Genomic DNA, 57420 nt, shown 5'->3' with positions numbered 1-57420 from the left:
GAGTAGAAAATAAACCGTTTGTTTCAACACGTTTACCAATTAGGGGGAAATTGCTTGAAAGTATTAAAGATGGGAAGCGCTTTTATAGGAATTATCGTCGGAGCAGGTTTTGCTTCGGGAAAAGAGATCGTTCAATATTTTACAAGTTTCGGATTGCTTGGAATCATAGGAGCAATCGTTTCGACTGTCCTGTTTGCGTATTTCGGGATGGTCCTGACGAGAATCGGAAGTCGGATGCAAACTACTTCCCATAAAGAGGCCGTCTATACAATCAGCGGGAAATACCTTGGAGTGATCGTCGATGCGGTTATTGTCATCACGTTATTTTCTGTCGGGGTCGTCATGATTGCAGGGGCAGGTTCCAACTTGAATCAGCAATTTGGATTACCTCCTTTCATAGGAAGCCTGCTCATGGTCGTTCTGGTATTCTTAACGATATTATTAAAAGTCGATCGGGTCGTGGCCGTTATCGGGAGTGTGACACCCTTCCTCATACTGGCGATCATCATCGTTTCGGTCTATTGCTTGACGAACATGACAGATTCCTTCTCTAATCTGAACAGTGTAGCAACATCAGTTCCAACACCTTTGCCGAATTGGTGGATTTCCGCGATTAACTACGTATCATTCAATATGGCGGTAGGTGCTTCCATGGCACTCGTAATGGGTGGAGCTGAAAAAGATGAAAAAGCAGCGGCGCTCGGTGGACTAGTCGGAGGGCTAGGGCTAGGTATCATGATTTTACTCAGTCACTTAGCCATATTCTCGAAAATCGATGTAGTAAAGGATTCAGATTTGCCCATGCTTGCAATCATCAATGACATTTCACCGATTCTGGGCATTCTGATGGCGGTTGTCTTATATGGGATGATTTTCAATACGGCAGTCAGTATGTTTTATTCTTTTGGTGCAAGATTTGTACGCCGAGGGACTCCGCGTTTCCGTATGTTCGTACTCATCACACTTGTGATTGGGTTTGGTCTTAGTTTCTTCGGGTTCTCAGTATTGCTAGACAAATTATATCCATTCATAGGATATATCGGATTATTCCTCATGTTGACACTGTTGATCGCCTCATTCAGATTGCCTGAAAAAGCGTTAAGAAGTTCCAAATAGAAACGAAAACAAAGCCGTCATCGTGTAACCGATGACGGCTTTGTTTTTATTTGTTAAGCATATGCTAGTTCAAGTTGTACCGCAGGACCGAAAAATTCAAAGTGTACTTTTTCTTTGTCAATGCCCATTGCATACAATTCACTAATCACTGCTTGCATGAATGGAGTTGGACCACAAACGTAAACGTCGCTGCCGGACAGAACGTTCTTCTCAAGGAATTCACGGTTGATGAACCCGTCACCTTCTTCAGAGTAAAGCGCTGCATAGCTGGAAGTGGTAAGAGATTCGTCCATCTCGCGGACGACTTTGTCGAATGCCTGGTGGCTGCGAGTCCTAGCGGAGTGCAGGAATGCTACAGGACGTTCAGGTGTTGTAGTTGCAATTGTTTCGTACATCGCCATCATCGGCGTCACACCAACCCCGCCACTGATTAATGTGACAGGTGTAGCGTTCTCCATTTCCAGGTAGAAGTCACCTGCTGGTGCGCTAAGTTCCACGATATCTCCAACGTTCAGGTGATCATGAAGGAAGACGGATGCTTTTCCGTTCGGGTTGTTTTCACCTTCGCGTTTAACAGAAATGCGGAATGACTCACCGTTCGGTGCTTGGGAAAGGCTATATTGACGGATCAATGTATTTCTCTCGCCCGGAATTTCAAGTTTAATGCTGATGTATTGACCTGGTTTATAAGTTGGAACTTTACCGCCAGCAACTGGTTTAAAGTAGAAAGATGTGATCACTTCACTTTCTTTGACTTTATCAGCAAGGACAAATCCTTTGAACAATTTCCAGCCGCCTTCTTCAGCTTCCATCTCATCGTACATGGATTTTTCTACGCCGATGAAGGCATCAGCGATTATGCCGTACGCATCTTCCCATGCCCCAAGGATTTCAGGAGTTGCCGCGTCTCCGAGTACTTCTTTAATGGCACCAAGAAGGTACTTTCCGACAATTGGATATTGTTCCGGTAAGATACCGAGTGATACGTGCTTATTGGCGATTTGGACAACCGCTGGGATGATGGCTTCTAAGTTGTCGATATGTTTTGCCGCTGCAAGTACAGTATTTGCAAGTGCAGTCTGTTGCCGTCCTTGCGCTTGGTTGACATGATTGAACACGTTCAATAGCTCGGGATGCGCTTCAAACATGTTTTTGTAGAACACAGTTGTAATTGTTTTGCCATGTTGCTCGAGAACAGGTACAGTGGATTTAATAATATCAATTTTTTCTTGGGATAACATAATTGACACGACCTCTCGTAGTTGATAAGTAAAGCATAATCCTAATGAATTCGAAAAGCTATATAAAAAATACATCTTTAAAAACAGTTTCGATTTTAGTCACACTTCATTCAATGAATGGACAAAAATGTACGATTTTAAAGAAGGAATGGTGAACCAGATGCGCTTGACGCTCTATACAGACTACTCGTTGCGTGTTTTGATTTTTTTGGCTGCTAAGCCAGTAGGCGAACTATCGACTGTAGCAGAAATATCCGGCTCATTCGTGATTTCGAAAAATCATTTAACAAAAGTCGTGCATGAACTCGGTAAGGCGGACTTCATAGAAACAGTTCGCGGCAGGGGAGGGGGGATCCGTTTGAAGGTCCGTCCCGAACATATCAATGTAGGCAGCGTTGTTCGCAAGACGGAAGATGACTTTCAATTGGTGGAATGCTTCAACCGGGAATCGAACCAATGTATCCTCGCGCCGGTATGTCAGCTGAAAGGCGTTTTACAGGAAGCCCTGCAAGCTTATTTGGCGGTATTGGATCGGTATACGATTGCAGACTTTGTACAAAATAAAGACGAAATCAGAATGCTTCTGTTTCCGCCATCGTTGTCGTGATGGTAAGATAAGAATGCTGCAATAGGTAAACAAATTAGGAGGAATTCACTTATGGACAAAGTACTTGTTTTTGGTCACAAAAATCCTGATACGGATTCAATCGCTTCAGCGATTACATACGCATATTTGAAACAACAAATCGGGTGGGACGCAGAGGCCGTAAGACTTGGCAGTATTTCTGAAGAGACCGCATTTGCATTGGAAACGTTCGGCTTTGAAGCGCCTCGACAAATCGATCGAGCGGCAGCAGAAGCGACACAAGTCATTTTAGTCGATCATAACGAAAAGCAACAAAGTGTAGATGACATTGAGGATGTGCGAGTTCTTGAAGTCATCGACCATCACAGAATTGCAAACTTCCAAACAAGCGATCCGCTGTACTACCGGGCGGAGCCGGTTGGCTGCACCGCAACGATTTTAAACAAATTATTTAAGGAAAATGGTGTAGCGATACCGAAAAACATCGCGGGACTCATGTTGTCAGCCATCATTTCCGATTCGTTATTGTTCAAGTCACCAACATTTACTGAAGAAGATCGTAAAGCAGCCGATGAACTAGCAGAAATCGCTGGCGTGGATGCGAGTGTTTACGGATTGGACATGCTGAAAGCAGGGGCTGATCTTAGCAGTAAGACGTTGGAAGAACTCATTTCACTTGATGCGAAGACGTTTGAAGTCGGAGATGTGACAATGGAAATCGCGCAAGTCAATGCGGTGGATCTAAACGATGTATTGAATCGCAAGGTAGAGTTGACAGAGTTGTTGGCGAAAGTGGTATCTGTGAAAAAACTTGATTTATTCTTATTTGTCATCACGGATATTATTAACAACGATTCTATTGCAATCGCGGTTGGGGAAAAAGCATTCTCTGCTATGGCGGCCTTTAACGTAGTGCCGGCGAATGATGTGGCGATTTTGAAAGGAATTGTGTCTCGTAAAAAGCAAATTGTTCCCGTTTTAACGGAAGCATTTAAATAAGCATTTAAATAAACTGCCGGATGAGTGATCAGTTCACTCATCCGGCAGCTTTTTTAGTGGTAGGAAGCATTGAAATTTCATGCGAGTCCATTGCATAATGCAATATTACATATGGAAGTGAAATCTCCAAGAGGCCGGTCCTACTGATTATTTGGAACAGAAGAGAACAATTGAGATCACGTATTTGTCATGAAGGTAACCTGCCTGATTCCTAGATACAACTCATAGAAACCTATTTCAGATCTAGCGGGCGTGTAGCAGGTCCCTCCAATACAGAGCCATCTTTTCTGAAACGTGAACCGTGGCAAGGGCAGTCCCAAGTTTCGTCCCCTTTGTTCCAACGGGTTCGGCACCCCATGTGGGTGCAAATAGGTGCATCCGTTCTAGTTAAATGACCACCTGTAAATTCCTTCAATACAAAGCCGGTCGTTTTCAAAGCTTGTAGTAGAAGTGTTCCAAAACCCGTACGATCGGGTGCATATAGTGCGATGGCCGGGTTCGGTTGACCTGTTATTTGATCTGTGACAATTTGTGCGGCTGCAAGGGAATTCGTCATTCCCCATTTTCGAAAACCTGTACAAATATGAACATAGGGCATAGCAGCGGAAATCGGTCCAGCGTAGGGAATGAGATCCGGAGTGGAAGGATCTTGCGCAGACCAGCTGTGGATCGGTTCCCCGAGATGATAGACGGATTGCAGTTCTTCTGCTAGACGGCTGTAGTTGAGATCTGTATCGCCAGTCACCCCTGCCTTATGGTCTTCACCTCCGAGTAAAAAATGCGGGCGGCCATCGATGAATACAGTACGGATCGAGCGTTTCGGTTCATCCACAGATAAGTACTGGCTTTGCAAGGGCATATCAGCAGGAGCGGAAAGCAGATAGGAACGTTTTACTTCGAGTTTCATTATGTTCATCCCGCGGAGCGCTTCAATCGGATAGTGGGTGCATAGCAGCAATTCGTCAAAGGAGATGACGATCCCTGAAGCGAGTTGTAGGGATTTCTCTTTCAAATTCATAGAACGGACGTCCGATTTCTCGCATAGTTGCGCCCCTTCAGAAACAGCAAGCTTGGCAATATGCTGACCAAATCGAACGGGATGAAGTTGAGCTTGAGCACTTAATGTAAGTGTCTCCTTGACGGAGATTGGCAATTCACAATTCAACCGCCGATCAAAAGGGATACCAAGCGATCTATAGGCATCCGCCTCTTTCCTCAAAGCGGCCACTCCTATGTCGGTTCGTGCAAACAATACGGAATTCGTTGAACGGAGTTCGTCTCCTTCAGCTATGGACTGCGCGAACCGAATCGCTTCGTCGTTCGTCTTATAATAGAGTTTTGCGGATTCCGTGCCGAATGTCTTCAAAATGTCCGCATAGACTAGATCATGCTGAGTAGTCAGTTTTCCGGTGGTATTTCCGGAAGCACCTTCAAGAATTCGATCTTTTTCAAGCAACATCACTTTTTTACCGGATTTTGCTAACAAATATGCCGCGGTAAGGCCACATAGTCCACCCCCGATAATACAAACATCACACGTTGTATCCGAAGTGGGGGGGAGATAGGTTTCGCGAGGATAGGCCGTTTCTAGCCATAGTGAGTTTAACATCATGATTTCCCTCCGTGTTCTGTAAGTTCACTTAAGTCCATCTTCGCCAGAAACCATGGGATTTAACAAATGTATTCAAAAATATACGGATTCTTCACGGAAGCCGGAACACAGACCGGTTTTAGTGAGTAAAAGCGAAGGATTAGGAGCAAGGGGTTGAAAGGGTGAAATCGAACCCTCACCGAAACGGAAAACAGAGGCAATCGGAGGGAATGTTCAAATCCACTTTAATATCCGAAAAACATGTCCGTACCTCTTGTCAAATCACTAGATTCACAGCATACTGTAGGAGTAGTACGTACATTCGAAAGGGTTGGGTAGAATGGCTAAGCAACAATGGCTCAATGATTTACAAACGACAATTACTAGAGGACAGCTTTTGCTGGATGAATCCCTCTCGAATTATACTAAGACTGAACTTGGCGGACATGCAGATTTACTAGTGATCCCTCAAACGGTTGATGAAATGCAAATAACTGTCCGATACGCATATGAAAATGACATCCCATTATTGTTACTTGGAAATGGCTCCAATATGGTGGTTCGTGATGGCGGGGTTCGTGGTATCGTATTGCATCCCGTAAAACTGGATGTGATTACTGTGAATGGAACACACGTCCACGCTGAGGCGGGTGCACATATTATCGATGTATCCAAAGCAGCTGCAGCAGCCGGACTGACTGGATTTGAATTCGCTTGTGGAATACCGGGGTCTGTCGGTGGCGCAATGGCGATGAATGCGGGGGCATACGGCGGGGAGATTAAAGACGTCATCGTCAAGTCCACCCTTATGAATCGTAAAGGTGAACTCTTTGTGTTATCGAAAGAGGAACTTGAACTCGGTTACCGCAAAAGTATTATTGCAGATGAAGGGTACTTTGTTGTGTCTTCGGACTTCGATTTGCAGCAAGGCGACCAGGAGAAGATTGATGCGAAAGTGGCAGAATTGACATTTTTGCGTGAATCGAAGCAACCTCTCGAGTATCCATCGGCAGGAAGCGTATTTAAACGTCCTCCCGGATATTTTGCAGGGAAATTGATCCAGGATAGCGGACTTCAAGGAAAAGGAATCGGTGGAGCTGAAGTCTCCACCAAACATGCGGGGTTCATCATTAACAAAGACCATGCAACTGCCACAGACTACATCAAGACAATTGAAATGGTTCAAGCTGAAGTGAAAAAGCGTTTCGGTATAGATCTCGAGCGTGAAGTGAAAATTGTCGGGGAACCAGCGGAGTAAGTAACCGATAGCGGCAAAACAAAAAGCAGGGAGTGCCAATGCATTCCCTGCTTTTATTTATAGTTATACATCAATTTTACAACTGACCAGAGACGGATCCTCCACGCGATCATCTGTAATCCTCACCTGGCACATCTTTCCGTCATGCATGAATTTAAAGATGCCATTATTGAAATCTGTTCCAGTCTCTTTAAAGAAAATCCCCTCGAATCGGGCATCTTTTGTGTAATTGAATGTGATACGGAACCCATCCCCATCGTCCGTGAGATAGGCACGTAAACCTTTTTCGAACAACCCCTCCACATCATGTTTAATGGAACGTGCGACCGACACGACATGAAAATCGACGAACGTGATTTCACGTAACAAAACGTTCATGAACGAGCCCTTCGTAATTTCTTCCCAACGGCTTTGCGCTGTCTGTCCGATGATGATCTGAGTCACATTCCGGTCATGAGCAATTTGTTTGATCACTTTTGCGGTGGGTCTGCTTTCGTTATCAGATACGATGAATTCGTCTGCTTCCAACTGGTACGCGAGTTCACGCCACCTGTCGATGTAATCGGATTTGTCTGCATCCATATCATCTAATGGCCGTGGATCCACGGTTAAAATGTAAAGAGGGCAATCCATGGCGCTTGCCATCTGATGACCACGACGAATGAGACGCTCTCCATTTGGTCCATAATACACACAGACGAGGATGCTTTCATCCATGCGTCCTTTCACTTTTCCCATGTAGTCCTCCACCTCCCTAGAAGCCGGATATCAGGCGATCTCTCACTCGTCTGCACCGCTTCAAGTGCGATTGATGTAAATGTTGTGTATACTTTAGGTTGAAACCAAAACTCAACCGCCACCGTTTGAACGTCAGTCCTGAAACTAAATGATAGTTTCAGGCTTGTTCACTGTACTCACATGGCACTCATTATCGCCGGCTTTTCGATCCGCGTCAAGCCGTCAGGTTAACTTTCTGCGAATTCTCGAAAACCCCGTCCCATTATTACTGCGACTTTCTAAATTTCACCACCTGTTAGATGACTCTGTTGATAGGACCCGTGTTTTTTCTTTTGATTGGGGGTACGACGAAATGATTATTCCAATACTTATATTGGTGCCTTTTCTGGCATCGCTTTTTGTTCCGTTTCTCTATACATATGTACGCAGTAAGAAAATCGGCTGGATGGTTTTACCTGTTCCGTTGATTTTGTTCGTGATTCTTAGTCTCCAAATTCCACATCTCGCTTCGGGAGGGGACTTCCACCACACTATTCGATGGTTGAACACCGCAGATATCCACTTCACCACTCATTTAGATGGCCTCAGTATGATTTTAGGATTGCTCATCACTGGCATGGGGACGCTCGTTGTCATGTACTCCATTTATTATCTATCAGAACGCGAAGCACTCGGTCGCTTTTATATGTATTTATTGTTGTTCATGGGTTCCATGCTCGGCGTTGTCTTTTCAGATAATATCTTGGTGCTTTACGTATTTTGGGAGCTGACGAGTGTTTCGTCATTCCTGCTTATCGCTTTTTGGCATCAACGGAAAAATTCCCGAGCGGGTGCTAAGAAGGCAATGCTCATTACAGTGACAGGCGGAATCGGCATGCTTGTCGGTTTTCTCATGATGCACCAAATGACGGGGACCTATAGTATCCAAGAGATGATTGGAATGGCTGAAATACTGCCTTCGTATGATCTTTTCATCCCTGCGATGCTCCTCATTCTACTAGGCGCATTTACGAAATCCGCTCAATTCCCGTTCCACATATGGCTTCCGGATGCTATGGAAGCACCGACGCCGGTCAGCGCTTACTTGCACTCAGCCACGATGGTCAAGGCGGGGATTTACCTGGTCGCACGCTTCATCCCAGTATTCGGTGAAAGTGAACTTTGGTTCTATTCGGTAACGTTCATTGGACTGTTGACGCTGTTATGGGGTTCGTTCAATGCGGTCCGTCAAAATGACTTGAAAGCGCTGCTCGCCTATTCAACGATCAGTCAACTCGGGCTGATCATGAGTTTACTCGGAATCGGTTCAGCCGCCATGCTGGATATCCCGGAGTTGGACAAAACCATCTATACCGCTGCTGCGTTTGCAGGGTTATTCCATTTGATTAACCATTCCACATTCAAAGGCGCGTTATTCATGATCATCGGGATTGTCGATCATGAGCTCGGAACACGTGATATCCGTAAATTAGGCGGGCTCGCGGTGTTCATGCCCATTACTTTCACCATTGCGCTCGCAGGCAGCTTTTCAATGGCCGGGTTGCCGCCTTTTAATGGCTTCTTAAGTAAGGAGCTCTTTTTGGAAGCGAGTCTCGCGGTGCAGCACTTGGGCTTGCCGGGAGTCGACGTTTGGATTCCCATCGTTGCATGGATAGCCAGTATTTTTACATTTGTTTACTGCATGATTATCGTCTTTCAAACGTTTTTCGGCCGCCAGCAGCAACAGCCCGCATGGGTCGATCGCGGCGCGCACGATCCGCACTTCGGGATGCTCGTTGCACCGTCCATTTTAGGGGTCCTGATTGTAGGATTGTTCTTCTTCCCGAATGTGTTAGGGAAATGGATTTTGAAACCTGCCATGGCGTCCGTCTATCCGTCTTTTGGTGATTCGGAACTGCTCGTCCCGCACATTGCTGCGTGGCATGGGTTAAATCCTGCTCTTTGGATGACGATTGGCATTATCCTGGTTGGTGCGGTTCTCTACATTTTCTTACGGCAATGGAGAAGAATCTATACAATTGCCCCATTCAGTTGGAAGATTGACACGATCTATTCCTTATTGCTGATCCAGCTGGAAGGGAACTCCTATCATCTGACCAATAAGTACATGACGGGGCATCTGCATCGTTATTTTACGTACATTTTCCTGTTTTTCATTGCAATGATGGGGATTGCGTTGAGTTTTGTATGGCGTCTTGCGTTCAACTTTTCGGAGGATTCAATTGTGACGGTCAATGAATACATCCTTGTTGTCGTCATGATGGCTGCAGCTGTTACTATTGTTTTCATCAATTCCCGGTTGATTGCGATTTTGTTGAATGGTGTTCTAGGGTTTACAGTTGCCTTTCTGTTCGTAGTATTGAGCGCACCTGACTTGGCACTTACTCAAATTGTCGTGGAGACGGTGACGACTGTGTTGTTCCTGCTAACGTTCCGGTTCATGCCGGATTGGAAGAAAGAGCGCCCTCGCCGTCCAGTGAAAGTGTTGAATGCATTCATCGCAGTCGCTTCAGGAGTGATTGTCGTCATCACAGCGCTGGTCGTCCAAGGAAACCGCCTGTTCGATCCGATTTCCAAGTATTTTGAAGACGCGAAGACACTCACGGGTGGCGGCAATATTGTCAATGCGATTTTAGGAGACTTCCGAGCGTTCGATACGATGCTCGAAGTGGTTGTCTTGCTGATCGGCGGACTTGGCGTTTACGTGCTGATCAAATTAAAAGATAAAAAGGACGGTGATGGCAATGAAAATCAATGACGTCATCTTGCGCACCGTCACGAAAATCATCGTTTTCATCATTTTAACGTTCGGTGTCGAGCTCTTCATCTCCGGGCACAACGATCCGGGTGGTGGATTCTCGGGAGGGCTTGTCCTTGCCTCGGCATTACTGTTGCTGTATATGACATACGATATCGAAACGGTTCACAAAGGAATTCCGTTCGATTTCAAGAAAATTGCGGGGCTCGGCGTGTTTCTTGCAGTGGCTAGTGGGACGGTCCCCATGCTGTTTAGCAATCAATTCCTGACACAGGAAAAAGGGGATTTTGCGTTGCCGGTGTTTGGAGTAACAGAGCTCTCGATGGTATTAGTGTTTGAGGCGGGTGTTGCGTTAACTGTAGTAGGCGTTGTCGTGACGATTCTGTTGACGATCAGTGAGGATGTGAATTGAATGGAGACCTTAATTACATTACTGGTAGGCGTTCTCGTCATGGTAGCGGTCTATTTACTGCTGTCGCGTAATTTTGTGCGCATCATTTTGGGGACCGCAATTCTATCGCATGCCATTCACTTACTGATTCTAGCGATGGGCGGGTTGAAAGAAGGGGGAGCGCCTTTACTGACGGAAGAAGGATCGACGTATGCAGATGCGCTTCCTCAAGCGCTCATCTTGACGGCAATCGTGATCAGCTTTGCTGTCACTGCATTTCTCTTAGTGCTTGCATACCGGATTTACCGGGAAACGGGTGCTGACAATTTGGACGACGTAAGGAGAGAAATCGATGACTAATGCACTCGTATTGCCTGTCCTGATTCCGCTTCTCACTGCTATCGTGCTGACATTCTTCCGCAATTCATTGGTTTTGCAGCGGATACTGAGCTTTTTGGCAACAGCAAGTTCTGCTGGCATCGGTGTCTACTTGTTATTGCGGATTCAATCCGAAGGGATCCTGCGATTGGATTTCGGCGGTTGGAAACCTCCATATGGCATTCTCTTTGTCGGAGATTCGTTCGCATTGCTATTAGTCACTGCTTCCGCAACGGTTACCAGCATTATTTTACTTTACGCATTTTCGACGATAGGAGAAGCATACGAGAAGATGTATGTCTATCCTTTCTTCCTGTTCTTGCTAGCGGGCGTAAACGGCTCGTTTTTAACAGGTGACGTCTTCAATTTGTTTGTCTGTTTTGAAGTGATGCTGCTTGCATCGTATGCCCTTCTCATACTTGGGGGGCGCAAAGTCCAGCTCGTTGAAGCATTCACCTATATTACGATCAATGTGTTAGCATCTTGGTTTTTCCTATTAGCAATTGCGTATTTGTATGGCGCAACAGGGACGCTCAACATGGCACAATTAGCGGTACGCGTAACAGAAAATGGTCAAGGTCCTGTGCTGACGGTGATTAGTCTGATCTTCTTACTCGTCTTTAGTTTAAAAGCGGGATTGTTGCTGTATTTCTGGCTGCCTGGATCCTACAGCGCTCCACCCGCTGCCATTGCGGCCTTGTTCGGTGCATTACTTACGAAAGTCGGGATTTATGCACTGATGCGCATCTTCACACTTGTGTTCCACCATTCACCGGAGATTACGCAGTCGATTATCGGAATCATGGCTGCACTGACCTTGATTGGCGGGAGTATCGGCGCACTTTCATCAAGGGATATCCGGCAGATCATCGCTTATAACGTCGTAATCGCAGTAGGGTTCATCCTGGTTGGGCTTGCTGCTGGAAATGAGGTTGCGTTGCAAGGTTCGATCTACTATGTACTGCATGATATGGTCGTAAAAGCGATGCTATTTTTAGCAGGCGGTTTGATGATTTCATTGACGGGTAAAGCGAAAATCGGTGAAATCAGCGGGTTGTTACGGAACTATCCCGCACTCGGCTGGCTATTCTTCGTCTCCATGCTGTCGCTCACAGGAATTCCGCCGTTCAGTGGGTTCATAGGGAAGGTACTGCTCGGTGAAGGACTAATCGAAGCGGAAACGTATGTGTTGCTGACCTTGGCGTTTATGTCGAGCTTGTTCGTGCTGTATTCATTATTGAGCATTTTCCTGAAATGTTTCATGGGAGAAGCGATCATCGGAAGCGAAGAGCAAGTTGTGCTGAAGAAACGGACTCTGCTTCCCATCGTATTATTAGGGGGTTTGACGCTCGGGATGGGACTTGGCGCGGACTGGCTCGCACCATTTGTGAATGACGCGGCGGCAACATTAGTCGATCCTCAGTCGTATATTGAAGCCGTATTGGATAAAGAAACGTTACTGAGAAACTAACACTGAAGAAAGGGGGTGGAAAAATGCCAGGTCAACTGTTACTGAACTTGTTCATTGCCTTTTTATGGATGCTGCTCATCGATGAAGACGAATTGCGTTTTTCCACGTTCTACGCAGGCTTTCTCGTAGGAATCGGAATCCTATTCTTCATGCACCGTTTTTTCGGTACACGCTTCTATTTACGGCGCGTCTACGCGGTTGTTAGATTACTCTTCATCTTTGTTTGGGAACTGATCCAGTCAAGTGCGGTTGTGTTAAGGCAGATATTAAGCCCGCGTTTGAAGATAGAACCAGGAATCTTCAAGTACGAAACGATATTGCGCAGTGAAGTGGAAATTACAATGCTTTCGATGTTGCTGACATTAACACCTGGTTCTGTCGTTATGGAAGTCACGCCGGAAAGTGATGCGCTGTATATCCATGCGATGGATGTACAAGAATCCAGAGATGGGTTGATCAAACAATTGAAAAACTTCGAAAAAGCGATTATGGAGGTGACCCGATAATGATAAAGACAATGTTAGCGATATCCGTTGTGCTCTTTGCGGTGACAATTGCGATCGCCGTTCTCCGACTCATCATCGGACCCTCCATGCCGGACAGAGTCATTGCGATGGATGTCATCGGTGTGAATCTGCTCGCTACAATTGGGGTCGTTTCGATTGTGAATGGAACGAAAGCCTATTTGGAAGTCATTCTGATTCTTGGGATTCTGTCATTCATCAGCACGATCGCTTTTTCCAAATATATCGAGAGGGGGGTTATCGTTGAACGAAAACGAGATCGGTGAATTCATCGGCGCCCTGCTTATCCTCTTCGGAAGTATTTTTAGTGTCATCAGTGTGTTCGGACTCATTCGATTGCCCGATGTCTACACACGCTCGCATGCCGCAACAAAAAGCTCCACACTTTCGGTTTTGTTGACACTGATCGGCGTGTTCCTATACTTCTTGTTTAATGACCATTTCGTCAGTGTCCGCGTATTGTTAGGCATTGTGTTCGTATTCCTCACAGCGCCAGTTGCAGGACATCTCATCATTCGCGCAGCTTATCGGTCGAAAGTGGAACTCGCCGATATCTCAGTGGAAGATGAACTGTATGAAGTGATCCATGGCGATCCAGACACAGACACAGATAGTGAGAAGAACCCTGAAGACGACCGCTCCTCAAGCTGACAGAGTGATTGTGAAAACAGGAAAGTGTTCATAAAATCGGAGAAGCGCTCCTAACACCTTCTCCATACATAATTACGTCTCGAATCCCTTTCTCCTTTGAAAGGGATTTTATTGTGCCGCAACGAATATAATGAAGTACTGTGAAAAATTAGAATGGGGGGAGAGTTCCATGGCAAAAAATGCCCAGCACAAAAAGAGGATGGGGAAGCCGGCGAAGGTCATTCTATGGATCCTAGCGACACTTGTCACAGTTGCTGCAGCCGCACTTATTTTTGTAAACGTTTACATAGGGAAGTCAAAAGCAGTGATTGAAGGGAATGTTCAGCTCTCTGTATTGGACGAAAACGTTACCGTAACTCGGGATGAAAATGGTGTACCCCATTTGGATGCAAAGTCCGATGCCGATTTATACCGGGCACAAGGTTACGTACATGCGCAAGATCGCTTGTTTCAGATGGACCTCGCAAGAAGGCAGGCGAGCGGCAGGTTATCCGAAGTGGTCGGTGCGAAAGCGATTGACACTGACAAACAGTTTCGCACGTTCAGCTTAAGGAATGCAGCGGAGAAATCGTTCGACACATATAGCGACGACGCGAAACAGGTGTTGGGGTGGTACGCAGATGGTGTCAACGAATTCATCGAAGAAGTAAAAGACAATGGGAAGTTATCTTATGAATTCAAATTGCTCGGCTATGAGCCCGAACCATGGACCCCTATTGACTCACTGACGATTGGAAAGTATATGGCGTATGACCTTGGTGGAAAATGGACACCGCAAGCCATGCGTCATTGGGCACTTAATCAATACCCTGAAGAGAAAGCTAAAGAATTGTTCATCACCTACCCGGAAAATGCGGAATCCATTATGGAAGCGAATATGAAGAACCCCGTCCAAGTCACAGGACAGTTCGACCCTGGATTACTTCCGCATGAATTTAACGGAAGCAATAACTGGGTAGTCTCAGGCGACAAAACCAAATCCGGTATGCCGTTACTTGCCGATGATCCACATTTAGGGCTGAGCACACCTTCGATTTGGCACCAAATCCATTTGAAGTCGCCAGAACAGAATGTGAGCGGGGTCATTTTTGCAGGTATTCCGGGCATCATCCTCGGACATAACGAAAAAGTAGCGTGGGGAGTAACCAACGTTGGTCCGGACGTCCAGGATCTTTATATTGAAATACCGAACCCGGACGATCCGACCCAATTCCAATATGATGACGAATGGGAGCAAGCCGAAGTCCGCGATGAGACCATCCGCGTGAAGGATGAAGAGGATGTGCCATTCGAAGTGGTCGTCACCAGGCATGGACCGATCATTACAGATGTCATTTATAAAGATGAAAAGCCGGACGCGGTGTTTTCGATGCAGTGGACGGCACTCGAGCCGAGCAATGAGCTTGAAGCCATTATGGATTTAAACAAGGCGGATGATTGGGAGTCCTTTGAAACGGCATTGGAAGCTTTCAGTGCACCCGCCCAAAACTTTGTCTTCGCTTCAACGGACGGTACAATTGCATTCAAAGCGAACGGAAAGATTCCCATTCGTAAACAAGGCGATGCCCAGCTGCCAGTCCCGGGAAATTCATCTGAATATGGATGGGATGGCTACGTTCCGTATGATGAATTGCCGACTGTTGTCAATCCTGAAGAGGGATTCATCGCCACTGCAAACAACGAAGTGGTGGATGAAAAGTATCCTTATCACATCACAAAATTTTGGGCACAGCCTTATCGCTACGAGCGGATTGCAGAAGTACTTCGCGAAGGCGATGATTTTACAGCGGAGGATATGATGGACTTACAGATGGATCAGAAGAACTTACATGCTGGAGAATTTTTGGATTCGCTGATCGGTTCGATTGAAAAGATGGATAGGAAAGGGAGTTACAAAGGAATTTTAACTCAGCTGAAGGACTGGGATCAGATGGATTCAGTGGATGCACCGCAGCCCCTTGTATTTCATAAGCTCATGAAACAGCTGCCAGTGACGATGTTTGCCTCGGATATGCCTGCGGACGTCTATGAATTCATGCCAGGCAAGCCACAGTTGACGGATCAGTTTTTACGCAATGCGTATAATGGAGATCCTTCTACGTGGGTGGAGGAGTATGGCGGAGTCGATCAGTGGGTATTCGATGCGTTTGAAAAAACGATGGCAAGCTTGAAAGAGGATTACGGGGATAACTACGGAAAGTGGCAGTGGGGCGATTTCCATCAGCTTGTTTTCCCGCATCCATTGTCAAGCGCTTCACCGGTTTTAGCACGCTTCTTGGATCCGAAAAAGCAACCTGTCGGCGGGTCTGGAATTACAGTTCAGGCGGCGTCGTTCAAAGACGATGGCAGTGCGAATCACGGAGCCTCCTGGCGTTTTGTAGCCGATTTGGATGACTTGTCAAAGGCATACCATATAGTGGGCCCGGGTCAAAGCGGGCACATGAAGTCACAATGGTTCCATGACCAGGCAGACGATTGGGTACGCGGTGATTTCCATGAAACTGTTTTGGAAGGCGATGTGAAAGATGGGCACGTGTTAACATTGGAAGCGAAATAAGTAGATGAAGCAGGGGTGCCAGCTGCCCCTGTTTTTTCGTGCGATAAATAGTGCCTCAGTAGAGAGGAGTGCTCATAAATCTTAAAAAACGCTCATAAATCAAGAGAAGTGATCATAAATCGCAGAATCCGCTCATAAACCCCGTAATTCGCTCATAAATCGTAAAAAGTGATCATAACCTAAAAAAAACGCTCATAAAACTCAAAATATGCTCATAAACCCCTCACCCACCCTCTCGTGGAAATCGTTTCATCCCTGCGGACTCCACAACTCATCCAACAAGTGCACTTCATTAACCAAAACCAACATTTAATTGGTATGCTTCGCTTTTTCGAAGCAGTTTACTGCTGAAACCAGAAAACAAATCGTCCTTCATTCAAACGATCGTTTGATAGTAGTTGCAAATCGTCAGAATAACGCATATACTATCTTTACAATCAAACGGACATTTGAATGATGAGGAGGCGGATGAAATTGAAAATGGTTGATACGTGTGATGAACAAATTATCCACGACGCGCTTGTAATTGAAATCCAAGAAGAATTGCCCCGCGTCGGAAACATGGTGCAGCTCTTTAAAGCACTCGCAGATGAAACAAGACTCAAAATTGCCTATTCCTTAACATTAAAACAAGAGCTCTGTGTATGTGATGTCGGTGCTATTATAGGTGCGTCTAACGCCACAGCCTCTCATCATCTACGATACTTGAAAGAAAACGGACTGGCTCGCTCGGAGCGGAGGGGCAAGATGGTCTATTACTCGCTTGCAGATGATCATGTGTTACAACTCGTGAAAATTGCGCATGAACATACGATGGAAGGTGAAGAGAATGGATGAAACGAACAGAACTGAATACCGCCTTGAAAACTTAACCTGTGCAAACTGTGCTATGAAGTTCGAAAAGAACGTCAGTCGTCTTCCTAACGTTGAAGCGGCGGCTGTCAACTTCGGCGCAAGTAAACTGTCATTTGCAGGAGATGCAACAGTCGAAGAACTCGAATCCGCAGGCGCTTTTGACGGCATCCGGGTCGTCCCTGTCACTCAGCGTAAACCGATTCGGAAAACACCATTTTTTAAACGAAAAGAAAACATCGTCTCGCTTATTTCTCTAGTATTTCTAGCAGCAGGTCTATTTGCATCTAGTAAATATGGAGAAACCCATATATGGGCTATCCTCTTGTTTGCAATTGCAATCGTTGTCGGGGGAACTTCGATGTTCATCGATGGACTCAAAAACCTGGTCCGTCTTGAATTCGATATGAACACACTGATGACAATTGCCATTATCGGTGCTTCAATCATCGGCGAGTGGCGGGAGGCTGCTGTAGTTGTGCTCCTGTTTGCGATTAGTGAGGCTCTTGAATCGTATTCCATGAACAAAGCACGGCAATCGATAAGCAGTTTGGTCGATATTGCGCCACCTTCAGCGATCATCCGACGGAATGATGAGACATTTGAGTTGCCGACTGAAGAGATTCGCATCGGTGATGTCTTAATCGTCAAGCCGGGGCAAAAAATTGCAATGGACGGAGTCGTGCGCTCAGGGTACTCAACTGTTAACCAAGCTGCAATCACCGGTGAATCGGTCCCTGTCGCTAAGCAAGTAGAGGATCATGTGTTTGCAGGTACACTGAATGAGGAAGGATCCCTTGAAGTCACGGTTACGAAATTAGTTGAAGACACGACAATTGCTAAAATCATTCATCTCGTTGAAGATGCGCAGGCGGAAAAGGCACCTTCACAACAATTCATCGACAAATTTGCTAAATACTATACACCAGCGATTATCGCCATAGCAGCACTAACAGCCGTGATTCCGCCACTTCTCGGAGCGGATTGGCAAACTTGGATTTATCAAGGACTCGCGGTTCTTGTTGTCGGCTGCCCGTGTGCTCTCGTCGTGTCCACTCCCGTTGCAATCGTCACCGCGATCGGGAATGCAGCTCGTCAAGGCGTGCTCATAAAAGGCGGCGCCCACTTGGAGGAAATGGGTCATATCAAAACCATCGCATTCGATAAAACCGGTACGTTGACGAAAGGCTATCCGGAAGTGACTGATATCATCGCTGCACCTGGAGTAGAAGAAGCGTATCTCCTGGAGTCCATAGCGGCAGTGGAACGCCTTTCCCAACATCCATTGGCTCGAGCGCTTGTCAATGCGTCTGAAGCTAGGAACCTGAACGTGTTACAAGCGGAAAACTTCCAATCCGTCACAGGCAAAGGAGCCGTTGCAGATGTAATCGGGAAAAATGTTTCTGTCGGGAGTCTTCGTTGGATCGAAGAACTCACCGAGCTCCCTGAAACAACTAAGGTCCAGGCGGCAGACATGCAAACAGAAGGCAAATCGGTGATGGCAGCTGTGATAGATGGGAGATTTGCCGGGATATTTGCAGTAATGGATCCTGTTCGTCCTGAAAGTAAACCCGTTCTTGAACGATTAAAAGAAATCGGTGTTGAGACTACTGTCATGCTCACTGGAGATGATCCGAAAACGGCGCAAGCAATCGCAGCCCGTTTAGGCATTGACGACGTCCGAGCAGGACTCATGCCGGAAGACAAACTTGTCGCTATCCGTGAATTGAGCGAAGGGAAGAAACAGGTGGCAATGGTCGGAGATGGCATTAATGATGCGCCTGCACTAGCCGCAGCATCCGTCGGAATCGCAATGGGTGGTGCAGGGACTGATGCCGCATTAGAAACTGCAGACATCGCACTGATGGCAGACGATCTCGAACAACTGCCATATACGGTGACTTTGAGTAGAAAAACGTTGCGTACGATCAAAGAAAACATTATGTTTGCAGTAGGACTAAAAATTGCTGCACTGCTTCTCGTCATCCCAGGCTGGCTGACGCTATGGATTGCAATCTTCGCAGATATGGGTGCGACGCTGTTAGTGGTGTTGAATTCACTTCGTTTAATGCGGATCCAAAAGTAAGAAGCGGTCGTTTGGAGGAATTCCCTGATGCAACTTAAAGAATGGACAATGGTGGAACAAGAACAGCTGATCCACTTCATGACAACGAATACATGGCCGTTTCACATGCAAGAAAACTCGGGTCGTGAGTTGATCGAAAAAGCGATCCGGGAAGGCGGATACGAGTCAGATGAAGTGAAGACGTTCTGGCTCGTCAATGACAGCGGTGAAAAAGTGGGGATTGCAAAAATCCATGATTTACAAGATGAAGTCCCGTTATTCGATCTGCGTATCGCAGACCGCTACCGGGGCAGAGGATACGGAGCAAGCGCTCTGCGACTCATGGCCGACTACGTGTTTGGACTGCCGGAAGGAAAGAACCGGCTGGCAGGTCACACCCGGCATGACAACTTAGCGATGCGTAAGACGTTCGAGCGTTCAGGTTTTGTAAAAGAAGGCCACTTGCGGCAAGCGTGGTTTTCTCCAGAAGAAGACCGTTACTACGATGCCATTACCTATGGAATCACACGAGAAGACTATATGGCCGGAAAAAAGACTCCGGTAATCTGGGAAGATCACGAAGAACCTCCAACGATTCAGGAAATTCCTGATTTCCCCGACCAATTCGAATCTGAGCGATTACTTATCCGTATGCCGTCATTGCGTGATGTTTCGGATGTCAATAATACCATCATTCAAACCTTGCCGACATTGAGACAATGGATGCCATGGGCACATCAGCCACAAGGCTTAGAAGATACAGAACAACGGATGCGCCAGGCGATTGCAGATTTCATCCTGAAAAAAGACCTTAGACTGCACTTATTCGAGAAACAAACAGGTGACTTCGTAGGCTCCTCAGGATTACATCGGATCGATTGGTCCATTCCGAAATTCGAGATCGGCTATTGGTTAGCAAAAGGATATGAAGGAAGAGGCTATATGACAGAGGCTGTAGAGCGGATTGTGGAGTTCGCATTCGATGAATTAGGTGCGCGACGCGTAGAGATCCGATGTGATGAACTCAACAAAAAAAGCCGTGCCGTTGCAGAACGGGCAGGCTTTGAACAGGAAGCTGTCTTGAAAAATGATGATCGTTCAGCGGACGGGACGCAGTTGAGAAATACGGTCGTATATGCGAAGATCAGTGAGTAAAATGAAAAAGGGATGTCGGAGAAAACCCCGACATCCCTTTATTTAAACTGATCGTCTACCGGAAATCATATTGAGAATAAATACAATTAGTGCGATAACGAGCAAGATATGAATGAGGCCACCACCGATTTTGAAAACTAGTCCGAGCAACCAGAAAGCAATTAGTGCTACAATGATAATCCAAAGTAATTTACCCATGTGTTGTTCACTCCTTTCGAAAATAAGATTGAATTGGTTATGCTGTTTAGATACCCGGGTACGAATACCGTTAAACATACCCATTATTTTTTTGTGAGGGATTGGGTTGAGAATGCTACCGGAGGTGCTTGGATTGGCAACACCGAGTATGGAAGACTACATTGAACAAATATACTTACAAATTGAAGCAAGAGGTCAGGCTAGAGTTTCAGATGTCGCAGAAGCGCTGGCCGTACTTCCGTCATCCGTCACCAAGATGGCGCAGCGGCTCCATAAGGAAGGTTACGTCATTTATGAGCGATATAAAGATATCAGCCTGACGACACGTGGCCGTAATTTTGGAGAACGTCTCGTGCAGCGGCACGAACTGCTGGAGCAATTTTTACGGATTATCGGTGTGAAGGAAGAGAACATTTACGGAGATGTGGAAGGAATCGAGCATCATTTGAGCTGGGATGCGATGGATCGGATTACAGATCTGGTACAAACCATGAACGAAGACCAAAAATTCGTCGCTGCCCTTAAAGAACGCAACGAATAAGTTTACTACCAATTATTTAAGGAAATGGGAGAATAAGATGACAAATTTACTTGCAGGAACTATTCAAAACGTTCGAGTACTAGAAAGGGACGGCTCACGCTGGTCGCTTGAATTAGATGGAACGGAAATGTATATGAACGCTTCAGAAGCACCGGAAACGTTACAGGCAGGGGATACAGCTGAAGTATTCCTATTCATGAACCGACGCGGTGAACTTGCAGCTTCAATGCAGTTACCCCACATGACAATGGGGACATATGGCTGGGCAAGGGTACTGCGTGTGGACGATAAATTCGGAGCGTACGTTGACATCGGCGCAGCTTTTGAAGTACTTGTGAACAAAGCGGACCTGCCTCATGTACGGAAATTATGGCCGAAAATCGACGATGCGTTGTATATGACACTTCGAACTGATCCAGCAGGAACGATCTTTGGAAGGCTTGCAACGGAAGAACGTGTATTGGATGTCATAGGGATCGCGGAAAAGTGGCGCATGAACGATAACCTGACTGCAAGGCCTTATCGATTGCTCCCTGTAGGGGCGTTCCTGTTAAGCATACCTGATAATTACCGTATCTTTATCCACGAAAGTGAAATGGCTGCAGAGCCGCGTTTAGGAGAAGAATTGAACGTCCGGATAATCGATGTACAGGATGATGGGACATTGAATGGGTCTCTTCTTCCCCGTAAACAGGAGCGATTGGATGACGACGCTGAGATGATATTTGCTTACTTACAAGAGACAAACGGCAAAATGCCGTTCACTGATAAGTCGACCCCTGAAGAAATCGAGGAAATGTTCAGCCTGAGTAAAGGTGCATTTAAACGTGCACTCGGCAGACTGATGAAAGATGGCCGGATAGAACAGCGCGATGGCTGGACGTCAATAAAAGGATGATGGGAACCTTTTAACCGTGAAATTCGTATGTATTGGAAACAAGGAGGTAAGAAGATGAAACGAATGCTTACTGCTAGTCTTGCATTGATGCTCTCTGTTGGAATGCTGTTCCCGAACATTGCGTCTGCAGATGCAACCATTAACGAAAAACTTGGGGTTCCCATTGTAGTGTACGGCGCCAACCTTTCTGAGGACGAACGGGCTAGTGTGAAAAAGAGCCTGAAAGTAGATGAAGAAGCAGAGGTGGAAGAAATTGAGGTAACCGGTAAGGACCTCGTTACGTATATTAAAGACGGCGATCCGAATGCACGTATGTATTCTTCAGCCAAAATCATGCGTCAAGATGCAGGTAAAGGGCTTGTGATCTCCATTGTCACACAAGATAATATTACGCAAGTCACACCGGATATGTATGCGACAGCGATGCTGACTGCAGGTATTGAAGATGCTAAAGTCGAAGTGGCAGCTCCCAAAAAAGTGACAGGCCACTCTGCGTTGGTCGGTATTTATAAAGCCTACGAAGTAAGCGGTGAATCATTGGATAAAGAGCGTACGGATGTGGCCAATGATGAATTGGACGTTGCGACGACACTGTCTGAAAAAGGTGTGGATAAAGACAAGGTCGCTGGCTTATTGACGGATATCAAACAGCAGATTTCTGAGCAAAATCCTGCTACGAAAGAAGAGGTTGAAAAGATCGTCAAAGAACAATTGGAGAAACACAAGATCGAGCTTAGCGATGCTGACCGTCAATTATTAATTGACTTGATGGACCGGATTAGTAAACTTGACATCGATTTCTCCAAGTTCTCCCAGCAATTAGATGATATGGCTTCGAAGGTGAAAGATAAGTTAGGGGAAATCGATCCCGGTTTTTGGGAAAGTGTCAAAGAATTTTTCAAAGGACTTGTAGATTCAGTGAAATCCGTGTTTCAATAAATAAGTAAGTTCTGTTGAACTATCTAACTACCCGAATCATCCAAATAAAAGGGAGGCTGTTCTCATGGAATTTGAATACAAAGAACTTGGCGGAGATGCTTTTGCTTATCGCAAAGAGCAGGATGGTAGAACGCTAGCTGAAATTACGTGGACACTTCTCGGAGACGTCATGGTGATGGATCATACTTTTGTGTCAGAAGAACTTCGCGGCGGCGGCGTTGCAAAAAAACTTCTAGATCGTGCAGCGGATTATGCACGGGACAACAATTTGAAGATGGAAGCGGTTTGTTCCTACGTCGTAACCGCGTTCAACAGATACGAAGAATACAACGATGTGAAAGCATAACAGGAAGTGAAAGCGGAACGCGGTCTTTAAGCGCTCCGCTTTTTTCAGGAAGTCATCTGAAATTGAAACATTTTGGGAAGTCGGTCGTATAGTAACCTATCAACTAGAAAAGTGAGGCGATGTAAGTGAATCGAACAGCAGAAAAAGTATTGGGAATCATAGGATTGGTATTTACAGCATTAGGCGTCGTAGCTTCCATTTTTGGTGCAGTCATATTTAATATGCTTAGCTCGGATCCTAATCTACGAACGGAAATAGAAATGGACTTATATTCAGATCCTGCATTTACACCCGAAGATATTGATATGGTTTTCAGCATATTTGACACACTCGGTGGCTTCCTGTGGGTAGGAGTTGTATTCCTGGTGATCAGTTTAGTAGTTACGACTATCGGGTTGATCAAAATCTGGAATAACAAAAACCCGAAACTTGCAGGAATCATGTTTATCATTGGAGGATTAACGGGAGGTATTCTGTCGCTTACTTCAATCCTGCTCTATATCGCAGGAATTCTCTGCTTGACTAAGAAACCTAAAACAACGTACCCAGAAGAACAACTCATAACAGACACACCACCTGAAGATGGCGGAATGCGCCCATTGTAATAGGATATAAAAACGTCCCATTCGATTCACCGAATGGGACGTTTGTCGTTTAAATACATAAAGCGGATTGCGGTATCATATATACATATTGTGCCGTTTCGACTGCAACCCCTTCAAAATCTTCATCGAATACTTCAAGCAACTCAAAACCAAGCTTTTCGTAGAATGCTTTTGCAGGTTCATTCAAATCGTCAACGTATACGACCAACTTGACAGCATCATCCAACAGCGTCAACGCACCTTCAAATAGTTCCATCCCAACGCCTTGCCGCTGATAGTCGGGAAGAACGTACAGAGCAGTGAGTTCAGCATCTCCATCTTCATCGATCCGCGTCATGTTGAAAAATCCAACTGATCGACCGTCTCGTTCAGCGATCAAAACCTCTGTCTTTTCCATACGCTTCAATAGCATAGGGGTGGAATAAGCGCTGTCGAGAAATTTCTGCTGGACAGGTTGGGGCAAAAGTTCTTGATACGTAGCTTTCCATGTCTCACGGGCAATGTGTTGAACGGCAGCAATATCTTCCTCAATCATTTGTCGAATCATTGCGCTTTCACCTCACCAATCTTTCTCTCATCATAACAAATGAAGGAATTGAAAACTAGCGATAGTCAGACTTGTCATGAAAATGAAATGTTTATGGAGTTTGCCGATTGCGAAGTCGGGTATACTTAATAACATGAAACGATACTGAAACATAAGTAAAAATTTGGAGGTTAGATTTTCATGGCTAAAAAACGTAATGGTATTTTACTTGCAACACTTGCAGCAGGAGCTTACGCGTATTTCAGTAAAAAAGATAATCGTGACAAAGCACAAGTAGCTGTAAATAATTTAGTTACGAAAGTCGATTCTTTTGTTCAATCTAAAAAAGCTGATTACTCCGACCAGACGAAGCGCGGTATGTCTGATCCGTATGATTTCCAAGATAATAAGATGGTGAGTGAAGGGGCGCAGACGAGCGTTCATTACTACAATCAAGAAGTAGAAGATAAGGGTAAAGGTGCAAAAGAAGATGGGCTTTATCACAAAAAAGAAAACAAAGAAACTACGGACAAGTTAGAGTCTAAAGAAGCGGAATCCGACTCCGACAAGTCCAAAACAAACTAAAACTCTTCTAACCGTATTGAACCTATAGATTTCCCATTGCTTTTGCTACTAGTGAAGCTGGAATGAAATACAAAACCTGCAAAGTGACTGATTTGTCACGAAATGCAGGTTTTTTTGTATTTTTCAGCTGAAACCTTGGATTTCGCAATAGGTATCATTGTAATTGTGAAGAGGATTAGGGTATACTTTTTGAAGAGACGCTGACCGTCTGTAATTGAAAAAATCCCGTTAGCCATTCTAGGTTCTTCTATAAAAATCAGGGTTGCTAATAGTTTAGAAAATAGTGAAGGTGGATTTCGTGAAAAAGAGAATTGGATTTATAACGATGTTGGCCACAGCCGCCGTTTTGCTAAGTGGTTGTACGAGTGTTCAGGAACAAAGAGGAACGTTCTACGGGTTATTTGTAAAACCTATGGAATGGCTGCTTCACAATTTAGGAGAAGCATTTGGCGGCAGCTACGGACTTGCAATCATCATTATTACGGTGGGCATCCGCTTAATCCTTATGCCGCTAATGCTGAAGAATTACAAATCACAGCAAGAAATGAAAGTGAAAATGGATGCGCTGAAACCTGAAATGGAAGACATCCAAAAGAAGATGAAAGCAGCTAAAGAATCAGGCAACAAAGAAGAACAGATGAAATTGCAACAAGAAATGATGGGTCTCTATTCCAAACATAATGTGAATCCTCTCAATATGGGATGTCTTCCATTAGTGATTCAGATGCCGATCATCATGGGTCTCTATTTTGCAATCTTGTATGCAGACGATGTAGTGAAAAGCCATAAATTCCTATGGTTTGAGCTAGGGAAGCCTGATATTATCATGATGCTAATTGCGGGTGCTGTGTATTTTGTTCAGGCAAGAGTCTCACTCTGGACAATGCCGGAAACACAGAAGGCCCAGATGAAATTGTTCGTCTACATTTCACCGATCATGATCATGTTCATCTCATATCGAGTCGCTGCTGCACTTCCTCTATACTGGGCAGTAGGTGGTCTGTTCATGATATTCCAAACATATCTTGGACGTAAATTTTACTACAAACACACTGAAGCTGAACTAGCTGTTGAAGCTGACGGTCATGTCGATGTGGAAATCATTGATCCGATAGAGGAAAAACATAAGAACGGCAAGAAAAAAGGAAAGTAACGAACATAGTAGATTGACTGGCCGGGGGAGAGATCTCCGGCTTCTTTTTATACTACAGCTTAAGCGAATAGTGAAATGGAAGGGGATGCTGATGAACAGTAACTGGATCTATGGAATTGGTATTGCTTTTGCTGGGGTATTTTCTCTCTTCTTTATCGTCAAGCTCGATTTACAAAATGCATTGATCGGCATGCTTGCTCTTTTTGCGCTTACAAATAGTGCTCGGGCGAAGCAATTCAAGAGCCAAGGGATGATTCGGGAATCCCGTTGGATGCAAGGGCTGTCGATGTTGTTTGCGATTGCCTTGGCTGTCATTTTATTCATGAGGTTATTAGGATGAAAAAAGGAAACGGGAGTGCGCATGGAGCGCAGCCGTTTCCTTTTTTTAATAGGCAAGCTTCCGTCTTGTGGAAAGTACGATAAAGATAGCGGGAACTGTACACACTGCCATTCCCAAAAACGCCAGTCCCGGAGAAATGTCGTACAAATACCCTGCAGGAATCGTTAAAAATGCTGTACTCAAACTCATGGCAAAAGCCGCATACATTCCTTGGGCTGAAGCGATTTGCTCCTTCGGGAGACGAGTGGATATGTATTGGATGAATGCATAATGGGCAATCCCGAAAGAAATTGCGTGCAACATTTGGGTAATAACGAACACCGCTGTAACGGGGAAGAGGAAAACAACGATCCAACGGACGGTTGAACCGATTGCGGCAATTAAAAACATCGTTGAAATCTTTACATTTGCTAGCATCCGGTCTGAAACACGGAAAAAAAGAATCTCGAACAACACCGCGACGTTTAAAATGACACCAATCCAAAGACCTGAAACATTCAGATCATCCAAGTAAATGAAACCGAAGCTATAATACGCAGCATGGGCGCCTTGCAACAACACAGCTAATATCGTGACGACTAGAAACCCTTTTGTCTTGAACAACGTCCTTAACTTGGTCTGAGAGACAGTTGAGGAAGTCCGTTCAGGTGCAGTATCGAGAACTGCAGGCGCGTTTCTCATGAAAAAAAGTACCGCAACAGCAAGACCTGCAATCATCAAATACAAAATCGATTGCTCACTCCAGATGGATGTAGCCGCACCGACGAGCAGTAAAGCGACTGTATACCCGATGGAACCGAATGAACGGCTTTTACCGTAATGGATCTGCTCAGACTGCATTAATAGAGTAGCACCACTCTCGACAGCAGGCAGTATCATAGGGTAGACTGCGCTGAATAAAATCGTGATCGCTGCCAGCACCCATAATGGTGAATCGGGCAAGTAGAGAATGACGAGTAACAAGGAGACGATCGATAACCCTTGAACGACTTTCCGCAAAGAGGATCTCTGGGTGAGAACAGGAAAGACGAGAAAAGTAGTGAGTGCTCTTGCGGCCATCCCGATTCCCATGATAACACTTGCAGTTGAGACTGCTAGGCCTTTTTCAATGGTTAACCATCCGGTCCAATAGGGAAGGAAAATTCCCCATGTAAAAAAGAAAACAAAAAAACTAGCAGAGAGCCATCGTTGGTTAGCCAATAGAATCATCCTTCATATAAAAAAATCAAACTGGAAAATTAATCATAGCATATACTTTTAAAAAGGCACAGTAGTCCTAAGACGGAAATGATGGTAGACTATGAAATGGACTATTTGTAATGAACCTGTAATATTCAAGAAACTGAAAATAGATAGCAAGTTACAATCACGAAAGAAGGCAATGCTCTTATGAAGCGTAGACAAGAAAGAAGACGAACGAGCAAGAAACAGTCCTTAGGGTTGAAAGTGATGTTACTGATTGCAGCGGCAGCAATAGCAGGACTCGTAATATGGATTGGCAGCAATGATTGGGACATTAAAAAAACGTTAGAACCAACCGGAACCTCCAATTCAGATAAAGACTTACCTGAAGTCTCCCTTGGAGCAGAAGACAAAAAGACTGAACCAAGTCTTGAAAGCGGAGAGGCAGATGAACAAAATCCGTCCCCTTCAGAAGTGAATCCTGAGAAGTCAGGGGAACCAAGTAAGGACGATCAACCTTTTGATGGGGGATATGTGGAGGGACAAAAATTGCCGAAGGAACCCACTTATGTAAAAAACATCTTAATTGCCAACAAAAAGTATCCACTGCCAGAAACTTTTGCCCCGGGAGAAAGCAAAGAAGCTCGAGCTGCATTTGAAGAAATGGCAGCAGAAGCGAAACTTTCAAGTTTCAATCTAACCGCGTTTAGCACGTACCGTTCTTATGATTATCAAGTAACGCTTTACAATCGTTACGCGGATCGCGATGGAGTGGAAGCGGCAGATCGATACAGTGCAAGACCAGGTTACTCTGAACACCAAACCGGCCTTGCTTTTGATATTGGTGAGGTGAATCATGAAAAGCACTGGGCGTCCTCTTCATTCGGTTCGACAGAGGCTGGAAAGTGGTTACTCGCCAATGCGCATCGCTATGGTTTCATTTTACGTTACCCTAATCACAAAGAACAAATTACAGGATACATGCATGAAGCGTGGCACTATCGCTACGTAGGAAAGCCTTTAGCTGAAGAGATATTCAAGAAAAATATCACACTCGAAGAATACCTAGGAGTGGATTGAAAAAAGGACTGCCGCCAGCAGTCCTTTTTTGTATGGATTCATCGTCTGCAGGTGCTTGGAAACTTTCTGCTTCGTGCCAATCCGCTCAAGCCGTCCGGGAATCCGCTCAAGCAATCGCCAATCCGCTCAAGCCATCCGGGAAACCGCTCAAGCAATCGCCAATCCGCTCAAGCTATCCGGGAAACTGCTCAAGCAATTGCCAATCCGCTCAAGCCATCCGGGAAACCGCTCAAGCAAACTCATCCCATAAAAAAGGCATCTCCCAGTAGGAGATGCCCCGCCCAACACTTAAAAAAATCATAAAATAGGTGACAATAATCGCGAAACGGACTCTTTAATCTTGATTGTACGCGAACGATTCAAATACATATCGTATGTCAACTCAGTCGACAATTGAATGTCTTGTTCAAACAGCTCCGCAAGTTCACGAGACTTCTCTCGATCATATATGAACGCATTGATCTCGAAATTCAGACGGAAACTGCGCTCATCGATATTCGCAGTACCGACAGTCGACAACTCATCATCCACAACGATCTGCTTCGCATGGATGAATCCATTTTCATAAATGTAGACACGCGCTCCGGCCTTCAGCAAGCTGCCGATATTCGAATACGTCGCCCAATAGACAAACATGTGATCCGGCTTATTCGGAATCATAATCCGCACATCGACTCCGGACAAACACGCAATCCGAAGTGCGTCCAAGAAACTGACATCGGGAATGAAATACGGAGTTTGAATATAGATATAGTCTTTGGCGATGAAAATCATCTTTAAATAGCCATCCTTAATTTGTTCCCACTCTGAATCCGGACCGCTCGAAACGATTTGCATGCCGACTGAACCTTTGCGTGGGATAACAGGGAAATAGCGATCGTTGTACTGGACTTCACTCGAAGTCAACGCCTGATTCCAATCTAACAGAAATCGTGTTTGCAACGGATGCACAGCGCTTCCTTCAATTCGCAAATGCGTATCCCGCCAATAACCGAACTTTTTACTCATTCCGAGATACTCATCTCCGACGTTGAAACCGCCAACATACCCAATGCGGCCATCGACCACAACGATTTTCCGATGGTTACGATAATTCAAACGGGGATTGATAAGCGGAAGCAGCGCTGGGAAGAATGCGACCGCTTCTCCACCGGCATCTGTCAGTTCTTTCAGATGTTTTACGTGCAGTCCCCTCGAACCGATGTCGTCAAAGAGAACACGTACTTTTATGCCTGCCTTCGCTTTTCTAACGAGTACTTCCATGATTCTGCTTCCGAGTTGGTCGAGCCGCATAATGTAGTATTGGAAATGGATGTGATCCTTTGCATTTTCCAAGTCCTCAATTAATGAATCGAACTTTGCTGCGCCATCATTGAAGATTTGCACATCGTTATCTTGGGTTAACACCGCATGATTATTTCTCAAATGCAGATAAATCATGTCGTGGTAATGTGCAGTATCGTCGAGTTGAAACTCGAAATTTTCATCTTCAATCGCTTCCATTTGATAGTCGATTAAGGTCTCGATACCAATACGATCCCGACCTGACCAGCGGAACAAGTGACGTTTCCGCAGCTGCCTGCCGAGGAGAAGGTAGATGATGAACCCGAAAAGAGGGATGAAAAATAAGACAAGCAGCCAAGCCCATGTAGCGGCTGCATCCCGCCGTTCCAAAAAGATAAGAACTCCTGCAAGCAGGATGTTTAAAATTAGAAGTGCGATTGTAAGAAAGCCGATAACTCCTGCCATTGTATGCCGCCTTTCCATAAAGTGTAGTATTTCTATAGTATACATGAACAAGTAGATTTGTCCGTCAAAACCATATCTTGAAACGTAAAAAACCGAAAGAAAAGGGGCTGGCCCAGTTTCTTTCAGTTTTACGGAAATCATTGTTATGAACGCAGCTTCACACGTTGAAGACGCAACGCATTTAAGACAACCGATACAGAACTGAATGCCATCGCAGCACCGGCGACCCAAGGGGCAAGCAATCCAGCTGCAGCAATCGGTATACCGATTGAATTATAAGCAAGGGCCCAAAACAAATTCTGTTTTATGTTTCTGACTGTCAGCCGGCTCATCGTAAGTGTATCTGGAACTCGTAACAAATCACCGTGCATTAACGTGATATCTGCAGCTTCCATAGCGACTGCAGTTCCGGTACCCATCGCTAATCCGATGTCTGCAACGGCTAGGGCAGGAGCATCATTGATACCGTCACCTGCCATCGCAACACGCTTTCCTTCAGCTTGCAATGCTGCTATCGTCTGTGCTTTTTGGTCAGGCAGTACACCTGCAATCACCCGGTCGATTCCGACGGTTGCAGCAATCGACTTCGCCGTCCGTTCCTGATCACCTGTCAGCATGATGACTTCCATTCCCAGCGCATGTAATTCTTTCACAGCTTGAGCTGAGGATTCTTTCACCGTATCCGCTACAGCGATCACCCCTGAATGCTCGCCATCCGTCGACATATACATCACTGTTTTGCCTGCGTTTTCGAGGGATGCGACGTCTGCAATCCCGTCATCGAACAACACGTTAAAGCGCTCCAATAATTTCTGGTTGCCGAGCAATACTTCTATGCCTTCAATTTTACAACGGATTCCGTGACCGGGGATGGATTCGAACTCTTCAACCGTCGGAATTTGTTTCGCATTCTCTACTCCGAAAGATGTAATCGCACGAGCGACTGGGTGTTCGGAATCACTTTCCGCTGCCGCTGCGAGTGCTGTCATCCGATCCTGTTTAGATGGATCTGACACATGGAAATCCGTCACTTCCGGTGTTCCTTTTGTAAGCGTCCCTGTTTTATCGAACACGATCGTATCAATCGATTTCGTCTGTTCTATCGCTTCAGCAGTTTTGAACAAAATACCATGCTCCGCGGCGCGGCCGGATCCTGCCATGATCGATGTCGGGGTTGCCAATCCAAGTGCACATGGGCAAGCGATCACCAATACCGCGATTGTACTCGTCAACGCTTTTGCGAAATCACCCGGTGTGACAACGAAGAACCACGCGAGAAAAGTTACGACAGCAATCCCGACCACCACGGGCACGAATACCCCTGAAATTTTATCAGCTAAACGTTGAATCGGTGCTTTCGATCCTTGTGCTTCTTCTACCACTCGGATGATCCCTGAGAGCATCGTGTCTTTACCGATGTTTTTTGCGCGTACCCTCAAAGAGCCATTGGCATTCACGGTCGCAGCATACAACAGATCTCCTGGTACTTTTTCGACGGGCAGGCTTTCACCCGTCAACATCGATTCGTCCACTGCTGACGAACCGGACAGGACTTCTGCGTCTACAGGAACTGAGGCTCCTGGGCGTATCACGAGCACGTCACCCACTTGTACATCGGAAATCGGGATTTCAGAAATGACACCATCCTGTTCGACAACTGCCATCGTCGGCTGCAGTCCCATGAGCTTTTTAATAGCGTCAGAAGAATGTCCTTTCGCACGCGCTTCGAATAGCTTCCCCAGTAAAATGAGGGTGATCAGAACTGCACTTGTTTCAAAATACAAGCCATGATCCGACCCTGTCAGAACTAGGAATACGGAATAGAAATATGCAGCTGACGTTCCCAGTACAACGAGGACGTCCATGTTGGCACTCCCGTTTCGAAGTGCGGAGAACGCACCTTTATAAAACGTCCAGCCAATCCAGAACTGGACCGGCGTAGCGAGTGCCCATTGGAAATATGGATTCATGAACAAACTCGGTACATACATCCAACTGGTGAAGGAGAAGTGGGCAAACATCGTCCACAACAGCGGTAGGGAAAGAACTGCCGAAATTATGAACACCCGTGTCTTTTTACGGATCTCCGTCTTTCTAGGATCTTCTTCAGCCGAAGAAGATCCGCTGTTAACAGATGCCCCATAGCCGATTTTTTCGATCTTGTCGACAATCTGGTCTTCAGAAAGAGCGGTCGGATCATATGTGACGCGGCCGGTCTCCAGTGCCAAGTTCACATTCACTTGGTAAACACCCGGCATTCGCGCTAGTACTTTTTCAATTCGGGCGGAACAAGCTGCACATGTCATGCCAATCAGCTGTAAATCGACTTGCCGTTCCGTCACGTCATATCCAAGTGACTGGATTTTAGCGCGAATGGCAGACAAATCAGCAGTATCGGACTCAACTGTCACAGCGGCTCTTTCCGTTGCAAAATTCACAGCGACATCTTGCACGCCCTCCATGCGGGAGAGTCCTTTCTCAATTCGGTTTGCACAAGCAGCACACGTCATACCGGTAATCGGAATATCCATTCGTTTCTCACTCATGTCGCTTGCCTCCTTTAGGGTACCCAATAGGGGTATGTAATTCAGAAAAAATAAAAGTAGTGCACCCTATCACGTTACGAATAAAGCGAATAGAAACCGCACAGGCTAGGCGTGCGGTTTCATAACCAGTCATTGAACGACGTCGTATCCTTGGTCTTCGATCGTTTCTTCGATACTTTTTCGATCTGTAGCAGCGGTATCATGAGAAACTTCCACAGTTCCTGCATCCAGATTCACTGAAACGGATTCAACACCAGTAAGTTTTCCTACACTCTCCTCAACCGCTTTTACACAATGTCCACAAGACATACCTTTAACTGTTAATATTGTTTGTTCCATTTTAAAATTCCTCCCTTATTTTCTCATCAATTTAGTAACCGTAATGAGCAATTCATCGAGCACGGCATCATCACCTTCGGCAAGCCGCTCTTTTACACATCCTTTTAAATGTCCGTCCAATAATACTTTTGCTGCGCCATTCAAAGCGGATTGTGTCGCGGCGAATTGTGTGATGATGTCATCACAATACACATCATTCTCAATCATTTTACGAATCCCGCGTATCTGACCTTCAACGCGATTCAACCGGTGGGTAAGATTTGTTTTGACGCTATCGGGGTGGTGACTCTTGCGACAAGAAACTTCCTCAGCAACGAAAAGCTCGTCTTCATTCATCCTATTCATCACCCCTTCCTAATTTCAAGTTAATGTACCAATGGGGGGTATGTCAACCAATCAATCCGATTTAATGAAATTTACGAAGAAAGTGATTTTGTAACACAATTGAAAGGTTAAAAACTTGACAATTGTGGTATAATGAAGTTAGACAAAGAAAACATCATGATTTAAACAAAATAGAACCTTGCGTCCAATTTGTGCGTCCTGCACTATAGAAAGGTTGAGGTGGAACCAGATGGCGAAAGAAATCGATTTGAAGAAGATCATCACAAACTTAGCGAAGTTAGGTGTTTCCGCTACAATGACGAAATCGCGTCTAGATATGCTAAAGGCTCTTACACCGCCTGTCCAGCAAGACCCGCAAATCCAACCATAATCAAAAAACAAAAAAACACGTCCACAGGATTTGCTGTGGACGTGTTTTTTATTCTTCTTCATCGGAGTTGAACATATACGTTCGATGATGGAATTTCATACTGAAGATTAGACCGATGGCGAGCATGTTGCCCATCAGTGAACTTCCCCCATAGCTGATGAAAGGTAGCGGAATTCCTGTAATCGGCAGCAATTGAATCGTCATTCCTATGTTTTCGAACACATGGAAAGTAATCATTGCGATGATTCCTGCAGCAATATACGTACTGAATGGATCTTTTAATTCCAAAGCGATCTTCGTCAAATGATAAATGAGGAAGAAGTACAGACAGATCACGACGCTCGCGCCAACGAATCCCCATTCTTCTCCAATCACACTGAAGATGAAGTCTGTGTGACTCTCGGGTACATAGACTTCGCGGTCTTTAAACCCTTTACCGAAAATCTCACCCGAACCGATCGCATTCAACGAAGTAATCAGATGCAATCCTTCGTTCGACGAATAGGAATAGGGGTCAAGCCATGAATAGATCCGCTGGAATTGGTAAGGTTTAAATCCAAGTGACGTTAAAAAGTCTTGGGCATATAATGCCATGAAGAGCATCGTGCCCCCGATTGAAGCCGTCCCGATGAAAATCGGCAACAAGATTTTCCAAGTGATTCCCGACACAATCGCAAGAGCGGCGGTGATCGCGAGGAAAACTAATGCTGTTCCAAGATCAGGCTGCAGCATGATGAAAAACAACGGCACAATCAGAACGACGCCGATTTTCAAAAGCAACATGAAGTCGGTTTGCAAGGTCTTCTCTGAAAACTTTTCATGGTGTTTTGAAATAACACGAGCGAGACCGATGATGAAAAAGGTCTTCATGAATTCGGCGGGCTGGATACTGCCGACACCTGGTAAGTGGAACCAACTTTTGGCTCCGTTACGACGAGCCACAAGTTCCAGACTTTCCGGAAGGATGAACAGCACGAAGAGGGCGAATATTCCGCCTCCGTATATGATCCATGCCGCTTTCTTATATTGTTCAGGTTCAAAGTACATCGTGATCGCAATAATGATTGAGCCCACGACATACCACTGAATTTGTGACGGTATAAAGTTGGTGCCATATTGTCCTGTAGTTTGAGCAGAAGAGATAGCGATCAGACTGATTGCACCAAACATTAGCAAGAGAAAGGCTAGTGGCCAATCAAATCGATCCTCAGATTTTTGTTCTATTTTCATGTTTTTTTCACCTTTGTCGTTTCATAGAGTTACAGCCACTCATTATAACCGGAAATGTACCCCGATACGCAAGAGGAAATCTTCCTGTTTTGTCCGGTTACTCATCTTCAGTTTCAAATAAGTAGTTTTGCTGATGGAATCGCATACTGAAAATTAACCCAATCGCAAACATATTACTGAACAAGGAACTTCCTCCGTAGCTGATGAAAGGAAGAGGTATACCGGTAATTGGCAATAGTTGAATATTCATGCCGATATTTTCTAACACGTGGAAGGCGATCATCGCAATGACACCAGCCGTCACATAGATGCTGAACGTATCTTTCAGCGTTAACGCAATTTTCGTCAAGTGATAAATGAAGACAAAGAAAAGTGTGATCAGCAAACTGGATCCGATAAATCCCCACTCTTCACCGATCACACTGATGATGAAATCTGTGTGATTCTCAGGGATATACACAACGCTTGCTTTGAAGCCTTTCCCCGTGAATTCTCCAGAACCGATCGCTGTCATTGCCTGGATCAAGTTATAGCCTTCTTCACCCGGATACGAATAGGGGTCTAACCACGAATAGACACGCTTGAATTGATACGGATCAAAACCGAGTTTCTGCAAGAAATCTTGTGCATAAATGGCCATCCATAGAAGAGATGCGCCGAGCGTGGCACCGACTGCCATTAATGGAGCGAGCAGTTTCCAAGAGATTCCGGATACGATGACGACAGCAACTGTAATGGCTATGAATACAAGGGACGTTCCTAAGTCTGGCTGTTTCATAATAAAAGCGAGGGGAAGCAGTAACATCAACCCCACTTTCCCGAGCAGCACCATATCCATCCTAAGGGACTTTTCGGGAAAACGCTCATGATGGACGCTTACGGTGCGGGCTAATCCAAGGATGAAAAAAGTCTTGATGAACTCCGAAGGTTGGATCGTCCCAATGACAGGCAGATGCAGCCAACGCTTTGCACCGAGACGGGTTTCAGCAATTTGATCTTGACCGCCGGGCGCCAGCATGAGAAATAATAATAGAAAAATTCCAAAGCCATACAAGGGCCACGCCAGTTTTTTATATTGTTGAGGTTCAAGCTGAATCATAACAAAAATGATAAATGCGCCAAGGACATACCACCGGATTTGTAAGGGAATGAAATTCGTATTGTACTGCCCGGAATTTTGTGCAGAACCAATTGCCGTTAAGCTGACGATACAAAATAATAAAAGATAAAAGGCAAGTGTCCAGTCGAATCTGTCTGTCCACTTGGTTGAAAGTTTCAAAGTGATTCTCCTTCCTAAGGAAATGATTGGTAAAGTATACCGTAGTTAGGTCGAAGATTCACGTGGTTCATAAGACGTGATTGTGGAATGAGAAGTTTCTCCATTGAAAAACTTACTACTCTAACAATAGATGAAGAGAAAGGTTTTTTCTAGCATCATCCGCGGTTCATGGTAAACTAGTGAAACGAAAACTAACGGATTGAGAGGGATTATGATGAAAAAAAAGCTAGGGTTAGTCTATGGAGGGAAATCAGCAGAACACGAGGTTTCCTTATCTACAGCGCGCGCTGCTACGCGGGCAATCGATTTTGACAAATACGAAGTGATGCCGATCTACATAACACCTGAAGGGGAATGGCGTACAGGCGCACCGCGGACGGCACCTGCAGAAACAATCGAAGAATTGCGTTTGGATGGGAATGGCATAAGCGAACCGGATAGCATCGCCCAATTCCTGCAGCTAGAAAGTAAACCGGATGTCATCTTGCCACTGCTCCACGGAACCAATGGGGAAGATGGAACAGTTCAAGGTCTTTTCGAAGTGATGAATGTTCCGTACGCTGGAAATGGCGTTCTCGCCTCTTCTGCTGGGATGGATAAAGTCGTTATGAAACAACTGTTTGCTCAAGTGGGTCTTGCGCAAGTACCTTATGTCCACTTCGTCCGTTCGGAGTGGGAAAAAGAAGAAACGCGTCTGCTGGACGCTGCAGAACAAACGCTCCAATACCCGGTGTTTGTAAAACCGGCTAACTTAGGCTCGAGTGTTGGGATCAGCAAAGCCGACAATCGGGAAAGTTTGAAAAAAGCCATCGATTTTGCATTGAAATTCGACCGGAAGATCATTGTGGAGCAAGGGGTCACAGCGCGTGAAATCGAAATGGGCGTACTTGGCAACGATGATCCAGCATGTTCAGTTCCAGGTGAAATCAAACCCGTTGCAGCTTTTTACGATTACGAAGCGAAATACCAGGACGGAAACACGGAGTTAGTCATTCCGGCACAAGTACCTGAAGATGTTGCAGCGCACTTGAAAGACATGGCGTTCCGCGCATTTAAAGTGCTCGACTGTGCAGGACTCGTCCGTGCAGACTTCTTTGTAATGGAAAATGATGAGGTGCTGATCAACGAAGTCAATACGATGCCTGGATTCACACCGACGAGTATGTTCCCGCTTCTATGGCAGCATACAGGCGTCAGCTACCCGGAATTGATCGACCGACTAATAGAGTTGGCAATCGCACGTCATGCTGAAAAACAACAGATACAATACACAATGGATTGAGTGGGATAACTAATGAAACGAAAACTGACTGAACTGGCGAACTGGTTGGATGCTCCAGGGCAAAATTTAGAAGGAATTACAGTGACAGGTGCAACGATCGACTCGAGAAATATCCGGAAAGGGGAGTTATTCATCCCGTTCCGCGGTGAACATGCAAACGGTCATACGTATGTACGCTCTGCATATGAAAATGGTGCATCTGCTTCACTTTGGCTTGCAGACGAACCGGATCCGCCTGCAGACATTCCGCTCATCTTTGTGGAAAATGCGGAAAGTGCACTGCAGCAACTTGCCCGTAATTATCGCGAACAGCTGACATGCAAAGTGGTCGGTGTCACAGGTTCAAACGGGAAGACATCGACAAAAGATTTACTGGCAAGTGCATTAGGTGCCGAATTTGCTGTCCGCAAAACAGAGGGGAATTACAACAACGAACTCGGGCTGCCGTTAACGATCCTCTCCCTTGAAGAGAATACCGAAGTCGCTGTTCTTGAAATGGGGATGAGCGGCTTTGGAGAGATTTCATTCCTCTCCAAATTAGCGAAGCCGGATATTGCAATCATCACGAATATCGGTGAAGCTCACATGCAGGATCTCGGAAGCCGAGAGGGCATTGCCAAAGCGAAATTCGAAATTATCGATGGGCTGTCATCGACGGGAGCCTTTTACTTTGATGGCGATGAACCGCTTCTGACAGGACTTGTGAATGACCGGCCTGGACTCGACGCGCGATCGTTTGGATATGGGAATAAATGTGACGTGATTGCAAATGATATTAAAGTGACTGAACAAGGCAGTCAATTCACTGTCTCGGGTCAAATTGAAGGTCAATTTACCATCCCTGTTTACGGGGAACACCAAGTGAAAAATACACTAGCAGCCATGCTGGTCGCAAAAAAACTCGGAATGACTGACGAAGCGATCCGGAGTGCACTGCTGAATGCGGTCTTAACACCTATGCGTATGCAGCCAGTCACGGCAAAAAGTGGAGCGTTGTTCATTAATGATGCGTATAATGCAGCACCTACTTCATTGCGTGCAGCTTTGACATTCATCGGTCAAACCGAACTTCGCTGTGATAAGTGGGTAGTATTGGGGGATATGCTGGAGCTTGGACAAGATGAACAACATTTCCATGAATCAGTTGCAGATCAACTTGCCAACCTACAGTTGAAAGGAATCGCCTTATACGGACCTAGAATGCATTGGTTATATGACGAACTTTGCAAACGCAACACGACAGCGGAACTGATCTGGACAGAGAATGACTATGCACCGATTATCGAGAAATTACTTCAATCCATTGACGGGCAATCCATTATCCTGTTGAAAGGATCTCGGGGGATGGCGCTTGAAAACGTGTTGAAAGGTGTGCTGGAAACGGAGGTGTGATCCGTGAAAACAGGTGTGATTATTCTGCATGGATTCACGGGCGGCTCTTTTGAAGTGCGCCCGTTCGTCCAGTACCTGAAAGAAAAGACGGACTGGATCATTGAAATCCCGGTATTACCTGGACATGAACCCGGAGGAAGACTCGCTGCAATCTCTGCAGAAGCCTGGCTCATGGAAGCGGAACTTGCGTACAGGCGACTGAGTAAACGGACAGATCGTATTTTTGTTGTAGGATTTTCAATGGGAGGATTGATAGCGCTGTATTTAGCGCTTCGATATCCTGTCGAACGCCTGGTCCTACTGAGTGCTGCTGCCAAGTACATCTCACCCAGGCAATTATTGGCGGATGCCGCGGTGTTACTATCGGAGCCTGTCATCCGGCACTTTCCCCCGAACACATTCTATCACTTGTATCGCTATAAATTAGCCAATACACCGATTCGTTCAGCTTATCAATTTACACGGATTGTTCAGCAAGTCGAGCCCTATTATGACAGAATCACCGTGCCTGTTTGCATTGTACAAGGCAAGCAGGATGGGATCGTCCCATATTCCAGCGCATACTTGCTTTACCATTCCTTAGGATCACCCTTGAAGCAGCTGATTTTCTCGGATAATGGTAAACATCATATTTGTTACAGTGACGATTGTTCAGAGTGGTTTGAAGAGGTGCTCGCATTCATGCGATTAGAGGAGAAGCAGTAGATTTGCTTGGCTTGAGTGTATAGCTTGCGATGTTGTCTATACTGTGGTAAACTAACATGAACATTGGATACATTTACGCAGAACTCTTCCTCTTGTGAAGAGTGCTTTTTTTTGAATAAAACGGTTTGACGGCAATGCCGCAAAAGAGGAGAATCCTCTATTCGAACCGCTCGGCAAAGACCGGGCTTTCCTTTCATCCATTACATCTAAGTTGTCGGAATTCATGATGATTTCCTACATTAGATTTGTATACGTTCGGAAACATACCCAAAGCATAAGGCTCCGATTTGCCGCGCTTTCATTTGCAAATGTAACCAATTGTCAAATGGAAAACACAAAGGAGATTGAGAAGTTTGACGAATTTTTCAGAATTGAACATCAGTAAATCTACACAGGAATCACTAAGAAAAATGGGATTTGAAGAGGCTACTCCGATTCAAGAGGGCACTGTAACGTTCGGCATGGAAGGCAAGGATGTTATCGGTCAGGCTCAAACTGGAACGGGTAAAACAGCAGCTTTCGGTATCCCGATGATTGAAAAAATCGATACTAGCAATCCGGCAGTTCAGGCACTTGTCATTGCACCGACGCGTGAGCTTGCAATCCAGGTTTCTGAAGAAATCTATAGAATTGGTCAGGGCAAACGTGCCCGTATCCTTTCTGTATATGGTGGACAAGAAATTTCACGCCAAATCCGTGCGTTGAAAAACAATCCACAAATCGTAGTCGGGACACCGGGACGTATTTTGGATCATATTAAACGTAAAACATTGAAGCTTGATGGCGTTCAAACACTCGTTTTGGACGAAGCAGATGAAATGTTGAACATGGGCTTCATCGAGGATATCAATACAATTCTTTCGAACGTTCCAGCAGAGCGTCAAACGTTGCTGTTCTCAGCAACTATGCCTGGCCCGATTCGCAAAATTGCTGAAACTTTCATGAGAAACCCTGAAATGGTGAAGATCAAGTCCAAGGAAATGACAGTAGAAAACATCGAGCAGTTCTTCGTGAAATCACAAGAACGTGAAAAATTCGATATTCTCTCTCGTTTGCTGAACGTTCAACAGCCGGAACTTGCGATCGTTTTCGGTCGTACAAAACGCCGTGTCGATGAACTTTCACATGCACTTAATATTCGCGGATACATTGCAGAAGGAATCCACGGTGATTTGACACAAGCGAAACGTATGTCTGTCTTGCGTCAATTCAAAGAAGGTAAAGTGGACATTTTAGTTGCAACAGATGTTGCTGCGCGTGGATTAGATATTTCTGGCGTAACACATGTTTACAACTTTGATATCCCTCAAGATCCGGAAAGCTACGTTCACCGTATCGGCCGTACAGGTCGTGCGGGTAAGAGTGGTATGGCAATCACGTTCGTAACACCACGTGAAATGGGATACCTGCGCATTGTTGAAGAAACAACGAAAAAGCGTATGACTCCGCTTCAGCCACCAACATCTGACGAAGCGCTTCTTGGACAACAGAAAGTTTCAGTAGAGACGCTTGTAGAAGCGGTTCAAAAGAACGAGCTGAATGACTATGTTCAATTTGCAACGGATCTTCTTGCAAAATACGATGCGACGGATCTCGTTGCAGCAGCTTTGAAACACATAACTAACGAGCCGGACGCTACTCCTGTATCGATTACAGAAGAACGCCCATTGCCATCACGTGGCGGCGGAAGTGGCGGAGGTCGTGGCGGATATAAAGGCAATCGCAGTGGCGGCAACCGTTCACATGGCGGCGGCCGTGGATTCAGCGGTGGTCAGCGTCGTAGCGGCGGTGGCGGAAGTCGCGACGGACGCAGCAGTGGCGGAAGCCGTGAAGCTGGAAGCCGGGATCGCTCACGTGGCGGACGGTCTGAACGCTAATCACTAAACGGATTCAAAGAAAGCTCGGGATGTGCACAGCTAAATGTGCATTTCCCGAGCTTTTTGTTATGCTTATCTGAAACATCTTACGCTTCTAATCGTATACACTAGTAATAGATAGGGGGAGTCACTTTGAGAAAAGAACCAGCGAACAGATTATCGCGTAAAGGTTTAACTGTATGGCGTCTATATGGATGGTTGCAAACTGCTGTGGTGTTGCTGTTGGCAATAGGAGCAGGTACGCTTACATTTCTTTTTGATTGGCCATCGTGGATATACATAATTGCTGCATCAGCAGTAGCACTTTACGGTTGGCTATTCATCTATCTGTTTCCTAAGATCAGATGGTCCCGCTGGCGCTATGAAGTCAGAGAGACGGAAATAGAGTTGCAGCATGGCATTTTCATTGTTACCCGTACGCTGATTCCTATGGTGCGAGTTCAACACGTCGATACGTCACAAGGACCGATTTTAAAGAAATATGACCTGTCCGCAATCTCGATCTCTTCTGCTGCCACCGTTCACTCGATCCCGGCGATAGCAACTGAAGAAGCGGATGAACTAAGGAATCGTATTTCAGCACTTGCGAAGGTGGCGGAAGACGATGTCTGAGCCGCGCTACAAACTTCACTGGGTAACAGTCCTGGTCGAAAGTCTGAAGACGTTAAAGGAAGCAATCTTACCTCTTGTTGTTGTATTCATTTCCGGAAGTAGAAATAACGACACTGGCAACTGGTTCTTCGATAATTGGTCGCTGATTGTCGGTACAGTCTTGGTCGCTTACTTATTAATGAGCGGTTTTATAAAATGGAGACGGTTCACGTATTGGTTTGAAGAGGGCGAATTGAGGATCGAGTCGGGTTTGTTCGTTAGGAAAAAGCGTTATATCCCATTTGAGCGCATTCAAAGCTTAAATTACACGGAAGGAATTTTCCATCGTCCATTCGGCCTTGTGAACGTACAAGTGGAGACTGCGGCTTCTTCTGGAGGCCAGGCAGAGGCAGAACTGACTGCTGTGACTCGTGAGGACGCAGACTTGATTAAGAAACGGATTGCTGCAGGGAAGAAGAGAATGGCCGAAACAGAAGAGGCTCTTGAGGTCAGTATGGAGGGTGCAGGCTCGATAGAAGGAACAAACGGAAAGCGCGTGTTTTCATTGAACCCGAAAGAGCTTATTCTCTTGGCAACAACTTCCGGCGGAATCGGCGTTATTTTTTCAGGTGTAGCCATCTTTTTGTCTCAATTCGGTGAATTTTTGCCGCTGGATAAAGTGAGCAGCGAGCTTGCAGGACTCATTAAGTTTGGTGTCTTCATAATTGTTATTTTAGTGCTAATAGGATTGTTTGTCGCGTGGCTACTGTCTGTTGCGATGACGTTCTTCTCGTATTACGGATTCACTGTGCATGTTTCAGAAGACGAGCTGATGATTACCCGGGGGCTGCTCGAGAAGAAACGCACGACAATACCGCTGAGCCGTATCCAAAGTGTGAGTTTTGTTGAGAATCCTTTACGACAAGTGTTCGGTTATGGACGTGTCCTTGTGCATAGCGCGGGTGCTGCGGGAGATGGATCCAAAATTCAACTATTTCCGCTTGTGAAGAAGAAAGAGTTATACGAACCACTTCAAGCGATTTTCCCGGATTTGGATTTGCGCGAACCTGTAGAAAAAATCCCTAAACGGGGACGGAAATTCTACTATCGGATCGACTTCATCTGGATGATCCCGCTGGTTACGCTGGCGGGATGGTTTTTCTACCCATATGGCCTGTTATCCCTTCTGATTGTGCCATTCGGGATAGGGCTTGGAATGTGGCAGCATCGTTCAGCTGCGTATCGGGTGAGTGGCAGTCAAGTCACCATCCGCTCGCGAGGTATTAGTTTAGAAACCTCTTACACGATGCGTAAGCGAATCCAATCCGTACACTTGCGACAAACCATTTTCCAACATCGTAAACGGGTGGCTACCATCCATTTGAATGTGAAATCTGGCATGGGAGTCCACAACGTCCGATTAAGACATATGGATGTGGAAGAAGCGGAAGCCATGCTGGATTGGTATGAACCTTCCCGCGAGAGCGAAATGAATGAAAACAAGATCCTATTAGAGGGTGAGCGTTCATAAACCGAGAGAAGCGCTCATAACCCTGAGAAAGTGATCATAAACCGAGGAAAGCGCTCATAACCCTGGGAAAGTGATCATAAACCGAGAGAAGCGCTCATAACTCTGAGAAAGTGCTCATAAACCGAGGGAAGCGCTCATAACTCTGAGAAAGTGATCATAAACCGAGAGAAGCGCTCATAACCCTGAGAAAGTGATTATAAACCGAGAGAAGCGCTCATAACTCTGGAAAAATGATCATAAACTGAGAAAAGCGCTCATAACCCTGGGAAAGTGATCATAAACTGAGAAAAGCGCTCATAACCCTGGGAAAGTGATCATAAACCGAGGAAAGCGCTCATAACCCTGGGAAAGTGATCATAAACCGAGGAAAGCGCTCATAACCCTGGGAGAGTGATCATAAACCGAGGAAAGCGCTCATAATTCTGGAAAAGTGATCATAAACCGAGAGAAGCGCTCATAACCCTGAGAAAGTGATCATAAACCGAGGAAAGCGCTCATAACCCTGGGAAAGTGATCATAAACCGAGGGAAACGCTCATAACTCTGGAAAAGTGATCATAAACCGAGGGAAGCGCTCATAACTCAGAGGAGACCGCTCAGAAACTAAAAAATTGCTTTCCATCCATACAAAAAAGACTGTCAGAAAGTCAGCAACACTGACTTTCTAGCAGTCTTTATCTCTTCTGTATGACTTTAACCTTTGGTTTGCGCCAGCTAATGATTCGCTTAGGATGGAAAATGCTCAATCCGATCAAGAAACCGACAACTAGGCCGGCAATATGCGCAGCTGCGTTCGTGTTCGGCCCGATAAAGGTCATGACCACGCTGAGACCGATAATCGGCAGCATGATTTGGCGAAGTTGAGGCAGCATCTTTTTTGTATAATATACAAGCGCACCAAACGCACCAAAGATTCCGAAGATCGCCCCACTTGCACCGACATGTAAGTAACTGGAATCGTAAACGAAAAACGTCGCGATGTTACCGAAGACGCCAGCCAAGAAGTACACAGTCAGGAAGCGTGCTTTTCCAGCTACCTTTTCCAATTCAGGCCCGAAGATGAACAAGGAGAACATATTGAATAACAGATGCATGATTCCAGCATGTAAAAACATTGGGGTCACCAGACGCCAGTACTCACCTTGTTCGATCAAATAATTCGATCCTACTCCGTAGTTCTTAATGGAATCGCCTATGAAAGGCAGAAACGTGAGTAGATGAATTACAACATTCAGAGCGATAAGCGCAGACACTACGGGATATTGCCGAATGTATTGAGAAAAACTTTCAGTGCGGATAAACATGACTCTCCCCCGATCTTTGTTTCAGTATACAATTTTTCGACTCTATATGGAAAGAAGGTGACTGGATGATCTCAGGAATCGGTTTGGACATTACCGAACTTGACCGAATTGCGGAACTGGACAACAAATCCGATAAATTCCGCAAAAGGATCCTTACAAATGCAGAACAGCAATACTACCAGGAACTTTCAGGCGGACGTCGCACAGAATTTCTCGCGGGCCGTTTTGCGGCAAAAGAAGCCTATTCGAAAGCGCTTGGTACTGGTATAGGTCCTGCGTGCAGTTTTCAAGATATTGAAATCTTGCCGGACGATAAAGGCAAACCCATCCTATACTTCAAAGGAATCCTTGTAGATGGGTTCGTTTCCATTACCCATACGAAAACTGTTGCTGCTGCACAAGTTATCCTGCAAAAAATGGAACACTTCTAACCAGCTTTGCATAAATGACTGTCCCTCCTCATAAGATGACCTACCCGATTGAAATAGGAGAGGATGACCTGAATGCGAAGCAAAATTGGATTACTGTTGTTGGGTGCCGTTCTTTTGTTGCTTACAGCTTGTGGAGCACCATCGAAAGAAGATGTCGTCAAGAAATTGAGTGGGAAATGGAACGATTCCAATGGATACGATCTTCAAGCCACGATGGAAATTAAGACCGGTGAAGAACCACGTGTTTATGACGTAACGGTTTGGCACACGAAGCCTGATTTTTACAAAGTGGACGTTTCTCAAAAAGAGAAAGATGAGTCTCAGATGATCGTCCGAAACGAAGAAGGGGTTTTTGTTGTCACGCCATCATTGAACAAGACGTATAAATTCCAAAGTGATTGGCCCGCACAAAACAGCCAGGCGTACTTAATCAGTACATTATCTGATGATATTAAAGCGGATAAGAAGTCCACGATGACTGAGAAGGATAAGACGTATGTATTTGAAACAGCAACACGCAATAATCATAAAGCGGTTCTGCCGACACAACAGATCCATATCGACAAAAAGACACTGCTTCCAACGCACGTATCCTTATTAGATGAAAACAAAGAGGAGAAAATCCGTGTAACGTTCAAGAAGATCACGTTGGGTGTTAAGCGGAAAGCGGAAGACTATAAAGTTGAGACGGAAAATATGGATCACGAGAAAAAAGAGGAAAAACCGAAAGACAAAAAAGCGGAACTGGAAACTTTCTATCCGACGGCAACATTCGAAGGGGTTGCGCTACTAAGTGAAGAACCAGTCGCAACAGAAACTGGAACGCGTCTCTTCTTATCATATGGCGGCGCTGGAAAAGAGTTCGTCGTTGTTCAAGAACCAGCGGCTCCTGTAGATAGCCAAGTGGCGGTCTCCATTGAAGGGGATCCAGTCGACTTAGGATTTGCTGTAGCAGCCCTTTCAGGAAATACGATTCGCTGGGAACAAGATGGAATTGCATTTTACGTTGCCTCTGAGTCGCTCAGTAAGGGAGAACTCATTCAAGTGGCAGGTTCCATGCAACCCGATGTAGTCAAGTAAATACAACATAACAAGCGGGTGCCGAACAATACGGTATCCGCTTGTTATCTAGATTGACGTATGACGCCCTTCAGGATGATAATGAGAATACTTATTCTGAAGAGGTGATCTGCGTGACAGCAACATTCAGCTATCGGCCGACCCGTGCAGTCGTCGATCTAAGAGCGATTCAAGCGAACGTCAGGAACTTAAAAGAGCGATTACCAACTGAAACAGGTGTAATAGCGGTTGTTAAAGCAGATGGTTATGGGCACGGAGCCACTGAAAGTGCGCGTGCCGCATTCCAAGCAGGGGCCATGATGGCAGCTGTTGCGACACCTGACGAAGCATTAGCGCTACGGGATGCAGGTATCCGTCAACCAATTCTAGTGCTCGGTCCTGTGCCGAAAGTTTTCTTGAAAGAAGCGATTCGACAAGACATTATCGTAACAGTGCCTGGAGTTGAATGGGCACGAACTGCAGTTGAAGAACTGCGGGGAATTGAAGAATCTTTAAAGACCCATGTAAAAATCGATACAGGAATGGGTAGGATAGGTTTGCGGAGTGAGCAAGAAATAGTTGAATTAATTGAAATTCTTGAAGGAACTTCGGCTCTCCGAGTGGAAGGTATATTTACACACTTTGCTACCGCAGATGAACTGGATACCAGGAGTACGGAGGAGCAGTTCGAAGCATTCAATCGGCTGGTCGGCTGTTTTCCTGAACGACCGAAACTCGTCCACGCTGCAAATAGTGCAGCAGCCCTTCGATTTCCGGATTTCACCCTCGATGCAGTTCGATTCGGAATTGGAATGTATGGAATAGCGCCTTCTGAAGTGGTTGCCCAAGAGCTGCCATTTCCACTGGAACGTGCCCTGCGACTGGAGACGGAGATAGCGTTTGTGAAGCAGGCGCAAGCCAATGAATCCATTAGCTACGGAGCTACTTATCAGGCGCAACAGGGGGAGTGGATCGCAACCCTCCCAATCGGCTATGCCGATGGATTGAAGCGCGGATTGCGCAATCAGCAAGTACTAGTTCGAGGCAGACGCGTTCCGATTGTTGGAACGATTTGCATGGACCAGTGTATGGTGCGATTGCCTGAACCGTTTCCTGTAGGGGAGCCGGTTGTATTATTAGGGAAACAAGAGGACGAAGAAATCACAATGGAAGAATGGGCAACACGTATCGGCACGATTCCCTATGAAATCGCCGTAACGATTGCCAGACGTGTACAAAGACAGTATTTTGGGGATTAGTTGGCACCTTCCACTTCTCGTACTTTCGACAAACTACCAAACCTGACTGCACAACTTGTCGCTATATTACCTTATTTGTCTTTTCATTGTCGAACTCCAATGGTAAGATAAACATGTATAGAAATGAGGATCGGGTTTTGTCGGAGGTGCTAGAGTTGGATGCTAACCAAAACAACAAAGAACTAATCATGGAAATCCCCACTAAAATGCTGAAACAAAATGAACAGACGATCGTCCATCAGGAGCAGCAGGGAGATTTCGTATATTACTCGGCTACGCGGTATAAGACTGATTGTGAGTTGAATGCAATCAGAGAAGAGATGATGCGTGGATATGTGGAAATGTCCCAAATCAATCTTGGAATTGCCGCCGAATGTCTGCATGCGGAATTCGAAGCTCAGCATACGGTGGAACGAATCGTAAGCGGAGGATGAAAAGTTGGCAATTAAACGCGGAGATGTCTTTTTTGCGGATTTGTCGCCTGTTGTAGGATCTGAACAAGGCGGCACACGACCAGTTCTTGTCATACAGAATGATATCGGGAACCGGTTTAGCCCTACAGTGATTGTGGCGGCCATCACTGCCCAGATACAAAAAGCAAAGTTGCCGACACATGTCGAAATTGATGCGGTCCGTCATGGATTCGAGCGGGATTCAGTAATCCTGCTCGAACAAATCCGCACACTCGACAAATCGAGGCTTACAGATAAGATCACCCATTTAGACCATCACGTCATGCAGAAAGTGGACGAAGCATTAGAAGTCAGTTTTGGCTTGACCAACTTATAGGCATACATAGCGAAGAAATCCATTCCGTCCTCCGACGGAATGGATTTTTTGTACAGAAAAGATGCTGATTGCTCACATATCCGTTATACTAGAGAACAAAGTTGTATCGTGTTTTCATCATAAGGGGGAAAAGACAACATTATGAACAGTAAAATGAGGACAGTAGTGAACGAACATATGGACGCCATCATAGAACAATGGATTGAGCTTATGAAGGAAGAGAAGGGAGAACGTTTCTTCCATTTCATGCCTCAGCACCTTGTTGAAAAGACAAGTCGTGAATTCACAACACTCATGACCTCCAATATCAACGAAGGTGAAAGCGCGCTGAACAACGAACGTTTGGACGATTTCACGGAAAAAGTGATTCGCTTCGGTTGGTCGATTAAATTCGTGAACAAAGCGATCGACAATTTCGCTTCCGTAGTATTTGATATGCTGGAAGAAAAAGAGATCATTACAGATCAAAATCTCAGAATCTTTATGAATGTCTTCACTGGATGGATCAATCCTTTACGGGAAAGCATAATCGAAGCTTACGCCATCAAATGGGAGCAGACAGACACGTTGCAAAAAGTCGCATTACAGGAACTTTCCGCTTCGCTAATTCCAGTAGTTGACAAAGTATCTATCATGCCATTAGTTGGCACCATCGATACAGAACGCGCAAAGTTGATCATGGAAAACTTACTTGAAGGTGTTGTACAGCAACGGGCGGAGGTTGTATTGCTCGACATCACTGGAGTTCCAGTCGTCGATACGATGGTTGCACATCATATCATTCAGGCGGCAGATGCGGTTCGTCTCGTAGGTGCGAAATGTATGTTGGTAGGAATTCGACCTGAAATTGCACAAACGATTGTTGCGCTAGGTATCAACTTAAGTGATTTCACGACCACCAGTACGCTGCGCAGAGGCATGCAGGAAGCGTTAAGCTTAACCAACAGAGAAATAGTGGAGGTAGAGTAATATGAATGTACGAATACCTATTCTGAAGTTAGACGAAGTCCTTATTGTTTCAATCCAATGGGAATTAGATGACCAGACTGCGATTCAGTTTCAAGAAGATCTATTGAACAAAATGCACGAAACGACCGCTAGAGGCGTTGTAATCGACTTGACCTCTATCGATTTTATCGATTCATTCATCGCAAAAGTGCTAGGTGACGTAATCAGTATGTCAAGTCTCATGGGAGCGAAAGTGGTCATTACAGGAATCCAGCCTGCCGTTGCAATCACATTGATAGAACTCGGCATTCGTTTGGAAAATGTAATGACAGCCCTCGATCTTGAGAACGGACTTACGAAGCTGCGCACAGAATTGGAGGCCTGAATATGGACAATCGGTCTTCTGTAGAGATTTTCACGGAATGGGATATTGTGGCTGCACGACAGCTTGGTCGTAATGAAGCGAAAAGCTCCGGCTTCGGAACAGTGGACCAAGCACGAATCACAACCGCAATTAGTGAACTGGCGCGTAATATTTACTTATATGCAGGTAAAGGAAAGATTGAAATAGAGCGTCTTTCGATAGATGGCATGAAGGGAATGACTATCATCGCTTCAGACGAAGGACCAGGTATTCCTGATTTACGCAGAGTGATGGAAGACGGGTTTTCAACATCAGGAGGACTTGGCGCAGGAATGCCCGGTGTCAAACGCTTGATGGATGATTTCAAAGTGGAGTCAGAGGTTGGCAAAGGGACTACAATAACCGCTACAAAATGGCTGCGATAAGGAGAGTAACAAATGCCACGAGAAGTTGGAAAGCAATATTCGGAACTGCTTCAGAAATATATCACCCATGAGGATGAAACCGATTTGTATGCTGCCCAGCAGGTCAGTCGGAAGTTCATCGAAAAAAAGATTTCACCAGAAGAAGTAATCAGTCTTCATAAAACATCCGTAGAGCAGATTTTTCCTGATATCGCTTCACGCATTGGCCCCTCTTATGATTTTTTAATAGAAGTAATGATCCACTACGGTTTAGCGCTGATGGAGCATCAAAGTCTAATTCGTAAGCAGGAAGCCATGCAAATCGAAATGGATGTAGCTGTAAAAGTGCAAGACATGCTTCTTGAAACCATTGTCCCGAAAGTGGATGGGTTGGATATCGGCGTCGTCAGTAAGCCGGCAAAGAAGATGAGCGGGGATTATGTCTACTTCATCGACTCGGATCATGAGGAAGCATGTGTTGCAGTGGCCGACGTAATGGGGAAAGGACTTCCAGCGGCACTGTGCATGTCGATGATCAAGTTCGGAATGGATAGTTTGCGGGAAAAAGCAAACGATCCTCGTCATGTCCTTGAAGTGATCAATCAAATCGTCGAAAAAAGTATGGATGACTCAATGTTCATTTCCATGTTCTATGGGAAGTATGTTGAAAGCACGCGTACATTCACATACGGATCTGCAGGTCATGAACCCGCACTGCTATACCGTGCTGCAGAAGACAGTTTTGTTGAATTGGATGCAAAAGGACTTCTTCTTGGGATTCGTAAGGACGTAGACTTCCAACAAAAATCCATAGAATTGTATCCGGGGGATTTCATCGTCATAATGACGGATGGAGTTACTGAAGGCAGGAATGCCGAAGGGTTCATAGAAGAAGAGGTCATTTTAGATATGTTGCGTGATATGAAGAAACTGCCCGCTCAACAAATCGTTGATCATCTTTATACGGAGTTATTTAAAATGCAGAATTATATGCTGCATGATGACTTTACACTCGTCCTCTTTAAGAAAGATTAAAATGTTTCGTTCGTACAGAAATCGGGTAAACACATTTCTAGAGGTCTAAACTCATTTTAAACAGAAAATATGGGGTGTGGAGATATGAATTTACAAGTTGATGTACAAGAGAAGGACTGTGTCCATGTATTTAAAATCATCGGGGAGATCGATGCATTTACGGCTCCAACATTGAAAGAGCAACTTGAAAAAGTCGCTGACCAACCGGAATGTCAAGCTGTGCTTGACTTTAATGAAGTGAATTATATGGACAGTACAGGACTCGGCGTTTTTGTAGCGTTCTATAAGAAAGTGAAAGCTGTAAATGGCTCGGTAAAAATAGTCGGTTTGAACAAACGACTGAAGCGTCTATTTGAAATTACAGGTCTCGATGATGTAGTGGAGATTGAAATGGAAAGTGGGGACCAGAATGGCACCGTTTGATTACATTGAAATAAAAGTTCCTGCCAAGCCGCAGTACGTCGGCGTGGCACGGCTGACGATTTCAGGGCTAGCAAGCCGTCTAGGTTTTACATACGATGAGATCGAGGATCTGAAGATTGCTTCCAGCGAAGCGATTACTAACGCAGTGCGGCATGCTTATGATGAAGACGAAGAAGGTGAAATCATCATTGGGTGTGCACTTTACGAAGATAAATTAGAGATCATGGTCGCAGATCATGGACAAAGTTTCGATTTTGAAGAAACTAAAAAACTGGTCGGTCCTTATACAGAACAGGAGTCTGATGTTCAACTCTTACGCGAAGGAGGACTTGGACTCTATTTAATGGAAACACTTATGGACGATGTGAAAGTCCATCATGAAGAAGGAGTCACTGTTTTCATGACCAAATACCTGGGCAGAGAGCGGGGCGAAGCGGATGTCAAGCAAACAGCCTACTCGTGATCCTCAAGTTCAAGAACAAGTTTTAGAATGGATTCGACGATACCAAGAAAATGAGGACGATGAGGCACAAACTCAGCTTGTCATGCATTATGAGCGTCTTGTACAATCGATCGCTCGCAAATATTCTAAAGGTAAGTCCTATCACGAAGATATAGCACAAGTCGGGATGCTGGGTCTGCTCGGTGCGATACGTCGTTATGACCCTGAGTTCGGACGTAGTTTTGAAGCGTTCGCTGTTCCGACCATTATCGGGGAAATCAAACGATTCTTGCGCGATAAAACTTGGGCAGTACATGTGCCGCGTCGTATTAAAGAGCTGGGACCACGCATTAAAGCTACTGTTGAAACACTTACAACAGAACTCCAACGCTCTCCGTTAGTCAACGAAATTGCAGAGTATCTGGAAGTGGACGAGGAATCAGTACTGGAAGCGATGGAAATGGGACGCAGTTATCAGGCGCTTTCCATGGATCATACGCTTGAAGCGGATTCTGAAGGCGGGACGGTCACGCTATTTGACATTATCGGCTCTAAAGATGATGGGTATGAAAAAACGGACCAACGGTTACTCGTTGCAAATGCCTTGAATGTTTTGTCGGACAGGGAGAAACAGATTATCCAATATACATATATTGAACAGCTTAGCCAAAAGGAGACCGGCGAACTTCTTGGCATCTCTCAAATGCACGTGTCCAGACTTCAACGTAAGGCTATTAAGAAATTGCAGGAAGCCATAGTGGCTGCAGGCGGAGTCTCCTGATGGAAGCATTTAAAAACGATCATATCGAGGCATATATTTATCAACAGGCCAAAGGTGGAAATCATGATTCTGGGGATGTTTATTTCCTTCACGCGGAAGAGGATTACTTTATATGTGCAATCGCAGATGGGCTTGGCAGTGGAATGGTTGCCCGACAGTCTGCGGAAGTCATGCCGCGCATATTAAAAGAGCATCATGATGAATCGATTGAAGAGCTGCTAAGCCGTATTAATGAGCATATGGTACAAAAGCGTGGCGCCGCGGTAGCGATCATCAAGGTTGACCACGTAAAACATACCATTCAACATAGCTGTGTTGGGAATGTCCGGTTATACATCCGGCAGCAAGACGGCAAGATGCTTTATCCGCTTCCCGTGATGGGGTACTTATCCGGTCGCCCTCAAAAGATGAAGACACAGGAGTATGTATACCAAAATGGAGATTTGTTCTTCATGCACTCGGATGGTGTCGAACTTAGAAGTCCAAAAGCTTACTTAAGCCAAAGTTGTGATCCGCTTACGCTATCGGAAATGGTACGCGCAACGGTGAAACCTGGAGACGATGCGACGTTCATCGCAGGAACCCTGCTTCTATAAATTAGAAGTGGGATTTTTTGTGTCCAATTTCATGGTAAACTAAGAAGTGACGAATGGGGGAATGGAAATGTCGGAACGAATTTTAGAATTGACCGCAAAACGTGCAGCACTTCCGTTAAAACAAACTAAACAAGTCATTGCGCTGTTGGACGAAGGGAATACAGTGCCATTCATTGCAAGGTATCGTAAAGAAGCAACCGGCTCATTGGATGAAGTTCAAATTAAAGACATTGAAGATGCATACCAATATAGCAAGGGTCTGGAACAGCGAAAAGAGGAAGTTCTCCGTCTGATAGGCGAACAGGACAAGTTAACTCCTGAACTAGAACAGCAGATAACAGAAGCGGACGTTTTACAAAGGCTCGAAGACTTATATAGACCATACAAACAAAAACGTCGGACTCGTGCCATGATCGCGATAGAGAGAGGTTTGAATGGTCTTGCAGATAAACTTCTGCAATTTACAAATGAAGCTGTTGAATCGATGGCCAAAGAGTTCATCAACGAAGAAAAAGAAGTGAATACTACTGAAGATGCATTGGCTGGGGCGCAGGACATCATTGCGGAACGTATTGCTGACGATGCTGCCCTGCGTGAAAAAATACGGAAAATCAGTTGGTCGAGAGGGGCGCTTGTCTCATCTAAGCGAAAAGATGCTGAAGATGAAAAAAGCATTTATGAAATGTATTACGAGTACGAGGAACCTTTGTCGAAGGTCGTGCCGCACCGGGTACTCGCTTTAAATAGAGGAGAGAAAGAAGATGTCCTCCGCGTCACTGTTGGATTTCCGACGGATAGGATTATCGGTGATTTGGAGAGAAGTGTCATCAAACGGGAATCTTCGCCATCTGCTCACTTTGTAAAAGAAGCGGTGGAAGATTCGTTCAAGCGTCTAATCGCTCCATCGGTGGAACGTGAAATCAGATCGTCTTTATCTGAAAAAGCAGAAGCGCAAGCGATTCACGTATTTGCGGAAAATTTGAAGAGCTTGCTGCTGCAGCCGCCGTTAAAAGGTCGCATGGTACTAGGAGTCGATCCTGCTTTCCGGACAGGTTGTAAGTTGGCGGTAATCGATGAGACTGGAAAGAACCTTGAAATTTCGGTCATTTATCCTCATCCTCCGAAACCTCAAAAAGAGGCATCCAAACAAACGGTCTTGCAACTATTGAAGAAGTACGACATTAAACTCATTGCAATAGGAAACGGGACTGCTTCTAGAGAAACAGAGAAGTTCATCGCCGAAACGATTAAAGAATTGGATTCAGATGTGTCCTATGTCATTGTCAACGAAGCGGGAGCAAGTGTTTACTCCGCATCCGCGCAAGCTCGTTCGGAATTCCCTGACTTGCAAGTGGAACAACGGAGTGCCATTTCGATTGCTCGCAGATTGCAGGACCCTCTGTCGGAGTTAGTCAAAATCGATCCTGAATCGATAGGAGTCGGTCAATATCAGCATGACGTCGCGAAGAAGCAGCTTGCAGACTCGCTTTCATTTGTTGTTGAAACAGCAGTGAACCGCGTAGGTGTCAACGTCAACACGGCTTCTGCATCATTATTGCAATATGTCGCAGGTCTGTCTAAAACAGTCGCCGAAAACATTGTGAAGAAACGTGAAGAAGACGGCCAATTCGAAAAGAGAACTCAACTTAAGAAAATACCGCGTTTAGGTGCGAAAACCTATGAACAGGCAATCGGATTTTTACGTGTACCAAATGCAAAGGAATTATTCGATGCGACAGGTATCCACCCGGAAAGTTATGCACTTGCTGAAGAGATATTGAAGGAAGCCGGGATTTCCAAAGACCGGATCGGAACAGCTGAAGCGGTTGCTGCGCTCACTGAGTTAAACAGCACGGAACTCGCAAGGAAACTTGATGTAGGAACGGTTACCGTAACCGACGTAATTGAAACATTGAAACGTCCTAACCGTGACCCGCGTGATGAATACCCGCAACCACTTCTTAAAGCGGATATTCTCGATATGAAAGATCTTCATGAAGGAATGGAAATGCAAGGAACTGTCCGAAATGTCGTGGACTTCGGGGCGTTTGTCGATATTGGTGTCCATGAAGATGGTCTTGTTCATATTTCTAAGCTGAAAAAAGGGTTTGTCAAGCATCCACTCGATGTGGTCGCATCGGGAGATATTGTAACGGTATGGGTAGAATCTGTAGATAAAGCAAAAGGTAGGATTGCCTTGACGATGTTACCGCCAGCAGGGAAATGACTGGGAAGAGTATGAATCTATCGGTTGATGATCTGCAAGAACTCACAGAGAGTCTATCTGTTCAATGGTTTCAGAAACCTTTTGTTCACAAAGCTGTCTACAACAGTCGTCTTCAGACAACGGGCGGCAGGTATATGCTGTCGGATCATTCCATACAGGTGAATCCGAAGGTTGAAAACGTATATGGTATGGAAGAGTTGGTAGGTGTCTTGAAGCACGAGCTGTGCCATTACCATCTCCATATAGAAGGAAGAGGATATAAGCATGGTGACCGTGACTTTAAAGACCTTCTGCAAAAAACCGCTTCCCCAAGATATTGCAAGCCGCTTAGGAGCCAACAGCCATCAGCTAGAATGGTCCGCATATACATTTGTACAAACTGCGGTCTTTCCTATGAACGGAAACGACGTGTGGATACGAAACGGTTTCGTTGCGGAAAATGCCATGGCATGTTGAAAGAGAAGGAATAACGTAAAATTCATGAGGCGTTCAACCCCAGTCGTACCAAGGGGTTGAACGTTTTTTTATTTTTTTTCAGGAAAACTGTTGACGGATAGTGAAAGACTGTCTATAATAAGAAAAGTCGATTAGGAACAACGACAACAAACGACAGAATAACACATTATAGATGGCCCCTTGGTCAAGCGGTTAAGACACCGCCCTTTCACGGCGGTAACACGGGTTCGAATCCCGTAGGGGTCACCATGTTTTTTCTACTATCAATATTGGGGTATAGCCAAGCGGTAAGGCAACGGACTTTGACTCCGTCACTCGTTGGTTCGAATCCAGCTACCCCAGCCAAACTTTTTCCCGCTAAGCGGCAAAAAGTTTTGCGAGAAATACCGAAAGGTATTTGGAGCAATACAAACGCAAACATTGGTATTTTCAACTGCACGAGCCATTAGCTCAGTTGGTAGAGCATCTGACTTTTAATCAGAGGGTCGCAGGTTCGAATCCTGCATGGCTCACCATTTAACTTTTAAAACTTAAGTGTTGACAAACTTTACTTATCATGTATAATAGAGGATGTCGCAAAAATAATAAATAAGCGGTAGTGGCGGAATGGCAGACGCGCTAGGTTGAGGGCCTAGTGGGTGAATAACCCGTGGAGGTTCAAGTCCTCTTTACCGCACCAAAAACATTTTAATCTCAGCGAGCGCCCGTAGCTCAATTGGATAGAGCGTCTGACTACGGATCAGAAGGTTGTGGATTCGACTTCTGCCGGGCGCGCCATAATATAATACTAATAATGCGGGTGTAGTTTAGTGGTAAAACCTCAGCCTTCCAAGCTGATGATGAGGGTTCGATTCCCTTCACCCGCTCCATAATTTATAACCATATGAACCTTGAAAACTGAACAGCAAAATGTCAACGAATAATCGTTTGGGAAACCGGCTCT

General features: G+C 45.4%; 61 protein-coding genes and 6 tRNA genes (1 of these 67 only partly in view). 54 read left to right on the top strand and 13 right to left on the bottom strand.

Translation table 11 applies throughout. The annotated features are described in order from the left end of the window. Both ABE021_RS00335 and ABE021_RS00330 read left to right on the top strand, forming a co-directional pair. Positions 1 to 13, top strand: the 3' end of a protein-coding gene (locus ABE021_RS00335) for a hypothetical protein (RefSeq protein WP_430286168.1). It extends 143 nt beyond the left edge of the window; 13 of the gene's 156 nt are visible here — the last part of the coding sequence; its start codon lies beyond the left edge, outside the window; its stop codon occupies positions 11 to 13. Between the two features lie 56 nt (positions 14 to 69). Then, entirely contained in the window at positions 70 to 1116 is a 1047-nt protein-coding gene (locus ABE021_RS00330; RefSeq protein ID WP_430286199.1) for a YkvI family membrane protein, read from the top strand. A gap of 53 nt (positions 1117 to 1169) precedes the next feature. Here ABE021_RS00330 and hmpA read toward each other — a convergent pair whose 3' ends face one another. After that, on the bottom strand, positions 1170 to 2357 hold the full coding sequence (gene hmpA, locus ABE021_RS00325) for an NO-inducible flavohemoprotein (RefSeq protein ID WP_430286167.1): 1188 nt from the start codon (positions 2355 to 2357) through the stop codon (positions 1170 to 1172). Between the two features lie 160 nt (positions 2358 to 2517). Between hmpA and ABE021_RS00320 the strand changes: the two genes are divergently transcribed. Both ABE021_RS00320 and ABE021_RS00315 read left to right on the top strand, forming a co-directional pair. Continuing rightward, on the top strand, positions 2518 to 2964 hold the full coding sequence (locus ABE021_RS00320; RefSeq protein ID WP_430286198.1) for an RrF2 family transcriptional regulator: 447 nt from the start codon (positions 2518 to 2520) through the stop codon (positions 2962 to 2964). Positions 2965 to 3015: 51 nt separating this feature from the next. Beyond that, positions 3016 to 3942 carry a manganese-dependent inorganic pyrophosphatase gene (locus ABE021_RS00315; protein ID WP_430286166.1) on the top strand — a complete coding sequence of 309 codons (927 nt, stop codon included), beginning with the start codon at positions 3016 to 3018 and terminating at the stop codon, positions 3940 to 3942. Between the two features lie 232 nt (positions 3943 to 4174). On the opposite strand, the gene ABE021_RS00310 is transcribed toward ABE021_RS00315, so the two are convergent. Then, a complete protein-coding gene (locus tag ABE021_RS00310; protein WP_430286165.1) occupies positions 4175 to 5551 on the bottom strand; it encodes an FAD-dependent oxidoreductase in 1377 nt (458 codons plus the stop codon). Between the two features lie 322 nt (positions 5552 to 5873). On the opposite strand from ABE021_RS00310, the gene murB reads away from it, so the two are divergent. Continuing rightward, the gene (gene murB, locus ABE021_RS00305; RefSeq protein ID WP_430286164.1) at positions 5874 to 6791 is read left to right on the top strand and encodes a UDP-N-acetylmuramate dehydrogenase; all 918 of its coding nucleotides are present in this window, start codon (positions 5874 to 5876) and stop codon (positions 6789 to 6791) included. 63 nt (positions 6792 to 6854) lie between these two features. On the opposite strand, the gene ABE021_RS00300 is transcribed toward murB, so the two are convergent. Then, complete coding sequence (locus ABE021_RS00300; RefSeq protein WP_430286163.1) at positions 6855 to 7529, bottom strand: universal stress protein; 675 nt, start codon at positions 7527 to 7529, stop codon at positions 6855 to 6857. 352 nt (positions 7530 to 7881) lie between these two features. On the opposite strand from ABE021_RS00300, the gene ABE021_RS00295 reads away from it, so the two are divergent. The 11 genes from ABE021_RS00295 to ABE021_RS00245 all read left to right on the top strand — a co-directional run bounded on the left by ABE021_RS00295 (position 7882) and on the right by ABE021_RS00245 (position 20331). Beyond that, the gene (locus tag ABE021_RS00295; RefSeq protein ID WP_430286162.1) at positions 7882 to 10287 is read left to right on the top strand and encodes a Na+/H+ antiporter subunit A; all 2406 of its coding nucleotides are present in this window, start codon (positions 7882 to 7884) and stop codon (positions 10285 to 10287) included. Continuing rightward, the gene (locus tag ABE021_RS00290; protein ID WP_430286161.1) at positions 10274 to 10699 is read left to right on the top strand and encodes a Na(+)/H(+) antiporter subunit B; all 426 of its coding nucleotides are present in this window, start codon (positions 10274 to 10276) and stop codon (positions 10697 to 10699) included. Before ABE021_RS00295 ends, ABE021_RS00290 begins: the two co-directional genes overlap by 14 nt. Continuing rightward, entirely contained in the window at positions 10700 to 11038 is a 339-nt protein-coding gene (locus ABE021_RS00285; RefSeq protein WP_430286160.1) for a Na(+)/H(+) antiporter subunit C, read from the top strand. After that, positions 11031 to 12527 carry a Na+/H+ antiporter subunit D gene (locus ABE021_RS00280; RefSeq protein WP_430286159.1) on the top strand — a complete coding sequence of 499 codons (1497 nt, stop codon included), beginning with the start codon at positions 11031 to 11033 and terminating at the stop codon, positions 12525 to 12527. Before ABE021_RS00285 ends, ABE021_RS00280 begins: the two co-directional genes overlap by 8 nt. A 23-nt stretch (positions 12528 to 12550) precedes the next feature. Further along, positions 12551 to 13033 (top strand): Na+/H+ antiporter subunit E, encoded by a 483-nt coding sequence (locus ABE021_RS00275; RefSeq protein ID WP_430286158.1) that lies wholly within the window; start codon positions 12551 to 12553, stop codon positions 13031 to 13033. Further along, entirely contained in the window at positions 13033 to 13317 is a 285-nt protein-coding gene (locus ABE021_RS00270; RefSeq protein ID WP_430286157.1) for a Na(+)/H(+) antiporter subunit F1, read from the top strand. Before ABE021_RS00275 ends, ABE021_RS00270 begins: the two co-directional genes overlap by 1 nt. Continuing rightward, the gene (locus ABE021_RS00265; protein WP_430286156.1) at positions 13295 to 13702 is read left to right on the top strand and encodes a Na+/H+ antiporter subunit G; all 408 of its coding nucleotides are present in this window, start codon (positions 13295 to 13297) and stop codon (positions 13700 to 13702) included. The genes ABE021_RS00270 and ABE021_RS00265 overlap by 23 nt, the downstream gene beginning before the upstream one ends. Positions 13703 to 13871: 169 nt before the next feature. Then, complete coding sequence (locus ABE021_RS00260) at positions 13872 to 16259, top strand: penicillin acylase family protein (protein WP_430286155.1); 2388 nt, start codon at positions 13872 to 13874, stop codon at positions 16257 to 16259. 480 nt (positions 16260 to 16739) lie between these two features. After that, a complete protein-coding gene (locus ABE021_RS00255; RefSeq protein ID WP_430286197.1) occupies positions 16740 to 17096 on the top strand; it encodes an ArsR/SmtB family transcription factor in 357 nt (118 codons plus the stop codon). After that, complete coding sequence (locus ABE021_RS00250) at positions 17089 to 19197, top strand: heavy metal translocating P-type ATPase (RefSeq protein ID WP_430286154.1); 2109 nt, start codon at positions 17089 to 17091, stop codon at positions 19195 to 19197. The genes ABE021_RS00255 and ABE021_RS00250 overlap by 8 nt, the downstream gene beginning before the upstream one ends. Positions 19198 to 19224: 27 nt before the next feature. Then, positions 19225 to 20331 (top strand): GNAT family N-acetyltransferase, encoded by a 1107-nt coding sequence (locus ABE021_RS00245; protein WP_430286153.1) that lies wholly within the window; start codon positions 19225 to 19227, stop codon positions 20329 to 20331. Between the two features lie 42 nt (positions 20332 to 20373). Here ABE021_RS00245 and ABE021_RS00240 read toward each other — a convergent pair whose 3' ends face one another. After that, a complete protein-coding gene (locus tag ABE021_RS00240; protein WP_156138007.1) occupies positions 20374 to 20529 on the bottom strand; it encodes a lmo0937 family membrane protein in 156 nt (51 codons plus the stop codon). A 133-nt stretch (positions 20530 to 20662) separates the two neighbouring features. On the opposite strand from ABE021_RS00240, the gene mntR reads away from it, so the two are divergent. The 5 genes from mntR (at position 20663) to ABE021_RS00215 (ending at position 23858) form a co-directional block, all read left to right on the top strand. Further along, on the top strand, positions 20663 to 21070 hold the full coding sequence (gene mntR, locus ABE021_RS00235; protein WP_430286152.1) for a transcriptional regulator MntR: 408 nt from the start codon (positions 20663 to 20665) through the stop codon (positions 21068 to 21070). A 37-nt stretch (positions 21071 to 21107) separates the two neighbouring features. Beyond that, entirely contained in the window at positions 21108 to 21968 is an 861-nt protein-coding gene (locus tag ABE021_RS00230; RefSeq protein WP_430286151.1) for a CvfB family protein, read from the top strand. Positions 21969 to 22022: 54 nt separating this feature from the next. Continuing rightward, positions 22023 to 22907 carry a DUF1002 domain-containing protein gene (locus ABE021_RS00225; RefSeq protein ID WP_430286150.1) on the top strand — a complete coding sequence of 295 codons (885 nt, stop codon included), beginning with the start codon at positions 22023 to 22025 and terminating at the stop codon, positions 22905 to 22907. 64 nt (positions 22908 to 22971) lie between these two features. Beyond that, the gene (locus tag ABE021_RS00220) at positions 22972 to 23253 is read left to right on the top strand and encodes a GNAT family N-acetyltransferase (RefSeq protein WP_430286149.1); all 282 of its coding nucleotides are present in this window, start codon (positions 22972 to 22974) and stop codon (positions 23251 to 23253) included. Positions 23254 to 23378: 125 nt separating this feature from the next. Then, a complete protein-coding gene (locus ABE021_RS00215; protein ID WP_430286148.1) occupies positions 23379 to 23858 on the top strand; it encodes a DUF4064 domain-containing protein in 480 nt (159 codons plus the stop codon). A 49-nt stretch (positions 23859 to 23907) separates the two neighbouring features. On the opposite strand, the gene ABE021_RS00210 is transcribed toward ABE021_RS00215, so the two are convergent. Next, positions 23908 to 24405: a GNAT family N-acetyltransferase gene (locus tag ABE021_RS00210; RefSeq protein ID WP_430286147.1), complete on the bottom strand. Its 498-nt coding sequence runs from the start codon at positions 24403 to 24405 to the stop codon at positions 23908 to 23910. Positions 24406 to 24585: 180 nt separating this feature from the next. On the opposite strand from ABE021_RS00210, the gene ABE021_RS00205 reads away from it, so the two are divergent. The 3 genes from ABE021_RS00205 to ABE021_RS00195 all read left to right on the top strand — a co-directional run bounded on the left by ABE021_RS00205 (position 24586) and on the right by ABE021_RS00195 (position 26462). After that, a complete protein-coding gene (locus ABE021_RS00205; protein WP_430286146.1) occupies positions 24586 to 24969 on the top strand; it encodes a hypothetical protein in 384 nt (127 codons plus the stop codon). A 298-nt stretch (positions 24970 to 25267) separates the two neighbouring features. Further along, positions 25268 to 26122, top strand: a complete 855-nt coding sequence (gene yidC, locus ABE021_RS00200) for a membrane protein insertase YidC (RefSeq protein WP_430286145.1) — start codon at positions 25268 to 25270, stop codon at positions 26120 to 26122. 91 nt (positions 26123 to 26213) lie between these two features. Further along, positions 26214 to 26462, top strand: coding sequence for a hypothetical protein (locus ABE021_RS00195; protein WP_430286144.1), 249 nt, complete (start codon positions 26214 to 26216; stop codon positions 26460 to 26462). A 45-nt stretch (positions 26463 to 26507) separates the two neighbouring features. On the opposite strand, the gene ABE021_RS00190 is transcribed toward ABE021_RS00195, so the two are convergent. Continuing rightward, the gene (locus ABE021_RS00190; RefSeq protein WP_430286143.1) at positions 26508 to 27671 is read right to left on the bottom strand and encodes a 3-phenylpropionate MFS transporter; all 1164 of its coding nucleotides are present in this window, start codon (positions 27669 to 27671) and stop codon (positions 26508 to 26510) included. Positions 27672 to 27851: 180 nt separating this feature from the next. Here ABE021_RS00190 and ABE021_RS00185 point away from each other — a divergent pair, with 180 nt between their 5' ends. After that, on the top strand, positions 27852 to 28724 hold the full coding sequence (locus tag ABE021_RS00185) for a M15 family metallopeptidase (RefSeq protein WP_430286142.1): 873 nt from the start codon (positions 27852 to 27854) through the stop codon (positions 28722 to 28724). Between the two features lie 32 nt (positions 28725 to 28756). Then, entirely contained in the window at positions 28757 to 28993 is a 237-nt protein-coding gene (locus ABE021_RS00180; protein WP_430286141.1) for a hypothetical protein, read from the top strand. A 28-nt stretch (positions 28994 to 29021) separates the two neighbouring features. Here ABE021_RS00180 and cls read toward each other — a convergent pair whose 3' ends face one another. The 4 genes from cls to ABE021_RS00160 form a co-directional block, all read right to left on the bottom strand. Then, entirely contained in the window at positions 29022 to 30473 is a 1452-nt protein-coding gene (gene cls / locus ABE021_RS00175; RefSeq protein ID WP_430286140.1) for a cardiolipin synthase, read from the bottom strand. 143 nt (positions 30474 to 30616) lie between these two features. Beyond that, complete coding sequence (locus ABE021_RS00170) at positions 30617 to 33019, bottom strand: heavy metal translocating P-type ATPase (RefSeq protein ID WP_430286139.1); 2403 nt, start codon at positions 33017 to 33019, stop codon at positions 30617 to 30619. Positions 33020 to 33148: 129 nt separating this feature from the next. Further along, positions 33149 to 33358: a copper chaperone CopZ gene (copZ, locus tag ABE021_RS00165; protein ID WP_430286138.1), complete on the bottom strand. Its 210-nt coding sequence runs from the start codon at positions 33356 to 33358 to the stop codon at positions 33149 to 33151. 15 nt (positions 33359 to 33373) lie between these two features. Next, complete coding sequence (locus ABE021_RS00160; protein WP_430286137.1) at positions 33374 to 33694, bottom strand: metal-sensitive transcriptional regulator; 321 nt, start codon at positions 33692 to 33694, stop codon at positions 33374 to 33376. A gap of 238 nt (positions 33695 to 33932) precedes the next feature. Between ABE021_RS00160 and ABE021_RS00155 the strand changes: the two genes are divergently transcribed. Continuing rightward, positions 33933 to 34073: an Lmo0850 family protein gene (locus ABE021_RS00155; RefSeq protein WP_430286136.1), complete on the top strand. Its 141-nt coding sequence runs from the start codon at positions 33933 to 33935 to the stop codon at positions 34071 to 34073. A 48-nt stretch (positions 34074 to 34121) separates the two neighbouring features. On the opposite strand, the gene ABE021_RS00150 is transcribed toward ABE021_RS00155, so the two are convergent. Together ABE021_RS00150 and ABE021_RS00145 are read right to left on the bottom strand one after the other, a co-directional pair. Further along, complete coding sequence (locus tag ABE021_RS00150; protein ID WP_430286135.1) at positions 34122 to 35303, bottom strand: FtsW/RodA/SpoVE family cell cycle protein; 1182 nt, start codon at positions 35301 to 35303, stop codon at positions 34122 to 34124. Positions 35304 to 35400: 97 nt separating this feature from the next. Beyond that, a complete protein-coding gene (locus ABE021_RS00145; RefSeq protein ID WP_430286134.1) occupies positions 35401 to 36582 on the bottom strand; it encodes an FtsW/RodA/SpoVE family cell cycle protein in 1182 nt (393 codons plus the stop codon). A gap of 214 nt (positions 36583 to 36796) precedes the next feature. On the opposite strand from ABE021_RS00145, the gene ABE021_RS00140 reads away from it, so the two are divergent. From ABE021_RS00140 to ABE021_RS00115, 6 genes are all read left to right on the top strand, one after another. Continuing rightward, positions 36797 to 37864 (top strand): D-alanine--D-alanine ligase, encoded by a 1068-nt coding sequence (locus ABE021_RS00140; protein WP_430286133.1) that lies wholly within the window; start codon positions 36797 to 36799, stop codon positions 37862 to 37864. 12 nt (positions 37865 to 37876) lie between these two features. Continuing rightward, positions 37877 to 39256, top strand: a complete 1380-nt coding sequence (locus ABE021_RS00135) for a UDP-N-acetylmuramoyl-tripeptide--D-alanyl-D-alanine ligase (RefSeq protein ID WP_430286132.1) — start codon at positions 37877 to 37879, stop codon at positions 39254 to 39256. 3 nt (positions 39257 to 39259) lie between these two features. Continuing rightward, positions 39260 to 39961: an alpha/beta hydrolase gene (locus ABE021_RS00130; protein ID WP_430286131.1), complete on the top strand. Its 702-nt coding sequence runs from the start codon at positions 39260 to 39262 to the stop codon at positions 39959 to 39961. 353 nt (positions 39962 to 40314) lie between these two features. Continuing rightward, positions 40315 to 41838, top strand: a complete 1524-nt coding sequence (locus ABE021_RS00125; RefSeq protein WP_430286130.1) for a DEAD/DEAH box helicase — start codon at positions 40315 to 40317, stop codon at positions 41836 to 41838. Positions 41839 to 41970: 132 nt separating this feature from the next. After that, complete coding sequence (locus ABE021_RS00120; protein ID WP_430286129.1) at positions 41971 to 42450, top strand: PH domain-containing protein; 480 nt, start codon at positions 41971 to 41973, stop codon at positions 42448 to 42450. Then, positions 42443 to 43960, top strand: coding sequence for a PH domain-containing protein (locus ABE021_RS00115; RefSeq protein ID WP_430286128.1), 1518 nt, complete (start codon positions 42443 to 42445; stop codon positions 43958 to 43960). Before ABE021_RS00120 ends, ABE021_RS00115 begins: the two co-directional genes overlap by 8 nt. Positions 43961 to 44633: 673 nt before the next feature. On the opposite strand, the gene ABE021_RS00110 is transcribed toward ABE021_RS00115, so the two are convergent. Next, positions 44634 to 45263, bottom strand: coding sequence for a rhomboid family intramembrane serine protease (locus ABE021_RS00110; protein ID WP_430286127.1), 630 nt, complete (start codon positions 45261 to 45263; stop codon positions 44634 to 44636). 65 nt (positions 45264 to 45328) lie between these two features. On the opposite strand from ABE021_RS00110, the gene acpS reads away from it, so the two are divergent. The 21 genes from acpS to ABE021_RS00005 all read left to right on the top strand — a co-directional run bounded on the left by acpS (position 45329) and on the right by ABE021_RS00005 (position 57346). Next, on the top strand, positions 45329 to 45694 hold the full coding sequence (acpS, locus tag ABE021_RS00105) for a holo-ACP synthase (RefSeq protein WP_430286126.1): 366 nt from the start codon (positions 45329 to 45331) through the stop codon (positions 45692 to 45694). Positions 45695 to 45766: 72 nt separating this feature from the next. Next, entirely contained in the window at positions 45767 to 46774 is a 1008-nt protein-coding gene (locus tag ABE021_RS00100) for a LolA family protein (RefSeq protein ID WP_430286125.1), read from the top strand. 113 nt (positions 46775 to 46887) lie between these two features. Further along, positions 46888 to 48012 carry an alanine racemase gene (gene alr / locus ABE021_RS00095; RefSeq protein WP_430286124.1) on the top strand — a complete coding sequence of 375 codons (1125 nt, stop codon included), beginning with the start codon at positions 46888 to 46890 and terminating at the stop codon, positions 48010 to 48012. A gap of 137 nt (positions 48013 to 48149) precedes the next feature. Further along, positions 48150 to 48446 carry a transcriptional regulator gene (locus tag ABE021_RS00090; protein ID WP_430286123.1) on the top strand — a complete coding sequence of 99 codons (297 nt, stop codon included), beginning with the start codon at positions 48150 to 48152 and terminating at the stop codon, positions 48444 to 48446. 4 nt (positions 48447 to 48450) lie between these two features. After that, positions 48451 to 48801 carry a type II toxin-antitoxin system PemK/MazF family toxin gene (locus ABE021_RS00085; protein WP_191688545.1) on the top strand — a complete coding sequence of 117 codons (351 nt, stop codon included), beginning with the start codon at positions 48451 to 48453 and terminating at the stop codon, positions 48799 to 48801. A 141-nt stretch (positions 48802 to 48942) separates the two neighbouring features. Continuing rightward, the gene (locus ABE021_RS00080) at positions 48943 to 49770 is read left to right on the top strand and encodes an RsbT co-antagonist protein RsbRA (protein ID WP_430286122.1); all 828 of its coding nucleotides are present in this window, start codon (positions 48943 to 48945) and stop codon (positions 49768 to 49770) included. A 1-nt stretch (position 49771) separates the two neighbouring features. Continuing rightward, positions 49772 to 50134, top strand: coding sequence for an STAS domain-containing protein (locus tag ABE021_RS00075; RefSeq protein WP_317935703.1), 363 nt, complete (start codon positions 49772 to 49774; stop codon positions 50132 to 50134). A gap of 2 nt (positions 50135 to 50136) precedes the next feature. Further along, on the top strand, positions 50137 to 50538 hold the full coding sequence (locus ABE021_RS00070; protein ID WP_430286121.1) for an anti-sigma regulatory factor: 402 nt from the start codon (positions 50137 to 50139) through the stop codon (positions 50536 to 50538). A gap of 12 nt (positions 50539 to 50550) precedes the next feature. Beyond that, positions 50551 to 51552 carry a PP2C family protein-serine/threonine phosphatase gene (locus ABE021_RS00065; RefSeq protein WP_430286120.1) on the top strand — a complete coding sequence of 334 codons (1002 nt, stop codon included), beginning with the start codon at positions 50551 to 50553 and terminating at the stop codon, positions 51550 to 51552. An 84-nt stretch (positions 51553 to 51636) separates the two neighbouring features. Further along, positions 51637 to 51975 carry an STAS domain-containing protein gene (locus tag ABE021_RS00060; RefSeq protein ID WP_430286119.1) on the top strand — a complete coding sequence of 113 codons (339 nt, stop codon included), beginning with the start codon at positions 51637 to 51639 and terminating at the stop codon, positions 51973 to 51975. After that, the gene (gene rsbW / locus ABE021_RS00055) at positions 51962 to 52438 is read left to right on the top strand and encodes an anti-sigma B factor RsbW (protein WP_430286118.1); all 477 of its coding nucleotides are present in this window, start codon (positions 51962 to 51964) and stop codon (positions 52436 to 52438) included. The genes ABE021_RS00060 and rsbW overlap by 14 nt, the downstream gene beginning before the upstream one ends. After that, positions 52413 to 53198, top strand: a complete 786-nt coding sequence (gene sigB, locus ABE021_RS00050; RefSeq protein WP_430286117.1) for an RNA polymerase sigma factor SigB — start codon at positions 52413 to 52415, stop codon at positions 53196 to 53198. The genes rsbW and sigB overlap by 26 nt, the downstream gene beginning before the upstream one ends. After that, positions 53198 to 53794, top strand: a complete 597-nt coding sequence (locus ABE021_RS00045) for a PP2C family serine/threonine-protein phosphatase (protein WP_430286116.1) — start codon at positions 53198 to 53200, stop codon at positions 53792 to 53794. Before sigB ends, ABE021_RS00045 begins: the two co-directional genes overlap by 1 nt. Before the next feature lie 67 nt (positions 53795 to 53861). Beyond that, positions 53862 to 56021, top strand: a complete 2160-nt coding sequence (locus ABE021_RS00040) for a Tex family protein (protein WP_430286115.1) — start codon at positions 53862 to 53864, stop codon at positions 56019 to 56021. Further along, positions 56018 to 56491, top strand: coding sequence for a SprT family protein (locus tag ABE021_RS00035; protein WP_430286114.1), 474 nt, complete (start codon positions 56018 to 56020; stop codon positions 56489 to 56491). Before ABE021_RS00040 ends, ABE021_RS00035 begins: the two co-directional genes overlap by 4 nt. 160 nt (positions 56492 to 56651) lie before the next feature. Beyond that, positions 56652 to 56726, top strand: a tRNA-Glu gene (locus ABE021_RS00030). Positions 56727 to 56747: 21 nt separating this feature from the next. Continuing rightward, positions 56748 to 56822 (top strand) — tRNA-Gln (locus ABE021_RS00025). A gap of 94 nt (positions 56823 to 56916) precedes the next feature. Continuing rightward, positions 56917 to 56992: transfer RNA gene (locus tag ABE021_RS00020), tRNA-Lys, on the top strand. Positions 56993 to 57069: 77 nt separating this feature from the next. Continuing rightward, positions 57070 to 57156, top strand: a tRNA-Leu gene (locus ABE021_RS00015). A 21-nt stretch (positions 57157 to 57177) separates the two neighbouring features. Continuing rightward, positions 57178 to 57254: transfer RNA gene (locus ABE021_RS00010), tRNA-Arg, on the top strand. A gap of 18 nt (positions 57255 to 57272) precedes the next feature. Further along, positions 57273 to 57346: transfer RNA gene (locus ABE021_RS00005), tRNA-Gly, on the top strand. Positions 57347 to 57420: the final 74 nt, after the last annotated feature.

It is taken from the genome of Sporosarcina gallistercoris (assembly GCF_050459885.1).
Classification (GTDB): domain Bacteria; phylum Bacillota; class Bacilli; order Bacillales_A; family Planococcaceae; genus Sporosarcina; species Sporosarcina gallistercoris_A.
The sequence above is the reverse complement of the archived record's forward strand: the minus strand, read 5'-3'. Positions and strand labels throughout refer to the sequence as shown.

Bases quoted from the DNA above. Each gene is read 5' to 3' on its own strand.
- ABE021_RS00315 (WP_430286166.1), top strand. From the start codon at position 3,016: ATGGACAAAGTACTTGTTTTTGGTCACAAAAATCCTGATACGGATTCA.
- ABE021_RS00135 (WP_430286132.1), top strand. From the start codon at position 37,877: ATGAAACGAAAACTGACTGAACTGGCGAACTGGTTGGATGCTCCAGGG.
- cls (WP_430286140.1), bottom strand. From the start codon at position 30,473: ATGGCAGGAGTTATCGGCTTTCTTACAATCGCACTTCTAATTTTAAAC.
- ABE021_RS00070 (WP_430286121.1), top strand. From the start codon at position 50,137: ATGGACAATCGGTCTTCTGTAGAGATTTTCACGGAATGGGATATTGTG.
- ABE021_RS00290 (WP_430286161.1), top strand. From the start codon at position 10,274: ATGAAAATCAATGACGTCATCTTGCGCACCGTCACGAAAATCATCGTT.
- ABE021_RS00245 (WP_430286153.1), top strand. From the start codon at position 19,225: ATGCAACTTAAAGAATGGACAATGGTGGAACAAGAACAGCTGATCCAC.
- ABE021_RS00140 (WP_430286133.1), top strand. From the start codon at position 36,797: ATGAAAAAAAAGCTAGGGTTAGTCTATGGAGGGAAATCAGCAGAACAC.
- ABE021_RS00310 (WP_430286165.1), bottom strand. From the start codon at position 5,551: ATGTTAAACTCACTATGGCTAGAAACGGCCTATCCTCGCGAAACCTAT.
- ABE021_RS00160 (WP_430286137.1), bottom strand. From the start codon at position 33,694: ATGAATGAAGACGAGCTTTTCGTTGCTGAGGAAGTTTCTTGTCGCAAG.
- ABE021_RS00190 (WP_430286143.1), bottom strand. From the start codon at position 27,671: ATGATTCTATTGGCTAACCAACGATGGCTCTCTGCTAGTTTTTTTGTT.
- ABE021_RS00320 (WP_430286198.1), top strand. From the start codon at position 2,518: ATGCGCTTGACGCTCTATACAGACTACTCGTTGCGTGTTTTGATTTTT.
- ABE021_RS00280 (WP_430286159.1), top strand. From the start codon at position 11,031: ATGACTAATGCACTCGTATTGCCTGTCCTGATTCCGCTTCTCACTGCT.
- ABE021_RS00220 (WP_430286149.1), top strand. From the start codon at position 22,972: ATGGAATTTGAATACAAAGAACTTGGCGGAGATGCTTTTGCTTATCGC.
- ABE021_RS00065 (WP_430286120.1), top strand. From the start codon at position 50,551: ATGCCACGAGAAGTTGGAAAGCAATATTCGGAACTGCTTCAGAAATAT.
- ABE021_RS00255 (WP_430286197.1), top strand. From the start codon at position 16,740: ATGGTTGATACGTGTGATGAACAAATTATCCACGACGCGCTTGTAATT.
- ABE021_RS00040 (WP_430286115.1), top strand. From the start codon at position 53,862: ATGTCGGAACGAATTTTAGAATTGACCGCAAAACGTGCAGCACTTCCG.
- ABE021_RS00195 (WP_430286144.1), top strand. From the start codon at position 26,214: ATGAACAGTAACTGGATCTATGGAATTGGTATTGCTTTTGCTGGGGTA.
- ABE021_RS00295 (WP_430286162.1), top strand. From the start codon at position 7,882: ATGATTATTCCAATACTTATATTGGTGCCTTTTCTGGCATCGCTTTTT.
- ABE021_RS00170 (WP_430286139.1), bottom strand. From the start codon at position 33,019: ATGAGTGAGAAACGAATGGATATTCCGATTACCGGTATGACGTGTGCT.
- ABE021_RS00330 (WP_430286199.1), top strand. From the start codon at position 70: ATGGGAAGCGCTTTTATAGGAATTATCGTCGGAGCAGGTTTTGCTTCG.
- copZ (WP_430286138.1), bottom strand. From the start codon at position 33,358: ATGGAACAAACAATATTAACAGTTAAAGGTATGTCTTGTGGACATTGT.
- ABE021_RS00155 (WP_430286136.1), top strand. From the start codon at position 33,933: ATGGCGAAAGAAATCGATTTGAAGAAGATCATCACAAACTTAGCGAAG.
- ABE021_RS00035 (WP_430286114.1), top strand. From the start codon at position 56,018: ATGACTGGGAAGAGTATGAATCTATCGGTTGATGATCTGCAAGAACTC.
- hmpA (WP_430286167.1), bottom strand. From the start codon at position 2,357: ATGTTATCCCAAGAAAAAATTGATATTATTAAATCCACTGTACCTGTT.
- ABE021_RS00185 (WP_430286142.1), top strand. From the start codon at position 27,852: ATGAAGCGTAGACAAGAAAGAAGACGAACGAGCAAGAAACAGTCCTTA.
- ABE021_RS00045 (WP_430286116.1), top strand. From the start codon at position 53,198: ATGGAAGCATTTAAAAACGATCATATCGAGGCATATATTTATCAACAG.
- ABE021_RS00240 (WP_156138007.1), bottom strand. From the start codon at position 20,529: ATGGGTAAATTACTTTGGATTATCATTGTAGCACTAATTGCTTTCTGG.
- rsbW (WP_430286118.1), top strand. From the start codon at position 51,962: ATGGCACCGTTTGATTACATTGAAATAAAAGTTCCTGCCAAGCCGCAG.
- ABE021_RS00210 (WP_430286147.1), bottom strand. From the start codon at position 24,405: ATGATTCGACAAATGATTGAGGAAGATATTGCTGCCGTTCAACACATT.
- ABE021_RS00275 (WP_430286158.1), top strand. From the start codon at position 12,551: ATGCCAGGTCAACTGTTACTGAACTTGTTCATTGCCTTTTTATGGATG.
- ABE021_RS00060 (WP_430286119.1), top strand. From the start codon at position 51,637: ATGAATTTACAAGTTGATGTACAAGAGAAGGACTGTGTCCATGTATTT.
- ABE021_RS00110 (WP_430286127.1), bottom strand. From the start codon at position 45,263: ATGTTTATCCGCACTGAAAGTTTTTCTCAATACATTCGGCAATATCCC.
- sigB (WP_430286117.1), top strand. From the start codon at position 52,413: ATGTCAAGCAAACAGCCTACTCGTGATCCTCAAGTTCAAGAACAAGTT.
- ABE021_RS00205 (WP_430286146.1), top strand. From the start codon at position 24,586: ATGGCTAAAAAACGTAATGGTATTTTACTTGCAACACTTGCAGCAGGA.
- ABE021_RS00150 (WP_430286135.1), bottom strand. From the start codon at position 35,303: ATGAAAATAGAACAAAAATCTGAGGATCGATTTGATTGGCCACTAGCC.
- ABE021_RS00075 (WP_317935703.1), top strand. From the start codon at position 49,772: ATGAATGTACGAATACCTATTCTGAAGTTAGACGAAGTCCTTATTGTT.
- ABE021_RS00300 (WP_430286163.1), bottom strand. From the start codon at position 7,529: ATGGGAAAAGTGAAAGGACGCATGGATGAAAGCATCCTCGTCTGTGTG.
- ABE021_RS00115 (WP_430286128.1), top strand. From the start codon at position 42,443: ATGTCTGAGCCGCGCTACAAACTTCACTGGGTAACAGTCCTGGTCGAA.
- murB (WP_430286164.1), top strand. From the start codon at position 5,874: ATGGCTAAGCAACAATGGCTCAATGATTTACAAACGACAATTACTAGA.
- acpS (WP_430286126.1), top strand. From the start codon at position 45,329: ATGATCTCAGGAATCGGTTTGGACATTACCGAACTTGACCGAATTGCG.
- ABE021_RS00250 (WP_430286154.1), top strand. From the start codon at position 17,089: ATGGATGAAACGAACAGAACTGAATACCGCCTTGAAAACTTAACCTGT.
- ABE021_RS00260 (WP_430286155.1), top strand. From the start codon at position 13,872: ATGGCAAAAAATGCCCAGCACAAAAAGAGGATGGGGAAGCCGGCGAAG.
- ABE021_RS00230 (WP_430286151.1), top strand. From the start codon at position 21,108: ATGACAAATTTACTTGCAGGAACTATTCAAAACGTTCGAGTACTAGAA.
- ABE021_RS00180 (WP_430286141.1), top strand. From the start codon at position 28,757: ATGGATTCATCGTCTGCAGGTGCTTGGAAACTTTCTGCTTCGTGCCAA.
- ABE021_RS00100 (WP_430286125.1), top strand. From the start codon at position 45,767: ATGCGAAGCAAAATTGGATTACTGTTGTTGGGTGCCGTTCTTTTGTTG.
- ABE021_RS00270 (WP_430286157.1), top strand. From the start codon at position 13,033: ATGATAAAGACAATGTTAGCGATATCCGTTGTGCTCTTTGCGGTGACA.
- ABE021_RS00225 (WP_430286150.1), top strand. From the start codon at position 22,023: ATGAAACGAATGCTTACTGCTAGTCTTGCATTGATGCTCTCTGTTGGA.
- ABE021_RS00285 (WP_430286160.1), top strand. From the start codon at position 10,700: ATGGAGACCTTAATTACATTACTGGTAGGCGTTCTCGTCATGGTAGCG.
- ABE021_RS00080 (WP_430286122.1), top strand. From the start codon at position 48,943: ATGAACAGTAAAATGAGGACAGTAGTGAACGAACATATGGACGCCATC.